42 protein-coding genes, 3 tRNA genes, 1 pseudogene and 1 riboswitch (1 of these 47 only partly in view) are annotated in these 52,208 nt (G+C 44.3%); of the genes and pseudogenes, 8 read left to right on the top strand and 38 right to left on the bottom strand.

Features of this window, described 5'->3' with window-relative positions:
• Nucleotides 1-437: 437 nt before the first annotated feature.
• The 3 genes from rlmM to V2H77_RS18470 all read right to left on the bottom strand — a co-directional run bounded on the left by rlmM (nt 438) and on the right by V2H77_RS18470 (nt 2,911).
• Nucleotides 438-1,538 carry a 23S rRNA (cytidine(2498)-2'-O)-methyltransferase RlmM gene (gene rlmM / locus V2H77_RS18480; RefSeq protein WP_049583701.1) on the bottom strand — a complete coding sequence of 367 codons (1,101 nt, stop codon included), beginning with the start codon at nt 1,536-1,538 and terminating at the stop codon, nt 438-440.
• On the bottom strand, nt 1,531-1,926 hold the full coding sequence (locus V2H77_RS18475) for a DUF423 domain-containing protein (protein WP_341499967.1): 396 nt from the start codon (nt 1,924-1,926) through the stop codon (nt 1,531-1,533). Before V2H77_RS18475 ends, rlmM begins: the two co-directional genes overlap by 8 nt.
• Nucleotides 1,927-1,990: 64 nt before the next feature.
• Nucleotides 1,991-2,911, bottom strand: coding sequence for a transcriptional regulator GcvA (locus tag V2H77_RS18470; RefSeq protein ID WP_040151422.1), 921 nt, complete (start codon nt 2,909-2,911; stop codon nt 1,991-1,993).
• 422 nt (nt 2,912-3,333) lie between these two features.
• On the opposite strand from V2H77_RS18470, the gene csdA reads away from it, so the two are divergent.
• Complete coding sequence (gene csdA / locus V2H77_RS18465; protein WP_341499966.1) at nt 3,334-4,560, top strand: cysteine desulfurase CsdA; 1,227 nt, start codon at nt 3,334-3,336, stop codon at nt 4,558-4,560.
• Nucleotides 4,561-4,581: 21 nt separating this feature from the next.
• Entirely contained in the window at nt 4,582-5,061 is a 480-nt protein-coding gene (csdE, locus tag V2H77_RS18460; protein ID WP_341499965.1) for a cysteine desulfurase sulfur acceptor subunit CsdE, read from the top strand.
• Here csdE and tcdA read toward each other — a convergent pair.
• Nucleotides 5,033-5,845 carry a tRNA cyclic N6-threonylcarbamoyladenosine(37) synthase TcdA gene (tcdA, locus tag V2H77_RS18455; protein WP_341499964.1) on the bottom strand — a complete coding sequence of 271 codons (813 nt, stop codon included), beginning with the start codon at nt 5,843-5,845 and terminating at the stop codon, nt 5,033-5,035. The genes csdE and tcdA overlap by 29 nt on opposite strands.
• A 48-nt stretch (nt 5,846-5,893) precedes the next feature.
• Complete coding sequence (mltA, locus tag V2H77_RS18450) at nt 5,894-6,991, bottom strand: murein transglycosylase A (protein WP_341499963.1); 1,098 nt, start codon at nt 6,989-6,991, stop codon at nt 5,894-5,896.
• A 224-nt stretch (nt 6,992-7,215) separates the two neighbouring features.
• On the opposite strand from mltA, the gene V2H77_RS18445 reads away from it, so the two are divergent.
• The 3 genes from V2H77_RS18445 (at nt 7,216) to V2H77_RS18435 (ending at nt 7,564) form a co-directional block, all read left to right on the top strand.
• A tRNA-Met gene (locus V2H77_RS18445) sits at nt 7,216-7,292 on the top strand.
• A gap of 89 nt (nt 7,293-7,381) precedes the next feature.
• Nucleotides 7,382-7,458, top strand: a tRNA-Met gene (locus V2H77_RS18440).
• 29 nt (nt 7,459-7,487) lie between these two features.
• Nucleotides 7,488-7,564 (top strand) — tRNA-Met (locus tag V2H77_RS18435).
• 128 nt (nt 7,565-7,692) lie between these two features.
• Here V2H77_RS18435 and amiC read toward each other — a convergent pair.
• Nucleotides 7,693-8,937 (bottom strand): N-acetylmuramoyl-L-alanine amidase AmiC, encoded by a 1,245-nt coding sequence (gene amiC, locus V2H77_RS18430; RefSeq protein ID WP_341499962.1) that lies wholly within the window; start codon nt 8,935-8,937, stop codon nt 7,693-7,695.
• A gap of 245 nt (nt 8,938-9,182) precedes the next feature.
• Here amiC and argA point away from each other — a divergent pair, with 245 nt between their 5' ends.
• Together argA and V2H77_RS23690 are read left to right on the top strand one after the other, a co-directional pair.
• On the top strand, nt 9,183-10,517 hold the full coding sequence (argA, locus tag V2H77_RS18425; RefSeq protein ID WP_341499961.1) for an amino-acid N-acetyltransferase: 1,335 nt from the start codon (nt 9,183-9,185) through the stop codon (nt 10,515-10,517).
• A 27-nt stretch (nt 10,518-10,544) separates the two neighbouring features.
• Nucleotides 10,545-10,694: pseudogene (locus V2H77_RS23690) on the top strand (IS200/IS605 family transposase); the annotation flags it as partial.
• A gap of 160 nt (nt 10,695-10,854) precedes the next feature.
• Here the strand turns inward: V2H77_RS23690 and V2H77_RS18420 are convergent.
• From V2H77_RS18420 to rppH, 32 genes are all read right to left on the bottom strand, one after another.
• On the bottom strand, nt 10,855-11,943 hold the full coding sequence (locus V2H77_RS18420; protein ID WP_341499960.1) for a calcium-binding protein: 1,089 nt from the start codon (nt 11,941-11,943) through the stop codon (nt 10,855-10,857).
• A gap of 32 nt (nt 11,944-11,975) precedes the next feature.
• Nucleotides 11,976-12,896 (bottom strand): calcium-binding protein, encoded by a 921-nt coding sequence (locus tag V2H77_RS18415; protein WP_341499959.1) that lies wholly within the window; start codon nt 12,894-12,896, stop codon nt 11,976-11,978.
• Nucleotides 12,897-12,922: 26 nt separating this feature from the next.
• Entirely contained in the window at nt 12,923-14,158 is a 1,236-nt protein-coding gene (locus V2H77_RS18410; protein WP_341499958.1) for a hypothetical protein, read from the bottom strand.
• 50 nt (nt 14,159-14,208) lie between these two features.
• Nucleotides 14,209-14,730 (bottom strand): DUF5625 family protein, encoded by a 522-nt coding sequence (locus tag V2H77_RS18405; RefSeq protein ID WP_341499957.1) that lies wholly within the window; start codon nt 14,728-14,730, stop codon nt 14,209-14,211.
• A gap of 48 nt (nt 14,731-14,778) precedes the next feature.
• Nucleotides 14,779-15,309 (bottom strand): DUF5625 family protein, encoded by a 531-nt coding sequence (locus V2H77_RS18400; RefSeq protein ID WP_341499956.1) that lies wholly within the window; start codon nt 15,307-15,309, stop codon nt 14,779-14,781.
• Nucleotides 15,310-15,337: 28 nt separating this feature from the next.
• On the bottom strand, nt 15,338-15,859 hold the full coding sequence (locus V2H77_RS18395) for a DUF5625 family protein (RefSeq protein ID WP_139657143.1): 522 nt from the start codon (nt 15,857-15,859) through the stop codon (nt 15,338-15,340).
• 58 nt (nt 15,860-15,917) lie between these two features.
• Nucleotides 15,918-16,448 (bottom strand): DUF5625 family protein, encoded by a 531-nt coding sequence (locus V2H77_RS18390; RefSeq protein WP_341499955.1) that lies wholly within the window; start codon nt 16,446-16,448, stop codon nt 15,918-15,920.
• A gap of 58 nt (nt 16,449-16,506) precedes the next feature.
• Entirely contained in the window at nt 16,507-17,028 is a 522-nt protein-coding gene (locus V2H77_RS18385; protein ID WP_341499954.1) for a DUF5625 family protein, read from the bottom strand.
• Between the two features lie 48 nt (nt 17,029-17,076).
• Nucleotides 17,077-17,604 carry a DUF5625 family protein gene (locus V2H77_RS18380; protein ID WP_341499953.1) on the bottom strand — a complete coding sequence of 176 codons (528 nt, stop codon included), beginning with the start codon at nt 17,602-17,604 and terminating at the stop codon, nt 17,077-17,079.
• Between the two features lie 58 nt (nt 17,605-17,662).
• On the bottom strand, nt 17,663-18,184 hold the full coding sequence (locus V2H77_RS18375) for a DUF5625 family protein (RefSeq protein WP_341499952.1): 522 nt from the start codon (nt 18,182-18,184) through the stop codon (nt 17,663-17,665).
• 58 nt (nt 18,185-18,242) lie between these two features.
• The gene (locus V2H77_RS18370; RefSeq protein ID WP_341499951.1) at nt 18,243-18,773 is read right to left on the bottom strand and encodes a DUF5625 family protein; all 531 of its coding nucleotides are present in this window, start codon (nt 18,771-18,773) and stop codon (nt 18,243-18,245) included.
• 48 nt (nt 18,774-18,821) lie between these two features.
• Nucleotides 18,822-19,010, bottom strand: coding sequence for a DUF5625 family protein (locus V2H77_RS18365; RefSeq protein WP_341499950.1), 189 nt, complete (start codon nt 19,008-19,010; stop codon nt 18,822-18,824).
• Nucleotides 19,011-19,047: 37 nt separating this feature from the next.
• Complete coding sequence (locus V2H77_RS18360) at nt 19,048-19,401, bottom strand: DUF5625 family protein (RefSeq protein ID WP_341499949.1); 354 nt, start codon at nt 19,399-19,401, stop codon at nt 19,048-19,050.
• 107 nt (nt 19,402-19,508) lie between these two features.
• A complete protein-coding gene (locus tag V2H77_RS18355; RefSeq protein WP_341499948.1) occupies nt 19,509-25,730 on the bottom strand; it encodes a S8 family serine peptidase in 6,222 nt (2,073 codons plus the stop codon).
• 34 nt (nt 25,731-25,764) lie between these two features.
• The gene (locus tag V2H77_RS18350; protein ID WP_341499946.1) at nt 25,765-26,295 is read right to left on the bottom strand and encodes a DUF5625 family protein; all 531 of its coding nucleotides are present in this window, start codon (nt 26,293-26,295) and stop codon (nt 25,765-25,767) included.
• 48 nt (nt 26,296-26,343) lie between these two features.
• Complete coding sequence (locus V2H77_RS18345) at nt 26,344-26,865, bottom strand: DUF5625 family protein (protein ID WP_341499945.1); 522 nt, start codon at nt 26,863-26,865, stop codon at nt 26,344-26,346.
• A gap of 97 nt (nt 26,866-26,962) precedes the next feature.
• The gene (locus V2H77_RS18340; protein WP_265378679.1) at nt 26,963-27,478 is read right to left on the bottom strand and encodes a DUF5625 family protein; all 516 of its coding nucleotides are present in this window, start codon (nt 27,476-27,478) and stop codon (nt 26,963-26,965) included.
• 129 nt (nt 27,479-27,607) lie between these two features.
• Nucleotides 27,608-29,023: an HlyD family type I secretion periplasmic adaptor subunit gene (locus tag V2H77_RS18335; protein WP_265378680.1), complete on the bottom strand. Its 1,416-nt coding sequence runs from the start codon at nt 29,021-29,023 to the stop codon at nt 27,608-27,610.
• A 122-nt stretch (nt 29,024-29,145) separates the two neighbouring features.
• Nucleotides 29,146-31,281: a type I secretion system permease/ATPase gene (locus tag V2H77_RS18330; RefSeq protein ID WP_341499972.1), complete on the bottom strand. Its 2,136-nt coding sequence runs from the start codon at nt 31,279-31,281 to the stop codon at nt 29,146-29,148.
• Nucleotides 31,282-32,009: 728 nt separating this feature from the next.
• Complete coding sequence (gene recD, locus V2H77_RS18325) at nt 32,010-33,863, bottom strand: exodeoxyribonuclease V subunit alpha (protein ID WP_341499944.1); 1,854 nt, start codon at nt 33,861-33,863, stop codon at nt 32,010-32,012.
• A complete protein-coding gene (gene recB / locus V2H77_RS18320) occupies nt 33,863-37,468 on the bottom strand; it encodes an exodeoxyribonuclease V subunit beta (RefSeq protein WP_341499971.1) in 3,606 nt (1,201 codons plus the stop codon). The genes recD and recB overlap by 1 nt, the downstream gene beginning before the upstream one ends.
• On the bottom strand, nt 37,468-40,356 hold the full coding sequence (ptrA, locus tag V2H77_RS18315) for a pitrilysin (protein WP_341499943.1): 2,889 nt from the start codon (nt 40,354-40,356) through the stop codon (nt 37,468-37,470). The genes recB and ptrA overlap by 1 nt, the downstream gene beginning before the upstream one ends.
• Nucleotides 40,356-43,817 (bottom strand): exodeoxyribonuclease V subunit gamma, encoded by a 3,462-nt coding sequence (gene recC / locus V2H77_RS18310; RefSeq protein WP_341499942.1) that lies wholly within the window; start codon nt 43,815-43,817, stop codon nt 40,356-40,358. The genes ptrA and recC overlap by 1 nt, the downstream gene beginning before the upstream one ends.
• Nucleotides 43,795-44,181 carry a prepilin-type N-terminal cleavage/methylation domain-containing protein gene (locus V2H77_RS18305; protein ID WP_341499941.1) on the bottom strand — a complete coding sequence of 129 codons (387 nt, stop codon included), beginning with the start codon at nt 44,179-44,181 and terminating at the stop codon, nt 43,795-43,797. Before V2H77_RS18305 ends, recC begins: the two co-directional genes overlap by 23 nt.
• A complete protein-coding gene (locus V2H77_RS18300) occupies nt 44,178-44,645 on the bottom strand; it encodes a YgdB family protein (RefSeq protein WP_341499940.1) in 468 nt (155 codons plus the stop codon). The genes V2H77_RS18305 and V2H77_RS18300 overlap by 4 nt, the downstream gene beginning before the upstream one ends.
• A 5-nt stretch (nt 44,646-44,650) precedes the next feature.
• A complete protein-coding gene (locus V2H77_RS18295) occupies nt 44,651-45,238 on the bottom strand; it encodes a prepilin peptidase-dependent protein (protein ID WP_341499939.1) in 588 nt (195 codons plus the stop codon).
• A 42-nt stretch (nt 45,239-45,280) separates the two neighbouring features.
• Nucleotides 45,281-45,796: a prepilin peptidase-dependent protein gene (locus tag V2H77_RS18290; protein WP_341499938.1), complete on the bottom strand. Its 516-nt coding sequence runs from the start codon at nt 45,794-45,796 to the stop codon at nt 45,281-45,283.
• Between the two features lie 508 nt (nt 45,797-46,304).
• Nucleotides 46,305-46,487 (bottom strand): hypothetical protein, encoded by a 183-nt coding sequence (locus tag V2H77_RS18285; RefSeq protein ID WP_341499937.1) that lies wholly within the window; start codon nt 46,485-46,487, stop codon nt 46,305-46,307.
• A gap of 146 nt (nt 46,488-46,633) precedes the next feature.
• Complete coding sequence (thyA, locus tag V2H77_RS18280) at nt 46,634-47,428, bottom strand: thymidylate synthase (RefSeq protein ID WP_341499936.1); 795 nt, start codon at nt 47,426-47,428, stop codon at nt 46,634-46,636.
• Entirely contained in the window at nt 47,425-48,300 is an 876-nt protein-coding gene (lgt, locus tag V2H77_RS18275; protein ID WP_049583720.1) for a prolipoprotein diacylglyceryl transferase, read from the bottom strand. Before lgt ends, thyA begins: the two co-directional genes overlap by 4 nt.
• A 75-nt stretch (nt 48,301-48,375) precedes the next feature.
• Nucleotides 48,376-50,622, bottom strand: coding sequence for a phosphoenolpyruvate--protein phosphotransferase (gene ptsP, locus V2H77_RS18270; RefSeq protein WP_341499935.1), 2,247 nt, complete (start codon nt 50,620-50,622; stop codon nt 48,376-48,378).
• A gap of 9 nt (nt 50,623-50,631) precedes the next feature.
• Nucleotides 50,632-51,162 (bottom strand): RNA pyrophosphohydrolase, encoded by a 531-nt coding sequence (rppH, locus tag V2H77_RS18265; RefSeq protein WP_036776955.1) that lies wholly within the window; start codon nt 51,160-51,162, stop codon nt 50,632-50,634.
• Nucleotides 51,163-51,275: 113 nt separating this feature from the next.
• A riboswitch (TPP riboswitch) is annotated at nt 51,276-51,381 on the top strand.
• A 73-nt stretch (nt 51,382-51,454) separates the two neighbouring features.
• Here rppH and thiB point away from each other — a divergent pair.
• Nucleotides 51,455-52,208 carry the 5' portion of a thiamine ABC transporter substrate binding subunit gene (gene thiB, locus V2H77_RS18260; protein ID WP_341499934.1) on the top strand. 260 nt of this gene lie beyond the right edge of the window, so 754 of the gene's 1,014 nt are visible here — the first part of the coding sequence; its start codon is at nt 51,455-51,457; the stop codon falls past the right edge of the window.

Below are 52,208 nucleotides of genomic sequence, written 5' to 3'. Positions count from 1 at the left end.
ATATAAATATTATTTCAATCTTAATATCACAATTAAATTTCACACTTAAAATCTTAATCAAAAAATTTCTTTCATTATCTTGTAATTTTAATTCATCAAATTATCTCATATTAATTTATCGTTTAATCAATCGATTGAAATAATATATTTATTTTTCTATTTACCTTAAGTTAAGTAAAAAAATCAACAATTTTAAGACACTAATCATACAATATTAATTGTCACATTAAATAATAATCACCTCATAATAGAGTATTATGTGATACTTTCTTAACTAAAAAAATGAATTAAATCCTTCTAATACACTCATTTTACGCCACACAGTAATGAGAGATAAAATGCAATAATGCTAAAAAAACGCCTCAGAATATACCTGAGGCGTTTTGGGAAATCCTATTTTATGAACTTACTCCAAAATGATGACTAACGACAATTAATCAGTAATCATTCCGGCTAGCTGCATAAGCAGACCAAATACGACGGACATGAACCGTTATTTCTTCCCTGTCATGATAAAGGTGTTTTGCCTGAATTTGTGCATTTATCCCCCCCTCTTTTAATTGCAAGTTCATTTTCTGCAAATTATGCGCAACTTCTTCATAACGCTTTTTCATCGGTAATTTGAGATTAAAAATCGCTTCCCGACACCAGCCATTAACCAACCAATCTGCCATTAACTGCGTCACTTTTGCTGGTTTTTCCACCATGTCGCATACCAGCCAATAAATGTTTTTTGCCGAAGGTTGAAACTTAAAACCATCAACTTTGTGATGCCTAACCTGCCCGGTATCCATCAAGCTTTGCGCCATCGGGCCATTATCTACCGCATGAACCATCATGCTACGTTTCACCAATTGGTAAGTCCAACCACCGGGACACGCGCCTAGATCAACCGCATATAAACCGCTAGCCAGCCGCTCTTCCCATTCGTCATATGGGATAAAAACATGGAACGCCTCTTCCAGTTTTAATGTTGAACGACTCGGTGCGTCCGAAGGAAATTTTAGCCGAGGAATGCCCATATAAAATGGCGAGTTATTGTTACTGTAAGAATAACCAACATAGCAGCAACCCGGAGCAATAAAGAAAACGTGTATTACCGGGCGGTTAACGCTTTCCCGCATCAGCAAGATCTTTTCCTGACGCATAGCATTACGCAATGGAACAGTAAATTTTCGGCAAAATTTTAATAACTCTTTGCTTTCATTAGTATCAGGCACCTCAACCCGTAACTCGCCTGCACGCTCAATGACGCCATGCAGCATACCTATAATCGGGCTTATCCGATCTTCAGGAGGCAAATCTCGCAATAATTCACCCACGACCAGCATTTGACGGGCAAAAATCAGCTCGCGAAATGGGATCTCACGAATCAGCCGATCAGCATCTTCATGTTGATAACACTCAAACAGGACATAACCACTGTTATCTTTCACCCGGGCAAAACCGTAAATCTCTTTTTGACCCGCTTTATCAGTGATTTCTGCTGCACACTCTTTTTCAAAACCAGGGCGGCAATATAAAGCTATTTTATTCATGGCGAAGCGCCGATTTCCTTAGACGCAAAGCGCCAATTAATACTAAAAACCAGCCGATAAGAAAGCTAAATCCTCCAACTGGCGTAATATACGTAAAAAATTTAACCTGTAACAAGGCCATACAATAGAGACTGCCGCTAAACAACAAGATACCTACTGCAAAAAAGACGCCGCTCCAGTAAAACCAGAGCACAACTTTACGCATTAGCATGGCAGACATCGCCATCATTGCCAGAGTGTGAATACCCTGATATTGCAGACCAAGATCAATCCAACATATCTGATATTTTTCCATCATCGGAGATAATAAATGTGACCCTACAGCACCAAACGCCACATAGAAAAAACCACTAAGGCCAGCAAAGATAAGCATTAAACGACTATTCACTGTTATCTTCCTTTTTCATATTCTCTCTGAGAGCTTTTACCGCTCGTAATGCCTTATTCCATCCTTACTCATTGGTAATAAAGCCCAATTTCTCCTGCTCACTGGCTGCCTGCGCCAAAACCCATTGTCTGAATGCGGCAATTTTCCCCAATTCAGCCTGACTGTCATGACAAACAAGGTAAAATGCATTCTTACTCACTAACACATCATTAAATGGGCAAACTAAACGCCCCGCATCAATTTCAGTCCGAGCCATGACATTATTTGCCAGTGCAATACCCTGTCCGTGAACAGCAGCCTGGATCACCATTGCACTATGGCTAAATATCGGTCCTTGCTGAACATTTATCTGCTGCTGCATATCAAGCTGACGTACATACGCTTGCCAGTCACGACGAGAAGAATCGTGCAACAACGTATGACGCGCCAAATCTGCGGGGGTTTTCAAAGGATTTTCTCCAGTCAATAACGAAGGAGAACAAACGGGAAGCAAATATTCTGCGTAAAGACGATCAGTACGTAACCCCGGCCAATTTCCACGACCATAAAATATGGCGACATCAACATCATCAGCAAGCTTATCTTCTTCTCTATCTACCGCCTGTATTCTGACATCAATGCCTGGATAAGCTAAATTAAAACTGGACAGCCTTGGAACCAGCCACTGGATAGCAAAACTAGGTGAAAGACTCACCGTCAAAGCCCCTTTAGCGCTTCTGGCTTGAAGTTTACGTGTCGCTTCATTTATCGCCGTGAATATCTCTTTAATGTCCAGATAGTAGCTTTGACCTTCTTCAGTCAACAATAGTGATCGATTGCGACGACGAAATAACTTCAACCCAAGAAAATCCTCCAGACTTTTCATCTGGTGGCTAACTGCGGCCTGCGTCACAAATAACTCTTCAGCCGCCTTAGTAAAACTTAAATGACGCGCCGCAGCATCAAAAACCCGCAACGCATTAAGTGGTGGTAAACGTTTGGACATGTGAGCCCTTATGTAATGTTGGCGATACCGGTAACTCTTTATGTTTAGTTATTAGTTTTTGTAATCCGAATCATTATAAATTGTCCCTTGAGGATACACCAGTAAATCCCTATAGTGGCGCCACTTCCTAAGCCGGAACGAAAAGTGAATCAGCTTAACGCTATGAAACTTTTGGCTTTGTGGTTGTGATGTTGTGTTTGCAAGTTGTCTGGGAAACCAGACCCTGTAGCTTAAGCTACTGTTTTTTTTCACTTCCTGTACATTTACCCTGTCTGTCCATAGTGATTTTTTAATGCACCGCAGTTGCGGTGCTTTTTTTTGGCATAAAGAGTAAAACATGGCAATATTATTCCATGTAATAACCTATCCATTTTCAGCCAAAACAATCGGATACATAACCATAAAACAAAATTAATACACTCATGAAAAAGTTCGAACCAGAACAGTTCCGCCAGCAATTTCCAGCGCTACAACAACTTCCAGCACTACAACAACAGACGGTATTTCTGGATAGCGCAGCCACTGCGCTCAAACCACAAGCCATGATAAAGGCAACCCAAGACTATTATCAAAACAGTAGCGCTACCGTACATCGCAGCCAGCACCAAGCAGCGCTGGAAATCACATCCCGCTATGAACATGCCCGGCAACAAGTTGCTGAACTCATCAACGCTCCGAAAGCTGAAAATATTATCTGGACAAAAGGAACAACAGAATCCCTCAATCTAGTTGTTCAAAGTTATTTCCGCACTCATCTCCGGCCCGGTGATGAAATTATCGTCAGTGAGCAGGAACACCATGCCAATCTGATCCCTTGGTTAATGTTGGCAGAACAAATCGGCGCCAAGGTGATTAAATGGCCTCTAGGCAATGGCAAGTTGCCTGACATCAACATCCTGCCTGAACTGCTAAACAAACACAGTCGATTGATAGCCATCAGCCAAATGTCCAACGTGACTGGAGGAACAGTTGATCTCACTGCAATAACAGCAATAGCACACCAACACGGTTGTCTGGTCGTTGTGGATGGCGCCCAAGGCGTTGTTCACAATCCGATTGATGTTCAACAATCAGATATCGATTTCTACGCATTCTCTGCTCATAAACTCTATAGCTCGAACGGTGTTGGCGTACTTTACGGCAAAAGCGAGTTACTTAATGCTATGTCTCCCTGGCAAGGGGGCGGGAAAATGCTCTCCCACACTTCATTCAACGGTTTTACACCAGAAGCGGTACCTTTCCGGTTTGAAGCAGGCACACCAAATGTTGCCGGTATTATTGGCTTTTCTGCCACGCTGGAATGGTTGCAAGATATCGATATTGCCAAAGCCGAAGCCCATGCAGTCGCACTTGCTGACTATACCGAAGCACAACTCTCCGCTTTACCCGGATTTATCAGCTACCGCATTGCCGGTTCCAGCTTATTGGCTTTTAATTTTACCGACATTCATCACAGTGATCTGGCCGCCATTCTGGCGGAACAAAATATTGCGTTACGTTCCGGTCAACACTGCGCTCAACCCCTGATCGAAGCTTTAAGCATCAGCGGCTGTTTACGCGCCTCTTTTATGCCTTACAACAATCAGCAGGATGCCGATGCTTTAATTCAAGCAGTAAAATTTGGCCTTTCTCTATTACAGGATGAATGAATAACAGGATTGAATGACATTATGACTCAAGCCGCTGAAAACCAGATTGCACCACACCCATTTGGCCGGGAAATCAGCCAACAACAGCTCATTGCAACCTTTGACCAATGCCGCCAATGGGAAGATCGTTATCGCCAATTAATCTTACTGGCAAAGAAACTGCCCGCATTGCCAGAAAGCTTGAAACAACAAGATACTGAAATGTCCGGCTGTGAAAACCGGGTTTGGTTAGGGCATCAATTACTGCCAGACGGTCATTTGCATTTTTATGGCGACAGCGAAGGCCGCATTGTAAAAGGTCTACTGGCCGTGATCTTGACTGCCGTAGAAGGCAAAACACCGGAACAAATTTTAGCAACTAACCTGTTGGCGCTGTTCCACCAACTTGGGCTGGAACAGCAGATAAGCGGCTCACGGCTGAACGGCGTCAAATCGCTGATTAATACCGTGCAAAATACCGCAAAATCTTATATCAAAGATCGCCTTGACGTTGCGCTTTAGCAACCATCTTTTTCAGGGCATGGGAAACCGCTACAAATCCAAATGTCGCCGTGACCATCGTTGCGGCGCCAAAACCAGAAGCGCAATCCATACGCTTAGTTCCCTCGGCGGTACTTTTCGCGGCACAAACAGAGCCATCACCCTGCGGATAAACCAATTGCTCGGTTGAGAACACACAATCAATGCCCAATTTCCCTTTACCATTCTTCACAACACGATAATCAGATTTCAGCCTTTCTCGCAGTTTAGCCGCTAAAGGGTCCTGAACTGTTTTCGCCAAATCAACAACCTGAATCTGAGTCGGGTCAAGTTGCCCACCTGCGCCGCCGGTTGTGACCAGTGGAATTTTATGGCGACGGCAATAAGCCAACAGAGCCGCTTTCGGCCTGACACTATCGATAGCATCAATCACATAACTGAATCCAGCCGCCATCATCTCTTCAACATTATCGGGTGTGAGAAAATCATCAACACAAGTCACTTTGCACTCTGGATTAATCGCCAAAATACGCTCGGCAATCACTTCAGTTTTTGGTTGCCCAATATGCTGTTTTAAAGCATGTAATTGGCGATTGGTATTGGTAATACAAACATCGTCCATATCAATCAAGGTGATCGCACCGATTCCTGTACGAGCCAAAGCCTCAGCCGCCCAGGAGCCCACACCACCGATACCCACAACACAAACATGAGAATGGCAAAACAAAGAAAGCGCTTTTTGTCCATATAAACGGGCAGTCCCCGCAAAGCGCTGCATATATGCATCAGAAAGAGAAATTTGCATTACTGAATATCAATCCTGAAAACCTGTTATAAAATGTATGAAGAGTTATCACTGACTTACCATCAACATGGTAGGCTGCGCTTTTTTTAACACCCAAACCCGGCCGTAATGGTTATAGAAACCTGCCGCTATACCCGCCGCCCCACCAATACCATGATAGATATCGAAATGATGGCCCTTTATTGCCCCACCGACATCCAACGCAACCATCAGGCGCATCTGGTACTGACCGGTAAATTTACCCTCTTTATCCAGCAGAGGTATCTCTGCCAACAGGGTTGTTCCTGGTGGAACAAGCATTTTATCAGCCGCTACAGAAGCTTTTGCAATTAAAGGAACGCCACTGGCGCCCCGTACCGGCGCAAAGTTTTCAGGTTTAAAGAAAACAAATGATGGATTCTGCTCCAACAGCTCACGAACTTCTGCCTCACTGTGAGATTCTGTCCATTTACGAATCGCCAGTATAGAAATATCTTCCTGCGCAATTTCTCCGCGCTCAATCAGTAATTTGCCAATGCTCCGGTAAATATGCCCGTTCTTACCGGCATAACCCAAAAAAGTCAGTGGCCCACCATCACCAAAATCGACATAACCACTGCCCTGTACCTCCATAATATAATTATCAATCAGTGAACGACTATAACCAATAATCAAATTGGGGCTAAGAGCGCCATTGTATATTTCAGTTCGGCTTGGTAAGCGATATTTACTCTTAGGCGGCATCCGGTACAGAGGATACTTAAATTCCCCCTGTTTAACACGGCGAGCTTGCAACACTGGCGTATAGTAGCCGGTAAATTGGACGTTACCGTAATTATCCACCCCTTCCATCTGATAAGCGCGTAAATTAAACAGATTCAACTTACTGGTTTCACCACCCGCTAACATCCAATTTTGAACGGCGTCAAAAGTTAAGCTATTACGATTATACAGACGAGGAGCAACCTGATTAATCAGAGCAATCTGCTCTGAAAAATCCTTTGCGTTAACTGGCTTACCCTGCGCATTAGGTTGATTCACCAGCCGTAAATCCTGAGCGATATGACCATCTCTATATTGTTGGCCCTGCGCCGTTGGGCGAGAATGACATCCAACCAACAGTGAAATCACGGTTCCACACAGCAGATACTTACCCCAGTATTTCATTGTCGTTTTCTCTCTCCTACCAACATAGCCCTGCGGCGAACAAAATACCAAACCAATAAAAATAATGAAACCTACCATAAAAAAATAACTTAACAAAACAACGACACAAACGAATAAAAAAACGCCAACATGCAGAGTAACCCATCAAAAAAGTAACGAAACAAACAATTTTTAACAAAAAAACTTGCAACAGCTCTTATCCTGAGTATAGTGCCCGCATCGGACGCGGGGTGGAGCAGCTTGGTAGCTCGTCGGGCTCATAACCCGAAGGTCGTCGGTTCAAATCCGGCCCCCGCAACCAACACGATAAAATAGTTCAATATATGCGAATGGAACCAATTCCGGCAGGCGTTAGTGATGCAGGAAAGCACGAAGTAGGTTCTAAACGGACGCGGGATGGAGCAGCTTGGTAGCTCGTCGGGCTCATAACCCGAAGGTCGTCGGTTCAAATCCGGCTCCCGCAACCAATATTCGCTATTCAAAATATCAAAACGGACGCGGGGTGGAGCAGCTTGGTAGCTCGTCGGGCTCATAACCCGAAGGTCGTCGGTTCAAATCCGGCCCCCGCAACCAATTCTTTCATGCATTTCAGCGTAAAAATTCCAGAAGTGACTTCTAAATAATTTTTAGATAATTTTGTCGCCGTCGTATCTGTACTCAGTTTAATGATAATAGAGAGAGCAGATACGTGGCCTCAGAACTCAAATCGCCAAATTACCCCCATTCTTGAAATAAGCTTTGATACCAGCAAAAATCGACTCTGCGATCTGCTGCTGGAAGCGCGCAGTTTTCAGTTTTCGCTCCTCCTCCAGATTACTAATAAACGCAGTCTCTACCAGAATCGAAGGAATATCCGGTGCTTTCAGTACCGCAAATCCAGCCTGATCTACCTGATTTTTATGCAGTTTATTCACTTTGCCCATGCGTTTGAGCACTTCATTGCCAAATTTAAGGCTGTCATTGATTGTCGCAGTTTGTAACAAATCAAACATCGCATGATCTAAATACTTATCACCGCTTTTACTTACCCCGCCAATCTGGTCAGCTTCATTCTGCGTCTGGGCTAGAAAACGTGCGGTATTACTGGTTGCACCTTTAGTCGAAAGCGCAAAAACCGAAGAACCACGGGCAACTCGGTTAGTAACGGCATCAGCATGAATAGAAACGAATAGATCAGCCCGCATCTTACGCGCTTTTGCCACCCGGACTTTTAACGGGATAAACACATCTTCATTACGGGTCATATAAACTTTCATCCCCGGTTCACGCTGAATCAGCGTTTTCAATCGACGAGCAATTTGCAGAACAATATCTTTTTCGCGGGTCTTATATTTGCCAATAGCGCCAGGATCTTCCCCGCCATGCCCTGGATCGAGCATGATAATGATTGGCCGGTCTTTACCTGCTTTGCCTGACTTTGGTTTTTCCACTGGCAGATCTTCAGCTAAATGGCCTTTATTGTACTCTTCGAGTAGAGCAAGTAATGGATCATCATCCGTATTCGTTCCCGCTACAGGATAAATATCCAACACCAGACGATGTTTAAATTTCGCCACTGGTTTCAAAGTAAACATATGTGGGCTGACCGATTGCTTAACTTCGAACACCAAGCGAACGGTTTTAGGATTAAACTGCCCCACCCTGACCAGTTTAAGGTAAGGGTCGCGGGATTGAATCTGCTCCCCCATCTCACTTAAAGCATGATTCAGTTGTACACCGTCAAGATCAACCACAATTCTATTTGGATTTTTCAGCGCAAACTGGCGATATTTGAGTGGAATATTGGATTCAAGCGTTACACGGGTATAACTGGATGCCGGCCAAATACGTACTGCGATAATTTTTGCTGACGCTGCGTAACCCACCTGGCTAACACTAAGTAACCACATCGCTGCGGCTCCCTGCAACAAACGACGTCGTGACAGATTATGATCTGAATGACTCATCTACTTAATATTCCATTCATAAAATACAAACATTCAGGGTGACATTCACCAAATGAAACGATCAAATGAAAAACTTTAACTAATCAGCATTATGCTGTCATCAATAAACAGCATTTTATATTTTGCAAATTATTAACGTCTACAGGTATATGAAAATGTTTTTATCTGAATTGCCTCTTGCCATTTTCTCTCAAAAGGAATAAAAAAGCATGAATTACGAATAAAAATTCAATCGAGAGTCTGTTATGAAAGAACGCAGCACCGAATTAGTTGAAGGATTTCGTCATTCTGTTCCGTACATCAATGCACACCGTGGTAAAACTTTTGTTATTATGCTTGGTGGAGAAGCTATTGCTCACGAAAATTTCTCTAATATCATCAACGATATAGGATTACTGCATAGCTTGGGCATTCGCCTTGTCGTCGTTTATGGCGCCAGACCTCAAATTGAACAAAACCTTGCAGATCATCATTACAAACCGATTTACCACAAACATACCCGTGTAACCGATAATAAGACATTAGAATTAGTCAAACAATCTGCTGGTTTGCTGCAATTGGATATCACCGCACGCCTTTCTATGAATTTGAATAATACACCGTTACAAGGCGCCAATATTAATGTCGTTAGCGGTAATTTTATAATTGCTCAACCGCTTGGTGTTGATGATGGCGTGGATTATTGCCACAGCGGAAAAATTCGCCGTATCGATGAGGACGCTATAAATCGTCAATTAGACAATGGAGCAATCGTGCTAATTGGCCCTGTTGCGGTTTCTGTCACTGGAGAGAGTTTTAATTTGCCATTTGAAGATGTTGCTACCCAATTAGCTATCAAACTACAGGCTGAAAAACTAATTGGTTTCTGTTCTACTCAAGGTGTACAAGACAAAGACGGAAAAATTCTATCGGAAGTTTTTCTTAACCAAGCACCAGAACTGATTAAAGAGCTCGAAGTTAAAGGTGACTATTATTCAGGTACAGTCCGTTTTTTACGGAGTGCGGTAAGAGCTTGCCGGAGTGGCGTTCGTCGCAGCCATTTATTGAGTTATCAGGCAGATGGTTCTCTACTGCAAGAATTATTCTCCCGTGATGGTATTGGCACCCAAATAGTCATGGAAAGCGCAGAACAAATACGCCGGGCTAATATCAATGATATTGGTGGTATTCTCGAACTTATTCGCCCGCTGGAACAACAAGGTATTCTGGTTCGCCGTTCAAGAGAACAACTTGAGAGAGAAATTGATAAATTCATCATTATCGAACGCGACAACCTGACTATCGCCTGTGCTGCGCTCTACCCTTACCCTGAGGAGAAAATTGGCGAAATGGCTTGTTTAGCCGTTCATCCTAAATATCGCAGCTCTTTAAGAGGTGAAGTACTATTGAATCGCATTGCAGAACACTCCAAACAGTTCGGACTGGAAAAACTGTTTGTCCTGACTACCCGCAGCATTCATTGGTTCCAGGAACGGGGTTTTGAGCCAGCAGAACTCTCAATGCTACCGATTCAGAAACAAGAGTTATACAACTATCAGCGCCGTTCTAAGATTCTTATGCTGAATTTGGAACCACAGTAATAAACGTACTCATGCCGAAAAAGCCGACTTTTGCGAAAAGAGTATGCTGAATATATCAGCCGTTTTGACTGGAAACTGGGACTTTGGACTCGTGCATATTATATGATTACCGCAGACGGCGCTCCGATTAAGAGACTAAAAATAGACATCAAGAAGCAAGAAAATCCAACGAAATAACAGCTCTTCGAGCTATTTGTTCTCCATCTCCCCCTAATGCTAAAAGCGCGTTTACTCACAATGAGCATTCAGGAGGGAGAATTCCGCAGGTTTTGTTAAACGACGCAATTCACCTATTTATGGAAGACCCGCGATAACCATCGCGGGTCTTGTTACCGAGTTAGTGCCAGTTAGCTGCCAGCACAGGTTGCAGCCGCTGTTGCTCGACATCGCTGAGCATTGCGGTCGCAGGCGCTGGCGGCGCGAATGCAGCCATAGCTTGGACAAGATTTTCGACATCACGGTCCATCAACCGATGACCGTCACCAGCCATGATGCTACCTGGTCGTTCGGAAGGACTGGCATACCAATTATGCAGTGTTACCTCCTGCTTGCTGCCAATGACCGAAATTTGCAGATCCTGCCCTTCATGCTGGAACCATAGACGCTCAGGGCTGATGTCCTTTCCAAACACCAACCGCCCCCTATTACCGCTAAATTCCAAATCGTTGTCCCCATGCCCGACTTCCACCGTCGATATAGTACCACTGTCCACAATATGGTTATTACCATCCCCTACTTTCACTTTCGACATCATACCGCTGGTCACGATATGGTTATCACCATTCCCTACTTCTACTGTCGACAACTCGCCGCTGGTCACAATATCGTTATTACCATGTCCGACTGCTAGTCTGTCGACCTTACCGGCAATGACATTGTTACCATTACCTAGCGTGATATCGGCAAAACGGCCCATCACATTCACCTTATTGTCACCGTTGCCGGCAACCACTTCGCCATTTCCAGCATCCACATTGTGGGTAATGCTATTGTTGCCATGCCCGACTATTAGTTTGTTGACATTGCCGACAATGACATTGTTACCATCACCTAGCGTGATATCGGCAAAACGGCCCATCACATTCACCTTATTGTCACCGTTGCCGGCAACTATTTTGCTGTCCATAGCTTCCACATTGATAGTCTTGCTCTCGTCCCCCAACGTAACCTCGGAAAAGGGAATTTCGACCATAATGGAATTAGGGTCAGTGGTCACCGGTGTAGGTTCCACTGCTGGCTCGATTTTCGGAACGTTAAGCGTTGTGCGCGGCTCAACAGGAAGAATGCTAATTGGCTCTAGGGTAATAGGTGATATCCGGTCAATCAGTGACATCCGGTCAACATTCTGGTCAAAACGCGACCTCAGGTCGACAAAGCCAGTGCTAATTCTAGTCGGCGTCAGCTTAACAGGGGTAACTTTAATCATATCCCGGTCAATATCAATAGGAGAAATTTTAGTCAGATTCCAGTCAATAAGGGGAATACTAACCGGCTCCCTTGGGGGAATACTAATCCCAAACCGCCGAGAATCTTATCATCACCGCCGCCAGCGTGAATGATGCTGCCGCCTTTGGAGGCGTAAATTGTGTCGCCCTGAGGACCGGCATAGATAACCGACTTACCAGTGCCACCAATGATAGTATTGTGCCCGCTGCCGCCGACCAGTACGTCGTTACCCATGCCACCCATCAGAGTTGAATTGCCGGAGCCCCCCTTGATAAAGACACCGTTGGCACCGCCACTTATGATGGTATCATTGCCGCTCCCGCCTTGGGCAATAGTTAAACCTGCCCGATCCATGTCCAGTGCCACACCTTGGTTACCGACAATGATCGCTGTATCGTGCCCACCATTGCCGTGAATATTTTTCGTATCGTCAGAAGCGCTGATAACAAAAACATCATCGCCAGCACCACCTACATAGGTATTGCTCCCTGCGCCCCCGACCAGCCAACTGCCGGTTTTTGCCGCAATCAACGTATCATTGCCGCTGCCACCATACAGATTGCTTACTCCCAGTTGCTCGGCATTTAGGGTTTCATCTGTTTCACTCTGGCTGGCGTAAGCCTTGGTTGTGATATCGTTGTGAGTGGAGGTCACTCGTGTGCCAGCTCCATCAGTATTCAAGGTATTGCTGACAGGGTCACCGAGAAAATCGACGGCCAACACTTCCTGAGTTTTACCATTAATAGTAAACGACCCACTGGCAACGACCTTATTCCCATCACGAACTTCTGTTTTGTTTGAAGCCCGGACGTTTATCTGGGTAATACCCAATTCCGCCAGTGTCTTAAGTTCGCCCGCATCGACTTTTGCATCATGTGTGCCATCAACCCAGACCCGCAACTGACTCCAGATCGGATCACGTTCATCAATCACACCATCCTTATTGGCATCTTCACTGGCTAAAGCACCGAAACCATCCTTGAATTTTTTTCGCCAGCGGCACCGTTTATTCCGGCCTTACCACCGTAGTATTCGGAAAACATCTGGCTGGCATTCTTTATCTGACCGCTACCATCGTCGATCACCAGTATTCCGGTATTGCGATCGGCCCAGCCGCTGCGCTTAAGCGTGCCACTGTTATCCATGTCGAACAACACGCCGTCACGGATATCAGTCATGTGCGCACCATTGCCGCTCAGATCCAATAACAACGGGTCAACATAAGTGTTAAACGTTGTCATCGCCGACAATCCGTTCAACGTCACAGCATTGCGTAAACCGAAGTCCAGCTTGCTAATGTCTCCAGGTTGGTAGAAAGGCTTATAGAACTCTGACAGATAGGTATTAGGTCGGACATTGGGGTCAAGCTGCATTTCACCGGGACGAATACCACCGGTGGTAAGGCTTGCCATTTGGGTTGAAGTGAAGTCTGTTTTATTGAGCATATCCCCGACGGCAGATATTTTATGTGTTGCAGAATTTTGTATAAACCCGTTAGCAACATCCTGCTGAGCTTTGTTTTCGCCCTGAATATGCTTCTGCGGTTGTGGGGAGGAATTGATATCAATATTAATTAAGCTTTTTGGTGGGTTGGGAAGCGGCCCCTCTTTAACCACTGTCTTCCATGGCGGTAAATAAAATGAATCTACTCTTTTTTCATAATGGTCGCCATTGCGAATCAGGTCGTCACGAATGATCGGAACTCCCTGATATGCTAACATTTCCTTTAATTTATGAGGATTACTATTGGGAAACAAATTTCCTTCAAAAATCTTTCCTAGGAAATTCTTGCGATTGTACCCAATAGATTGTAATGAGTAATACACGAAATCTACGCAACTGTTGGAATTCACCCAATAGGTTTCAGGATTAAATCCACCTGACTTTGGATTGTCTGAGAATTTACTTAACTCCTTGTACTGTTTCTCAGTCAACGCGATGGTCACTTCATAAGTGGTCTCTTGATAGGCCGCATTATCATGAGGAGTTACTTTTCCTACTCCAAACGGTACACCGTCCCTTGACTCGAAACCGACACTTCTTTCATTTCCGTTACCGTCACTTATCACATACCACATATGACCGCCGGACGACTTGTGTATGTCTCCCGCTTTGCTCTTTCCCTTATCTTCCTGATAAACATACTTAGCCCCCATCGGGGCAACTTTATAGGTTACAGTGTATTTATTTTCCATACTTATTATTTCCTCTAGTTGTTATTTCTCTTTGTTTTTTTCTACATAAATCAAATCTTCGGATCGTAATAGGTGAATCCAACAAAACTCTCTATTCCATTAAAAGCGGGAACATCCCCCAAGGTGGTAATAACCGCAGAATAACGCCCGGGGGGTAACAAAAATGTTTTAATTTCTCGCACCGCCGTATTTACATATTTCTCTTCGTAATAAAAGGCTTGTCCCCCATCGTATCCCCTAGCATTTATTTTTTTGTCAAAAAAAATCTTGCCATCTCTAACGATCTGGAGTGAAACAGGAATTATTACTCCATCTTTATCAGCTCTCCCAAAAAATTTAAACCGCCTTTCCATTTCATCATAACCCTCCCCAGTTTCAAACAGTAAGGCAAACTGATAATTACCTTCCTTGCTGAGTTCAAAATCAATTTTGACTGATTGACCAGACTTCGATACGTCAATCGGTCTGTATATATCAATGTGCTTAGAGCAGGCCATTAATAATGTACAGCTCATAAAAACAATAATATTTCGCCAATTTTTGAATCTTTCGTTTACCTGTAATACTTTCATTACGCCACTCCAAATTTTAATATTTTCTTTGTTTACACCGATACCATTTTAAATCTTCGGATTAAAATATATGAGCTGTATAAAACTCTCAATGCCATTAAAAGCGGGGACATCCTCCAGGGTGGTAATTACCGCAGAGTAACGTCCGGGGGGTAACGAAAATGTTTTAATTTCTCTCACCGCCGTATTTACCAATCTCATTTCGTAATAGAAAGATTTCCACCCATCAAGCCCCACCGCATTTATTTTCTCGTCAAGAAAAACCTTGCCGTCCTTAACCAGACGAAGCGAAACAGGAATTGCCACTCCATCATGATCAATATTTCCAAACAACTTACGTCGTCGTTCCCTTTCATCATGACTACGGCCAGTGGAAAACAGCAGAGCAAACTGATAATCTCCAGCCTTTCTCTTGCTGAGTTCAAAATTAATCTCGACGGATTGACCAGAATGCGACACATCAATCGGTTTGCGTATAGTCTCAATGTGCTTAGAGCATGCCATTAATAAGGTGCAGCTCATAAAAAAAATAATATTTCGCCAATTTTTAAACCTTTCATGTACCTGTAATACTTTCATTTCATCACTCCAAATAAAGTAATTCGCGTTAAATTTTCGGATTGTAATAGGCGAACTCGACAAAACTCTCAATTCCATTAAAGGCAGGGACATCTTCCAGGGTAGTAATTACCGCAGAGTAACGTCCGGGGGGTAACGAAAATGTCTTAATTTCTCGCACAGCCGTATTTACCCTTCTCTCTTCGTAATAGAAGGACTGCCCCCCATCGTATCCCCCGGTGTTTATTTTTTTATCAAAAAAAACCTGACCGTTTCTAACCAAATGAAGAGAAACAGGAGTTGTCACCCCGTCATCATAAATACTCCCAAATAACTCATCTCTCCTGTTCATTTCATCACGCCCATCTCCTCTAGCAAACAGCAGGACAAACTGATAATTTCCTTCCTTGCTGATTTCAAAATCAAATTTAACTGATTGACCAAACTTCGATACGTCAATCGGTCTGTATATATCAATGTGTTTAGAGCAGGCCATTAATAATGTACAGCTCATAAAAACAATAATATTTCGCCAATTTTTGAACCTTTCATGTATACGTAATACTTTCATTTCGTCATTCCAAATTTTAATATTTTCTTTGTTTATATCGATGTCATTTTAAATCTTCTTAAATTTTCGGATTGTAATAGGTGAACTCGACAAAACTCTGAATGTCATTAAAGGCAGGCACATTCTCCAAGGTAGTAATTACCGCAGAGTAACGTCCGGGAGGTAACGAAAGTGTTTTGATTTCTCGCACAGCCGTATTTATACTTCTCTTTTCATAATCGAAGCTACGCCCCCAACTACGTCCCCCTGCGTTTATTTTCTCGTCTAAAAAAACCTCGCCGTTTCTGACCAGATGAAGTGAAACGGGGGTTATAACCCCGTCCTTATCAATACTCCCAAACAACTCAAGCCGCCTTAGCATTTCTTGATAATCATTCCCTTTATCAAACAACAGGGCAAACTGATAATCTCCAGCCTCGCTCTTACTAAGTTCAAAATTAATCTCGACGGATTGCCCCGAATGCGACACATCAATCGGTTTATATATAGTATCAATGTACTTAGAACATGCCATTAATAAGGTACAGCTCATAAAAATAATAATATTTCGCCAGTTTTTGAATCTTTCATTTATACGTAACACTCTCATTTCGTCACTCCAAACTTTAATATTTCCTTTGTTTATATCGATGTCATTTTAAATCTTCTTAAATTTTTGGATTGTAATAGGTGAACTCGACAAAACTCTCAATTCTATTAAAAGCAGGGACATCCTCCAGAGTGGTAATTACCGCAGAGTAGCGTCCGGGGGGTAACGAAAATGTTTTAATTTCTCTCACTGCCGTGGTTATACTCCTTTCTTCGTAATCGAAGGTACGTCCCCAGCCATATCCTCCAGCGTTTATTTTCTCATCAAAGAAAACCTTTCCATCTTTAACTATCTGAAGTGAAATAGGGGTTATTATCCCGTCCCTATCAATATCTCCGAACAGCTCAAGCCGCCTTTTCATTTCCTCATAGTCATCCCCTTTATCAAACAGCAGGGCAAACTGATAATTTCCTTTCTTGCTGATTTCAAAATCAATTTTGACTGACTGGTCAGACTTCGACACGTCAATCGGTTTGTATATATCAATGGGCTTAGAGCATGCCATTAATAAGGTGCAGCTCATAAAAACAATAATATTTCGCCAATTTTTAAATCTTTCATATACCTGTAACATTTTCATTTCATCACTCCAAATTTTGATATTTCCTTTGTTTATACTGATACCATTTTAAATCTTCGGATTAAAATATATGAGCTGTATAAAACTCTCAATGCCATTAAAAGCGGGGACATCCTCCAAGGTGGTAATGACAGCAGAATAACGCCCAGGGGGTAACGAAAGTGTTTTAATTTCTCGCACAGCCGTAGTTATACTTCTCCCTTCGTAATCGAAGCTACGTCCCCAGCTACGTCCCCCTGCGTTTATTTTCTCGTCAAAAAAAACCTCGCCGTTTCTAACCAAATGAAGCGAAACGGGGGTTATAACTCCGTCCTTATCAATATAACCGAATAATTCAAGCCGCCTTTTCATTTCATCATCATCCCCTTTATCAAACAGCAGAGCAAACTGATAATCTCCAGCCTTTCGCTTACTGAGTTCAAAATTAATCTCGACGGATTCCCCCGAATGCGACACATCAATCGGCTTATATATAGTATCAATGTGCTTAGAGCAGGCCATTAATAATGTACAGCTCATAAAAACAATAATATTTCGCCAATTTTTTAACCTTTCATGTATACGTAATACTTTCATTTCGTCACTCCAAATTTTGATATTTCCTTTGTTTATACTGATACCATTTTAAATCGCCTTAAATCTTCGGATTAAAATACGTGAGCTCTACAAAACTCTCAATGCCATTAAAAGCGGGGACATCCTCCAAGGTAGTAATTACCGCAGAGTAGCATCCGGCGGGTAAAGAAAATGTCTTAATTTCTCGCACAGTCGTATTTACCCTTCTCTCTTCGTAATCAAAGGTACGCCCCCAACCGCTTCCCACAGCGTTTATTTTCTCATCAAAAAAAACCTTACCGTTTTTAACCAGACGAAGTGAAACGGGGATTACAACCCCGTTCTTATCAATACTCCCAAACAATTTATCCCTCCTTTCCATTTCATCAAAACCATCCCCATTAGCAAACAGCAGGGCAAACTGATAATTTCCAACCTTGCTGATTTCAAAATCAATTTTGACTGATTGACCAGACTTCGATACGTCAATCGGTCTGTATATATCAATGTGCTTAGAGCAGGCCATTAATAATGTACAACTCATAAAAACAATAATATTTCTCCAATTTTTAAATCTTTCGTGCACCTGTAATATTTTCATTTCATCACTCCAAATTTTAATATTTTCTTTGTTTATACCGATACCATTTTAAATCGCCTTAAATCTTCGGATTAAAATAGATGAGCTCTACAAAACTCTCAATGCCATTAAAAGCGGGGACATCCTCCAAGGTGGTAATGACAGCAGAATAACGCCCAGGGGGTAACGAAAGTGTTTTAATTTCTCGCACAGCCGTATTTATCCTTCTCTCTTCATAATAGAAGGCTTCCACACCATCAAACCTCACTACGTTTATTTCCTTGTCAAAAAAAATCTTACCATCTTTAACTAGACGGAACGAAATGGGGATTGCAACCCCATCATGATCAATATTCCCGAACAACTTAAATCTCCTGTCCATTTCATCATAATCATCCGTGGTAGCAAACAGCAGAGCAAACTGATAATCTCCAACCTGTCTCTTGCTGAGTTCAAAATTAATCTCGATGGATTGACCAGAATGCGACACATCAATTGGTTTGCGTATAGTCTCAATGTGCTTAGAGCAGGCCATTAATAATGTACAGCTCATAAAAACAATAATGTTTTGCCAGTTTTTAAACCTTTCATGTACCCGTAATATTTTCATTTCGTCACTCAAAATTTTAATATTTTCTTTGTTTATACTGATACCATTTTAAATCTTCGGATTAAAATACGTGAGCTCTACAAAACTCTCAATGCCATTAAAAGCGGGGACATCCTCCAAGGTAGTAATTACCGCAGAGTAACGTCCGGAGGGTAACGAAAGTGTTTTAATTTCTCTCACAGCCGCAGTTATATTTCTCTCTTTATAATAAAAGGATTGTGTTCCTTCGCTCCCCATCGCGTTTATTTCCTCGTCAAAAAAAACCTTGCCGTCTTTAACCAAACGAAACAGGAGTTATAACTCCTCCCTTATCAATACTCCCAAACAACTTAAACCGCCTTTCCATTTCATCATGACCATCCCCAGTTTCAAACAGAAGGACAAACTGATAATCTCCAACCTCGCTCTTGCTGAGTTCAAAATTAATCTCAACAGATTGCCCAGAATGCGACACTTCAATCAGTTTACGTATAATATCAATGTGCTTAGAACATGCCATTAATAAGTGCAACGCTATTAATCTGTTTTTAATTCCACACTGACTGACATACTTGGCGATTAAATAAATGGTTATTTTGTATTTTCCATTCATATTAAATGATGAAAGCGCGCCCCAAAAGTTAGACATTTTGCCTGTCGAAAGACAGAAGTCCTCATATGGGGCGCTTACATTTAAACGACGCAATTCACCTATTTATGAAGACCCGCGATAACCATCGCGGGCCTTGTTACCGATCAATTCCAGTTAGCTGCCAGCACTGGTTGCAGCCGCTGTTGCTCAACATCGCCGAGCATTGCAGTCGCTGGCGCTGGCGGCGCGAATGCAGCCATAGCTTGGACAAGATTTTCGACATCTCTGTCCATCAACCGATGACCGTCACCAGCCATAATGCTACCTGGTCGTTCGGGGTGACTGGCATACCAATTATGCAACGTTACCTCCTGCTTACTGCCAATGACCGAAATTTGCAGATCCTGCCCTTCATGCTGGAACCATAGACGCTCAGGGCTGATGTCCTTTCCGAACACCAAGTTCCCCATCCTACCACTAAATTCCAAATCGTTGTCCCCATGCCCGACTTCTACCGTCGACATAGTACCACTGGTCACAATATTGTTATTACCATCCCCGACTTTTACTTTCGACATAGTACCTCTGGTCACGATATGGTTATCACCATTCCCAGCTTCCACTCGCGACATGGTACCACTAGTTACTATATGGTTATTACCATCACCCACCTTCATTGTCGCCCCCCTTCCTGTATCAGTGATACTATTGTTGCCATGTCCGACTGTGAGTTTGTTGATATCTCCGACAATGACGTTATTACCATCACCCAGCATAATATTTGACATCGATTCTGCCACATTGACTGTATTGTCACCGTTACCCGCAACCACTTTGCCACCTATAGCTTCCACATTGATAGTCTTGCTCTCGTTCCCCAAAGTAACCTTGCCAAAGGGGACTTCGACCGTAATGGAATTAGGATCAGTAGTCACTGGTGTAGGTTCCACTGCCGGCTCAATTTTCGGAACGCGGGGCATTAGGTGTAGTTCAAAAGGAGGGATACTTATCGCTTCCCGCTCAGGGGTAACAGTCCGTTCAAACTTAGACATATCAATCGGTTCAACTTTAGGAAAAGTGAACGGTTCAAACTTAATCGGTTCCCACTTAGGAATAGTGATCGGTGTTAATGCGTCCGGGAAAGTCACCGTCGGTTTATCGGGAGATTGCGTCACCACTGGCCCGACTGTTGGCACCAAATCCGGCGAAGGCTCCGCAAAGAGGAAGTCGGCCGCATCGACCTGCGAAATATCCAAGGTATCGAGATACAGCAACTTCACGTTTGAATCAGTACCGCTAGCTCCATTAAAAACAACTTCAACGCCATGAATTTGTGACAGGCCGTTGATCGTGCCACGATTACTCTTAGCAATTGTTAGTTGGCTGAAATCAGTAATTCCGGTTTGACGCAAATCAATTTTATCAATGCCATGACGGAATCCACGTAATGCATTCTTGTAGTCCTTGACGCCCGGTTGGGCTGCCACCACAAAAACGTCTGACGCCGCACTGTCATGACTATAGATCGTTCCATTCAAGCTAAATTTCATCTGCCCCTGAGCATCGCTAGTAAGCATGACGCCCTTGCCGCCGCCCTTAAGGATCACGGTTCCCAAGCCTTCTTGTGGCTGGAGCGTTGAGGCGTCGCTACTCGTGTAAGCTACTGGGGCAATAAAGGTGTTCTGGAACTTGAAGTTCGCCGCACCGATCCCGGCGAGTGTCTGATTTTTCAGGACAATACTCTGCCCCTTATCCAGATCGACCTTAACATCCGCCCCCTGTTGCGTCAGCAACAGATCGGCAAATGTTTTGCCACCAAATCCGACCAGATCGATGATTTCGCCACGAGCGGCCTCGAAGTTGCTGATGATATCGCTGCCTGCCTCACGGCGGTGAACCACAAAGAAGTCCTTACCCGCACCGCCTGCCAGTGTGTTGTTTCCACGCCCGCCATCAAGCAATGCATCCGCATTACCTGCCACCAGCGTATCGTTGCCATCGCCGGTGACGATGTTCTGAATGCCCGACGGATTCTTTATCGTCAACGCTGCGCCGCCAATGCTGGCAACACCGGCCAGCAAGTTGACTGAGGTATCCCGCGAAACAGCCGCCGCATTGAGGGTATTACGCCCACCCGCCACGCCATTGACCGCGTCATCCAGCACCGCACGGTTGGCCTGCCCGACCACCGACTGGATATATTCGTCGGTGTAAAAATAAGTGTCATCCGGGGTACTCTTGCTGCCGTACAAACGTAGCGACCAGCCATTTAATGTAACCGGCAGGCCGGAATTCGCATCGGTCACTTGGAGGGTCCAATTGCCAGCCGAGCGTTCGCCAAAATCATGAGTCGACATAAAGCTGTACTTGAACGTTCCTGACTGGCTACTACCCAGATCGCTCGCACTCGCGCCCGGCATGCCGTCTGGAACCTTACCTTGACGATTGAGCAATATGCTCTGAGTGCCATCGGGAGAGATCAGTTTGAGCGTTAGATCGCCAAGACGGCCTACCTGAGCGTCAAAATCGATCTCGACATGCTCAACATTCAGACCGGCATTCATGGCGATGGATGACGTCAGCGTCTCGCCCGCAGCCAAAGTTTTCCCCACAGGACCGCTGGATGCGCTATAGACGTACTCATTAGCAGCGGTGCTTTGAGTCATCCAAGACTCAGCCAAACGAACAGCGGCTCGCGCATCGACTTGACCAAAACCGTAATCGTTGCTGGTATGCATGCCGCCGCCATTCCAGCTATGGCTGTTATTATCGTTCCATTTGGTAGATGGGTCATTGATCTTGCGAGCGGATAGAGCAAGGATCTGCTGCACATCCCGATAACCTAAGTTCGGGTTGGCCTCAAGCATCAGCGCAACAACACCGGAGATTATCGGAGCGGCAAAGCTGGTGCCTTGCATGCTGGTGTAGTCATTGCCGAAAGTTGAGCCACGTTCGGTTTTCAGCATATGGCTGGTAGACACGACATTGCTGCCCGGCGCCGAAACCAACAGGCTGGCTCCCGGATTGGAGAATGGTGAGGAGCCAATCTGCAAAGTCGATAAATCGCCCTGTGCGTTAATTGCACCGACTTCCACCGAAAAGCGGTTGTTATTGGTCAGAGATCCTTGGGCATTGCCGCCTTCTGCACGATGGTTGCCGCCCGCCGCCACGATGACAGTACCCAATCCGCCACGACCATTAGCCGCCGCATACTGCGCATTCATACTCAGCGACGCGGCAGTATTTATAGAGCCGTCCTGAAAGCTGCTGAGCGCGAAATCGTTGGTAAATCCCCAGCTATTGTTAGCAACGTCAAAACTGACCATATGCCCCAGACCCGCAAGATCGGCACCGTCATTGGCAAGATAATAACCACCCAACGTAGCATCATGGGCAACCCCGACGCCGCCTGCATTATTTTTCGCCGCGACCATCACACCTGCCACCATTGTCGCGTGGTTGGAGATCACGTCCGGCAAGGCGCCATTGGTTTGTTGAGTCTGCAACCAGGCTTTGTCGACATTCGCCGCAAGGTCGGGGTGATTGATATCAAATATTTCAGGCGCGGTGGCAAACTTACCACCCGGCTCGAACTGACCAATGCGTACCCCCTTGCCGGTGTAGTCCTTCCAGACCGGCAGAATATTGGCATCGCTCAGATACCACTGCTGAGCAGCCAATGGATCGAGAGGAACTTCCGGGGTCAGTAACGTGACAGGGGCACGCATCGGCGCTGTTTCCCCGCTGTTCAGGTCTACTACCGATGCCGAAGGATTACCGGCCGCATCGGTGACACCGTATTTGAAGCTGATCAGGCCAGTGTAAAGCGGGTCCGGCGTAAACAAGACATCGCCTTGGTTTGTGAGGCTGACCGTACCACCTATCGCATCACCAACATTGGCAATGCGCAAGGCTCCCTGACTGTTAAGGTGTTGATCGTTAGCCAACAGACTTTCTGCGGAAATCAGATGGGGCTGAGTACGATCAAAAACCTTGCCGTCCTTGTCGTGGGTGAGGACATCCTCGACAGGCATAGCATCAGGTATTTGTAAATCAACAGCCGAAATATCTGAAAAATTGAGTTTCTGGATATTTTTCAGCGTTACCGTGCCGTCACGCCCGGCGACCTTGTCGGCCACGATATATCCGCTATCGGTACGGGTGATTCGATAGTCGCCGTGATTACCGTGCAGGCTGACGATGTTGATCCCACCATCCCCATCAATCGTAGCATTGCCGTGGCCCACTTCGATCACGTCGTCACCGAAGCCTCCGAAAATCTTATCGGCGCCACCACCTGCGTGAATGATACTACCGCCTTCGGAAGCATAGATTGTGTCGCCCTGAGGACCGGCATAGATAACCGACTTTCCACTGCCTCCAATGATGGTGTTGTGCCCGCTGCCGCCGACCAGGACGTCGTTACCCATACCACCGACCAGCACCGAATCACCGGAGCCTCCCTTGATAAAAACGCCATTGGCTCCACCGCTTCTGATGACATCACTGCCACTCCCACCTTGAGCCATAGTTAAACCGGCTTGAGCCATGTTCAGCTCCACGCCTTTTTTGCCGACAATGATCGCCGTATCGTGCCCGCCATTGCCGTGAATGTTTTTCGTATCGTCAGAAGCGCTGATGACAAAGACGTCATCGCCAGCACCGCCAACATAGGTATTGCTCCCTGCGCCCCCGACCAGCCAGCTACCGGTTTTTGTAGCAATCAACGTATCATTGCCACTGCCACCATACAGATTGCTTACTCCCAGTTGCTCAGCATTTAAGGTTTCATCTGTTTCACTCTGACTGGCATAAGCCGTGGTAGTGATGCCTTTGGTGGTGGAAGTCACTTTCGTGCCAGCTCCCTGAGTGCTCAGGGTGTTGCTAACAGTATCACCAAGAAAATCGACGGCCAGCATTTCCTGAGTTTTACCATTGATAGTAAACGACCCACTGGCAACGACCTTATTCCCATCACGAACTTCTGTTTTGTTCGAAGCCCGGACGTTTATCTGGGTAATACCCAATTCCGCCAGTGTCTTAAGTTCGCCCGCATCGACTTTTGCATCGTGTGTGCTGTCGACCCAAACCCGTAGCTTGATCCAGATCGGGTCATTCTGATCAATTACTCCGTCCTTGTTCACATCTTCACTAGCCAGAGCCCCGAAACCATCTTTGAATTTTTTCTCGCCAGCGGCACCGTTTACCCCTACCTTACCGCCGTAGTACTCGGAGAACATCTGGCTGACATCTTTTATCTGACCGCTACCATCATCGATCACCAGTATTCCGGTATTGCGATCTGCCCAGCCGCTGCGCTTAAGAGTGCCACTGTTATCCATGTCGAACAACACGCCGTCACGGATATCAGTCATGTGCACACCATTGCCATCCAGATCCAATAACAGCGGGTCGACATAAGTGTTGAACGTCGTCATCGCCGATAAACCGTTCAACGTCACGGCATTGCGCAGGCTGGTATCCTGTTTATTGCTGTTCAAGGTCAGGTCGAGGTAGAACTGCGACAAATAGGCGTTGGGCCGGACATTGGGGTCAAGCTGCATTTCACCGGGACGAATACCACCGGTGGCAAGGCTAGCCATCTGTGTTGAAGCAAAATCGGTTTTATTGAGAATACCCGCGAGGGTGAATATTTTATGGGTCGCTGAATTTTGGATATAACCGTTGGTGACATCCTGTTGAGCCTTACTTTCTCCCTGAATCTGCCGCTGGGGTTGCGGCGAGGGCTTGATATCAATGTTAATCAAATTTGTCCCCAGCGGGCGAGGATGTATATCGTCTACGCCAAGCCATAAACATTGCATGCCGCCTTTTTCTTCATAATACTCACCATGACGAGTCAGGTTGTCACGAATGATTTGAGCTCCATGCTTAGTAAACATCTTCTGCAAATCATCAACATTATTATTAGGCCACAGATCTCCTTGAAAATCTTTACGACTGAATCCAAAAAAATCTTTACGACTGTATCCAATGACTTTTAATGATGCAAATACGAAATCCACGCAACTGTTGGTGAGCAACCTATAGCGTTTATCATCAAATTCTTCTGGCTTTGGTTTTTCTGAAAATTTGCTTAACTTGTTGTACTGATCTTCAGTTAAGGACACGGTAACTTCATAAGAGGTCTGTTGGTAGGCGGCATTATCAAAATTGGTTATTTTCCCTTCGCCAGACATTTGGTCATGCTTTGACTCGAAACCAAAACTCTTTTTATTCCCATCCCCGTCATTTAAAACATACCACATATGACCTCCGGATGAAGAATGTACGTCTCCCGCCTTATGCTCTCCCTTATCAGCCTGATAAATATATTTAGCCCCCATCGGAGCAACTTTATAGGTTACGGTATATTTCTTTTCCATACTTGTTATTTCCTTGTTTTTTTACAGATGTGGATCAAATTTTCGGATTGTAATAGGTGAACTCGACAAAACTCTGAATGTCATTAAAAGCAGGCACATTCTCCAAGGTAGTAATTACCGCAGAGTAACGTCCGGAGGGTAACGAAAGTGTTTTAATTTCTCTCACAGCCGCAGTTATACTTCTCTCTTTATAATAAAAGGATTGTGTTCCTTCGCTCCCCACCGCGTTTATTTCCTCGTCAAAAAAAACCTTGCCGTCTTTAACCAAACGAAACGAAACGGGGGTTATAACTCCTCCCTTATCAATACTCCCAAACAACTCAAGCCGCCTTAGAATTTCTTGATAATCATTCCCTTTATCAAACAGCAGGGCAAACTGATAATCTCCAGCCTCGCTCTTGCTGAGTTCAAAATTAATCTCGACGGATTGACCAGAATGCGACACATCAATTGGTTTGCGTATAGTCTCAATGTGCTTAGAGCAGGCCATTAATAATGTACAGCTCATAAAAACAATAATATTTCGCCAATTTTTGAATCTTTCGTTTACCTGTAATACTTTCATTACGCCACTCCAAATTTTAATATTTTCTTTGTTTATACCGATACCATTTTAAATCTTCGGATTAAAATATATGAGCTGTATAAAACTCTCAATGCCATTAAAAGCGGGGACATCCTCCAGGGTGGTAATTACCGCAGAGTAACGTCCGGGGGGTAACGAAAATGTTTTAATTTCTCGCACAACCGTATTTACCCTTATCTCTTCGTAATAGAAGGCGTGCCCCCAAGCATATCCCCCTGCGTTTATTTTCTTGTCAAAGAAAACCTGGCCGTTTCTAACCAGATGAAGCGAAACGGGAGTTGTCACCCCGTCATCATCAATACTCCCAAATAACTCATCTCGCCTGTTCATTTCATCATAACCATGCCCTCTAGCAAACAGCAGGGCAAACTGATAATCTCCTTTCTTGCTGATTTCAAAATCAATTTTGACTGACTGACCAGACTTCGACACGTCAATCAGTCTGTATATATTGATGGGCTCAGAACATGCCATTAATAAGGTGCAGCTCATAAAAACAATGATATTTCGCCAGTTTTTAAATCTTTCATATACCTGTAATATTTTCATTTCGTCACTCAAAATTTTAATATTTTCTTTGTTTATACTGATACCATTTTAAATCTTCGGATTAAAATATATGAGCTGTATAAAACTCTCAATGCCATTAATTGAATACACTATCCGTAATATGTACAAAGCTCTCAATACCATTAAAAGCTGGCACATCTTCCAGAGTGGTAATTACCATCGAGTAATGTCCGGGAGTGAACTGAAATATGTCAATAGTACGTACCGCCGTATCTATCTTTTTCTCTTTATAATGGACGGTATGCATCAGCGTTGCACCCACTGTGTTTATTTCCTCGTCAAAAAGAACTTTGCCGTCTTTAACCAGACGAAAAGCAATAGGTATGGCAACTCCATCAACATGAGCACGGAATAACTCAGATCGCCTTTCTTTTTCCTCCTGACTATCCCCAACCGCAAATAACAGAGAAACCCGATATTCTCTAATCTTACTGATTTCAAAATCAATCTTGACGGATTGCCCCGAATGCGATACATCAATCGGTTTATATACATCCATCGGCTTAGAGCATGCCATTAATAAGGTGCAGCTCATGAAAATAATCATGTTGCGCCAGTTTTTGAACCTTTCGTGTATACGTAATACTTTCATCAAGTCACTCCAAACAAAGTAAGACTGCGAAAAACCCTTTGACCATTAACAGTAACTTATCTCAAACTCGGAAAACGGTGAGTATAGCGAACCGGGCTCACAGAGCTGCCCCCACAAGCCGCCGTTCTCTTACCGTTCTCTCAGGCTTTCATCCAGATGCTGCTGCAATGGGCTTAAGAAGTAATCGATCACTCGACGTTGATCGGTTTTTATTTCTGCCGTGATCGACATGCCCGGAGATAGCGCGACTCGCTGACCATTGACCATCACGTGATCAGACTTCAAGCGAATACGGCTGCTATAGATAAGCCCACGTTTTTCATCCTCGATAGCGTCGTTCGATACGTTGAGCACTTCGCCGTCAACAGTGCCGTACTTGGTGAAAGTGAAGGTTTCCACTTTGACAGTGACCGGTTGGCCAACGTGGACGAAACCCACATCCTTGTTTTCCAGCATGGCTTCCACTTCTACCGGTTGGTCTGCGGGAACGATGACCATCAGCGGCTGAGCCGGTGTCACCACACCACCGACGGTATGGATAGCAAGTTGTTGAACTGTGCCAGCCACCGGAGCTTTGAGGCTGGTCAGGGTTTCATGGTAACGGGCCTTCGCCAGCTCCTGAACCAAGGTTGCTGCTTTTTTGTTTGCTTCCTGTTGCAGGTCAAGCATGGCGCGGCGATTTTGCGCAACAACGGCCTCACGCCGACGTCGCGCTTCGTCCCGAGCGGCGGTATGCTGCAAGACACTGGCCTGCTGTACGCTTAACTGGCGTTGCAGATCCAACCGCGTCTGCTCTTTTTCCAGATATGCATGCCGCGACACATACTGTTTCGCCAATAACCGCTGGTAATCCTCGGCCAATCGCGTAGCAATCGGTAACGTTTTTCGCAGGCTAGCCACCTGAGACTGCGCAGACTGAATTTCGGCGCTGCGTTGGTGGATTTCCGCATCCACCAACTCTAGGTTGCTGCGGTATTCCTGGTATTGTCCTTGAAGCCAGCGTTGGGCACTGAGCACCTGCTCAGGGTTGGCGTTGGCAATCGTCCCTACCAGCGACGCCGGCGGCTGTTGCTGATTGATCGCGTCGAGCATGGCGGCACTCCGCGCACTGTCGATATGAGCAGCCAGCAGCTCACTCTGGACCCGGCTGACGTCAGCGCTCGCCGCCGTCGGGTCGAGTTCGACCAACAACTCGCCAACTTTCACCGTTTGGCCGTCATTGACGTGGATCGCTCTGACCACCGCCGTTTCACTGGATTGAATCAACTTGGTCTTGCCATTGGGAACGACCTTTCCCGGAGCGATAGCCACTACCTCGATTTTGCCGATGTAGGCCCAGAGCAACGCCAATACAGCGAAACCCATAATGCTCCAGGTGAAAATTCTCGGTGCTGGGTGAACCGGTGTTTCCTGCAACTCCAAAGCCGTCGGTAAAAACTGTAATTCATGAGCAAGTCGCGGCGACACATCCATGCTTTTACGTTGGCCCCAAGACTGACGCCACGCGTGACGATAACGCTGCAATAAAGAAAGGGTGGCGCTCATTCGAAATTATTTTCCTTGAATCGGAGTATATTTATCTTGGTCACATCTACCTCTGACTGTGTTATTAACCATTGATTACGTTATTAGCCGTTTTCATCGTACGCTCCGGAAATGGAAGCCTTTCAGCCCTGCTGCATTTGATACAGTCGTGAATAGTGGCCGTCCTGACGCGACAGTAACTCGGCGTGGGCTCCCTGTTCAACGATCTGCCCGCGATCCATCACAAGGATACGATGCGCGTCGCGTACAGAGGACAACCGATGAGCGATAATGATGACCGTGCGTCCCTTGCAAATGCTTTGCATATTCTGCTGCACCACCCGTTCAGACTCGTAGTCCAGCGCACTGGTCGCCTCGTCGAAAATCAAAATGCGAGGATTGCCGATCAAAGCTCGGGCAATGGCTACCCGTTGCCGTTGACCGCCCGAAAGTGACGCTCCGTGCTCACCCACAATGGTGTCGTAACCTTCGGGCAGTTCAAGGATGAATTCATGAGCTCCAGCCATGCGGGCGGCATGCATGACCACTTCGAGCGGCGCCCCCGGATCGCTCAAGGCAATGTTTTCGCGAATGCTGCGGTTGAATAGCATATTGTCCTGCAACACCACACCAATCTGTCGGCGCAGCGAGGACACATCAGCCAATGCCAAGTCCATGCCATCGACCATGACCCGTCCGCGCTCCGGAACATAGAGTCGCTGCAACAAGCGGGTCAGGGTGCTTTTACCGGAACCGGAGCGACCCACCACACCGATGATTTCTCCCGCACCAATGACCAGGTTGATTCCGCGTAGCACCTCAGAACCATCAGCCCGATAACGAAAATGCACCTGTTCAAACTCTACCTGCCCCTTGAGCGGCGGTACTGTGCTACGTGTAGCCTGAGACAATTCAGTACGGGAATTAAGGATGTCTCCCAGACGCTGCACTGAAACCCCGGTCTGCTGGAAGCTGGTCCACAGTTGCGCCAGACGCATGATAGGGCCGCTGACACGACCGGCCAGCATATTGAATGCGATCAACTCCCCCACCGATAGCTGCCCCTCTATCACGAGACGCGCACCGAGCCAGAGTGTGGCGACCGTCACTAACTTGCCAATAAGCGAGACGCTTTCATTGGCGATAGTGGATAAGGTCTGTGTTTTGAAACCTGCGGCAACATAAGCCGCCAGTTGGTTGTCCCACTTGCGGATGGCCTGCGGTTCAACCGCCATTGACTTTAGGGTATCGATGCCATTTACCGTTTCGACAAGGAATGCCTGATTCTCAGCGTTGCGTGTGAAGCTATCCTGTAATCGCTTACGCAAGAGAGGTGTAACCACCCCCGAAACGAGTGCATAGAGAGGCAATGATAACACCACAACGAGGGTCAACCAGCCGCTGTAATAGAACATCACAAGGATGAACACCAGAGAAAAAAGCACGTCGAGCATCAGGGTAATGGCATTGCCAGTGAGGAAGCTGCGGATGTTTTCCAGTTCGCGGACACGAGCCACAGAATCACCGACTCTCCTGGCCTGGAAGTAAGCCAGCGGCAGATTAATCAAGTGCCGAAACAGATTCGATCCCAACTCCACATCAATACGGCTGGTCGTATGAGTAAACACGTAGCTACGCAGACCGCTCAGGGCCGACTCGAACAGCATGATACCCAGCAATCCCGTCGCGATAACATCCAGTGTGGTTAGGCCGTGGTGCACCAGTACTTTGTCCATGACCACCTGAAAGAACAACGGAGTCACCAAGGCAAACAACTGCAAGGCAAAAGACCCCAACAAAACTTCACCCAACAACTTGCGGTATTTGACGATAGCCGGGATAAACCAAGTGAAGTCAAAGCGTGAGGTCTCTCCGGGCAGACCGTTACTGGAACGCACAAGCACCAGTTGCCCTGTCCAACGCTGCTCAAGTTGCTCGAAGCTGATAACTTCGGGGCGCGCCGAACGTGGGTCTTGAATCAAAGCCTGTTCTTTATCCAGTTTGGCCAAAATAAAAAACTTCCCATCTCTATCAACGGCAATGGCTGGCAATGGAGTATGTTCAAGTCTGGCAAGTGTTGTGTGTACAGCCTTGGCTTTCAACCCTGAATGACGAGCAGCCAGCAACAGCTCCTTCAGGGTAAGACCTTGGTTAGAAGTAGAAAATTCGTGTGAAAGTTGTTCAGTCGATATAGCTATGTTGTGAAACCTGGCCAACATGGCCAAACAAATCAGGCCGGTATCCAGCTCCGGGGAAGAGTGGGGTGACTCAGTACTCATTTCATTATCTTGCATCAGACAACTTAATCCTTAAATCAAAAATCTGGATATTCATCTCACCCCTAGCAAGCTATCCAGACATATCCGCAATCCGTTTAGTAAACAAATCACAATTCATGTAATTAGGCGTTTATATCATCAAATAATAATAAATTTCATTTAATATATTCACAAACTGTGACATTAACCACACAATAATATTAAAATTTATTAAATTTATAATTTTTTTGTTTACATTGATAACAAAATACACACATTAACAATTTGATTCAGTAATTGTAACGACTCTTGAATCGGTGAAATTAAGATATCGATCAGTATATAGCCATCACAATGAAACTAATCGGTATTACCGACTGAACATTACGGCTAATAATCACTCAACTAAAAAAAACCAAGAAAATACTTCAATTAGAAACTAGCCAAAATTTGGCATACAGGCAGGTTTAAGATGCATTTATTTTGAATAGAACAAGGCAATCTCTAGCTAACTACACAAGAATTTTTCAATCACCCAATCGAGAACTTTTTACAAAAACAAAAGGCATATTTACCGAAGTCAGTACGGCAAATCAGAAATCTCATTAAAAATATTAATGACCTGCTTGTCGGGCTTAAAAATTCCAATCCAACACTTGCGTAAATAACGTTCAAAAAACGTCAGATAAGATATGACCACATCATTAATAGATAAATTTTTTTACACAAGTCAGTCTACAGAGCAAGCGCTAATCCTCCTGTAAGCTAAGCCGCTCTGCTAATCCACTTCGCCTTTGAGTTGGTGTCTGGATTGCCTGACGCAATACCGCTTCATGTGCATACAGAGTCAGTTTTTCTCTGGCGCGGGTTATCGCTGTATAAACCAATTCACGGCTGACAACCGGCACAAATTGCGTTGGCAATACCAAAGCTGTATGGTCAAATTCTGAGCCCTGTGATTTATGTACGGTCATCACATATGCAGTTTCATGTTGTGGCAAACGACTTGGCTGGATTCCTTTAATCTGTCCATCAGGCAGTTGAAAATAAGCACGTAGTTCATTGTTTTCATCCCTCAGCATAATACCGATATCACCATTAAATAGGCCCAATGTGCTGTCATTACGCGATATCATGATGGGCCTGCCTGCATAACCACGGCTGAAAATCCCGACAGGGCGACGAATAAGCCCCTGACGATGTAATAGCTGTTCTATACGCTCGTTAAGTCCACTGACACCAAACGGCCCTTCTCTAAGTGCACATAACAAACGATAGCGGTTAAATTCATCTAAAATCGCTTTGGCAGGCGCCCGTTCTGTTACCAATTGCAAATAAGCGTGATAACCCGCTACCGCTTCTGCCAGCAACCGCTGATAATCTTCATCGTCGGACAACGGGTAAAAACAGATATCCTTTAACGATTGCTGCAAAATAGAGAGAGCTTGTCGACTCTTTCCCCGATTAACGGCCGCAGCCAATTGACCAATCCCAGAATCCACATTAAAGCGGTAACTTTTGCGTAAAAGACACAAACGATCACGAACCTCTGGGATATTTTGCTGATCGCCCGCCGCTAACCGACATCCCGTTAATCTGCTTAGCTGTTGTGCCCTCGTTACGCTGTATCCCAGTTCTGCAAAACGGCAAATATCACCCAACACCGCTCCTGCCTCCACTGATGCCAATTGATCTCGGTCACCAAGCAGAACAATTTTCGCTTTCGGCGGCAATGCATCAATCAACCTAGCCATCATGGGTAAATCCACCATTGAAGCTTCATCTACCACCAGCACATCCAGACTAAGTGGATTATCTCGGTCATAGCGTAATCGCTGGCTATCAGGCTGCGCTCCTAGCAAGCGATGAATCGTCTGTGCCTGATCGGGCATGCATGCAAACTGTTCCTCCGTCAGCGGCAATTTTTTAACCGCACTATTAAGAGATTCGGTCAATCTGGCGGCCGCTTTTCCAGTCGGGGCTGCCAGTTGGATAACCCGCTTTTTGTCAGGATCAAGTTTAATTAAGGCCGCCAATAGCTTAGCAACAGTGGTAGTTTTCCCGGTTCCTGGTCCGCCAGAGATAACCGAAATTCTGCTAGTCACCGCGACAGCCGCAGCCACCTTTTGCCAGTCCACTATTTCCTCAGGCAGCATGAATAATTCATCTAAAACAGCTCTCAGTTGCTGTTCCTGAATATTATCGATTGGTTGATTGCCGGCAAAGAAAGCGGCCACCTGACATTCACTTTGCCACATTCTCTGCAAATAAAGCCGGTCATGGGAAAGCACAATAGGCGTTGGTTGAAATCCATCACTAACCGCAGCACAATTTTCCAGTGCTATCAGCAAACTCTGCTCATCAGGTTTTCCCGCGACCCGCCACAACTGCTCTGCAAATTCACGATGCCGCCCATCAAAAAAGTATTCTGGCGTTATCCGATTAACTGGCAGGCAAACATGCCCGGTACCTGTTTCAGCGCTCAACAACGCCATCACCAATAACAAAACAGGATCTTTATCCTCAATCAATGCATGAGCAAACTGTAAGTCCAATGAACGCAAAAGCCTGAGGTTTACTGCCTGTTGTAATAACGAAATCATCAATTTTTCTCTTTCTCAGACTGTTCATTGCCACTGAAAAGCAGATCCAAAGCATCAACAAATTCAGCCGATGGCCGACAATGGAAAATACCATTCCCCGGCTGTTGTTTATCTATCCCCCTTAGAAACAGATAAATCACCCCGCCGAAATGTTGTTGGTAATCATAATTAGCCAGCCGGTGACGTAAGTAACGATGCAATGCCAGTGTATAAAGCTGATATTGCAGGTCATAACGATGCTCAATCATGGCTATTTCCATTGCCTGGCGAGTATAAAACTGGCTCTCCTCTCCCAACCAGTTTGATTTGTAATCCAGCACGTAGAATCTGTCTTGCCAACAGAAAACCAAATCAATAAATCCTTTCAGCATCCCTTTCACCTGTTGAAATTCCAGTTGAGGGCAACGAGCAGAAACCGGGTCATAACGACGCATCAGTGTATCCAATGTCTGAGATCGCAAAAGTTGCTCAACCGGTAGATAAAATTGCATTTCATTCTGTTGATGATGCAGCGGAATTTTTGCCAGCTGCACTCCTTCCTCATTCAATGGAATGGTAAAAATATCGGCCATCCATTGCTGTAATGTCCCACTCCAGTGTTCATCAAATCCGGCTGATTGCAGTTGTTCTGCCAACCATTTCTCATCAGGTCGTTGGCTGAAACTAATTTCTTCTAAAATAGCGTGCAAAAAAGTCCCCGCGGAGGCCCCCCTAGGGAATGTATGTGGTGTCATTTCAGGTTGTTCTGCTAACTGCTTTTCACCACTAGCATCAACATCAAGCTTTGGCGCAATAGACTGAACAATCACGTCAATAGATTCTTCTCCAGCAAAATAAGCGGAAGCATTGCCACGATGAACCACAGAGTTTCGTAAACCAGAATAACTGGTAATACGCCAGTCATCCTGCATTCTGCGTTTAAATTGCCTGGCCGACAGGGCTAAATCATTTTTACTGTGCGATTGCCAGGGATGATCGTCAGTCTCATTAATTGATGATATAACAATGCCATCTCCACTTAATTCTTTAAGCGATGTCGCCAAAAAATCAGCATCCCCTTTCACTCCCTTTTGCAACAGATAGCCCAGAGCACATTGATGCAGATCAGTATCCCCGGCCTTTTTCTTATTGCCTTTTATCAACGGAGCCACGCCGACACTGCAATGGTAAACAGAACGCGTTAATGCGACATAGAGTAAACGCAAATCCTCTGCCAATCGTTCTTGTTCCGCCAGCTCAATCGTCTCGTCGTCAGGAAAGATATCGAGGCAAGTATTAAAGCTTGTACGATCATGATATATCGCCCGCTTCTGCTCCCTGAAATTACAGATAAATGGCAACCATACCAGCGGATATTCCAGCCCCTTAGATTTATGGATAGTACAAATTTGTACCAAATGACGATCACTTTCCAGCCGCATCTGCTGATTTTCAGATTGTGGATCAGGATGAGAGATTTGCTGAGCCAACCAGCGAGTGACCGCATGTTCACTGTCAAGTTGCAAAGATATTTCCTGCAACAACTCACCAATATGCATCACATCCGTCAAACGTCGTTCACCGTCATAACTAGCAAGCAAATTCTCAGCAATATGATGGTTGGCGATGACCGCTCGCAACATAGGTAACACACCGCGGCGTTGCCACAGACGAAAATAGCCATCAAATTCATCAACTAACTGATCCCATCTCTTTTCATCATGATTCAACTTGTCTATCTGCCAGGCAGTTAGACCAAATAAACCACTCGCCAACGCACTTCTTAAAACCCGTTCTTTTTCCGGTGATAACACCGCTTGTAGTAACCAGAGAAGATCCTTGGCTTCTGCGGTAGCAAATACACTCTCTCGGTTAGAAAGAAATACGGAAGGGATAGATAACAAATTAAGTGCATTACGGATCAGTATGGCTTCCTTTCTACTACGCACCAAAACCGTAATATCAGCCGCCGTCACAGGCCGAGAACCTTCACTTTTATGTAACAAAGCCCGCCCTTCACTACCTGCTTGCAACCAATCACGAATTTGCGCAGCACAGAGCCGTGACATCGTTTGCTCATAATCTCCGGTAGAAACACCTTCACCTGGTTGTAACCAGAAATTCAATGCGGCCTGTTCTTCACCATCATAACTAAAAGAAAGTTCTCGGTTTTTCTCTGCCGCAGAAACTTTAATAAAAGGGATCTGTTCAAACAAAAATGGATTTTCTGAACGCATAAACAGTTTGTTTACTGCCTGTACCATTGAGTAAGCAGAGCGCCAGTTTGTTTCCAGAGTATAGTGAGCACTTACCTGAGAACGGGCGCGAATATAAGTGAAAATATCTGCGCCGCGAAATGCATAAATAGCCTGTTTAGGATCACCAATAAACAGCAATCCATTTTCAGGCTGACCGCCATAGATGGTATGGAAAATCCGGTATTGTTGTGGATCGGTATCCTGAAATTCGTCGATCAACGCAACCGGATAGCGCCGGCGGATAGTCTCGGCAAGCAAATCACTGCCCGGGCCTTTCAGAGCATCATCAAGGCGGATAAGTAAATCATCAAACCCCATCTGACCGCGCGTCAATTTTTCCTGACCGATTGATTGGCGAATCTCAATAATAGCCCTGGAGATAATCAAATCACGTAAAGTAAGTGGTTGCTTATATAAATCATCGATCGCAACAAAAAGTGAATGTTCAGGTACCTCACCTTTTTTTGTTTTTTCTGCCAATACTGATTGCTGGAATTTCTCCAACGCTTTTGGCAACAGATAATCCTCTGTAGGTGCCTGAGCCCAATCCGTGACACTATTCAGCCAATTTGGTAAGTGCTTACTACTGTAACTTCTTTTATCGACACCAGAACCCGCAATTAAATCGTGCAATTCTCCAGCAACTTCATTCCATTGGTATTTAACATCACTGATCAACTGGGTAATTTTTTCATGACGACTTAACAGCGTTTCATCACTGTTCGGCGCATTAACAATATATGGCATATCCCCTTGTAAATAAGGGTATAATTCAGCCAGCAGAGCTTCCGGCCCACTCCACTCCTGACTGATTACCTGTGCCATTGATAATGGCAATGGATAACAGTGTCGCCGCCAGAAATCAGCACACCCCTGCCGTTCTAATGGATGTTGATCCTGAATTAATGTCTGTTCAAACAAGATCCCAGATTCAAAAGCATTATGCGCCAACATCCTCTGACAAAAACCATGAATGGTATAAATCGCGGCTTCATCCATTTGCCGCTCTGCGGCCAGTAACCAGATAGCCGCCCGACCTTTATCTGGGATTTCATCCAATAGCTGTTGATAGGCTGGTTCTGCACCTTCTATTTCGTTTCGAATACAAGCAAGGCGAAGTTTATGAATATTTTCACGGATACGCCCACGTAACTCATTTGTTGCTGCCTCAGTAAAAGTCACTACCAAAATTTCTTCCACGCTCAAAGGCCGTGAAAAAGCAGCATCTTTCCCCAACCCAAGCAGAAGACGCAAATATAAGATACCGATAGTGTAGGTTTTACCTGTCCCGGCCGATGCTTCGATCAGCCGCTGACCATTCAGCGGCAGAGTTAATACATTAAGCCTGTGAACAGATATCTCTGTGATCACTGATCTCTTACCTCAACAGGTAACCGTTTCTGAAATTCAGTCACATTCTGATAGGTTTTCCAACCTTTCAATCTCGCATATCCATCCAAGTTTCCTGATTTACCAATCACTTGTGAAATCAATGACAGCCCTTGATGTTTGATTACCGCATTCTGATAGAACTTAATCAGTTGCTTCTGTGTAGTTTTCTTTAGGATCTCAAGCATTTTATCTCTGCTATCAAAATTAAAGTTATTGCGGCTGAAATCACCAGAGAAACGGGCAACCTCGGCATAGAAAGTTTGTGGCGGTTGCTGCTTTTCATTAATCAGCGCACTCTTGTACTGTTCAAAATCAGCTTGAGACATTGCTTTCAATTTATTACCAGCGTTCTGATAGAAATCTCGATAACGCTGATTCAAATATTTCGGTTGTTTACTATTACTTTGTAGTAGGAAACCTAATCCCCACTGCTCCCCCACACTGGTATTGAAAGCAAACACCGCATACCCCAGTTGCTCCGCTGTCCTTAACTGTTCATAAAACCACGGCTGGAGCATATTGCTCAACAAACTGGAATAAACATAACCTTCTATACGGTCATAACCCGTCGGAATATAAACCTCGGCTAAAGCGCCATCTGTGCTGCTGCCAACACGCTGGAAATTAACCGGGTAATTTTTATCAATCACCACTTTATCCCCAATCCACCAGTCATTTCCCTGATTGGCCAGTTGGTTATGGGCAGATTCAGCAATCACTTTGCTCTGCTGTTCGGTCAAGTTCCCAATGATCATCATTTGCAAAGCAGCATTTTTTATCATTTCATGACGATACGTAACAATATCCTGAACCGTGATAGTCTCCAGCGCTTTTAAACGAGTGGACTGTTCCGTGTAAGGCACCGCAGAAAGGCGCTTCAACGGCTGCATAGCCATTTCATAAGCTTTAGCGTTATTGGAAACCGCTATCTGCTCACGATACCAAGACTTAGCCTGTGCCAGTTGCTCCTCCGTTGGCGTGAATGCCATGTAATGACTGATTAAAGAGGTTAAAAGCGCTGGCAGATTTTGAGTGTAACCACTTACCTCCAGTTGCAGTCCCTGTGACGAACTAGTAGAAATATTCATTCCAGCAACAGAAGCCTGATAACTAAGCTGGTCAAGGGAAAGCCCTGCCAAATAATCAAGCAAAGAGGAAGTGGCCTGCTCACGGGCACTATCCAAACTTTTTGCATTACGTAAATCTAACGTAATGCTGGCCTTAGGCTCATCAGCAAAATATTGGCTCGGCATATAGAGCAGACGGACACTCTGCTGTTCAAGGATCATCTCTGGATGTTTTTGACTCTTATCTGCTTTTATCAGCTTCAAATCGTCAGGAATATAAGGATTTGGCACAGGCAAAGAAAAGTTCATTTGCGTTTCTAACTGCTGCCATTCCATCCGTTGCTGTGATGTGATTCGATCAACCTGATAAGGCGCCTGAACAAAATAAGCCTGTTTATCGTGCGGCTCTTTTGGGCTGATATACCAGATTCTTGCATTTTCAGGTGTCAGCTCAGCAAGCCGGGCGGAGATTGCTTCTGGATCATAGTTATCAGCCAAATAACCGGCATTAAGTACATTGGAAACAGGAACTCGCAACATAGCATCCGATAACCATTCGATATAATGCATATCACGAACAATCGAGCCATATCGGAAAGACAGATTCAAAACCTTCGCAATCTCATCAAAATAACTTCTCTGGATGCCTTTTTGTTTTAACAAATTAATATAAGCAAAAATAGCCGCAATAACCTGATCCCGTTGTGCAAGCCCTTTATCTGTCAACGTCACATAAATAAAAAAGATCCCCTTGTTACGATCAACCATAGGCTCCGCACCAGCACTGATACTTTCTGCTAGCCCTTGAGCTTGTAGCCAATCTGATAATGTATTCAGGCTACGGTTGCCTATCATATAACCGAGATATTCATCGGTTTTACTGCGGAAATCAGCACTGTTATTGTCAATGCTGAACTCCAGTTGCAACGCTTTTTGCGGTTGGGCTGGAACATAATGGATGATAATCCCTTTCTCTTTTTCCGTGACTGCCGGAACAGTAATCGGCGGCACACTCGCTTCTCTATCTGGTATCCGACCAAAAGTATCAACAGCAATTTGAGTCAGTTTATCGATAGGCTGATTACCGTAAATCACACCTTTCATCAGATTGGCCGAATAATAGCGCTGATAGAAATCCACCAGTTCGGTCTGTAATTTACTCCCAGGTTTATCTTTTAGTGTTTCTAGATTACCGCCAGAAAAACGGGCATTGGGATGCTTAGGATTCAGAGTTTCTGCTCGTATTTGAGCAACCCGCATCCCATCACGAGAACGCGCCATTGTCAGCTCTGCATTAACGGCGTTTCGCTCCCGATCTGCATTCACTGGGTTAAGTAATGGCTCAGCCAGTGCGTCAGCCAGACGATCTGTAGCCTGAGCTAATGCCTCATTTTCTACTTCGAGGTAAAAAGCTGTGCGGTAAGAAGCCGTGCTGGCATTGTAGCTACCACCATGCTTTTGCAAAAATTCTGATAACTCACCTGACTGTGGATAACGTTCGGAGCCCATCAGAACCATATGTTCCAGATAGTGTGCAAGTCCAAGCTGACTGTCAGGGTTTTCCATACTACCAACCGGAATTGCTACCGCTGCCAAAGATTTGGTTGCCTTCTCATCAGATACCAGCAAGACCGTCATATTGTTTGCCAATCTGATTCCCTGATACTGACGATGATCATTTTCGCTTTTATAAATTGTCTCTTGCAGTAGCTTCCACTGTGGTGTTTGCGCATAGCTTACTGTTCCCCAAAAGAGCAGGAACATTACAGTAATCATGCGAACAAAATGTTTATGCATTATCCGATATTCTCCCTATGTTTCTGATTTCGCGCCATCGGTAACAAATAATTGAGCGCTTCCTGTTTAAGTTTTGCTAAAAATGATTCATCGATTTGCCTGAAAGCCCGCTGAATATAAGGATCATCCCCTTCGCCTATGCGTCCCTGATCTCCAAGCCATGCCTTCAATAGCTGGCTTTCAGCTTTTGATTGAATTTCATCGCTATCATCAATCTCACCTGTTTCTTTATTCATACATGTTGAAAGCCACGCCCAACCACTTTTACAAAACAGCGGCAAAGGCGCTGATATTCCTCGTTGATAACCCTCAATCAATTGATTCAGATAATTTTTCGCTTGTTCTAAAGGTATAGACGCAAAACGCCATTCGCTGCCATCACGCCCATAACTACGGCTTTCACCCTTCCCCCCGGCAAGACAGTAAGCCAAATGCTCAATCCACAATTGCATGCCATCATTGGCTGTTAAGCTGGCTGGCCGCCAACGTAGCAAACCATCCGGTTGTACCTTATTAATTTGTCCTGTCAGCATCACCTGGCCTAAATCATGATGTAAATCAACAGATAAAGTTTCCATCTGTTGTTCACGAATTTTATCCGCCAAAGGCTGCATCTCTTTTTGCTGCTTCAACCAATAAACCTCGCCAAAAGCGCCAAAAGGCAACCCGCCAGCAGCACGAAGCCGATTGAAAAGTGGTTCAGGCGATTGCTGTTCAATGAGCGCACTCAACAATAGCTGATTAAACTGATAACGCTGGAGATTATCTAAAACGAAAGGTTCTTCCTCTGGCAGTTCCGTTTCTTCAATAACGAAATTTACTTTCAAGCAACGTTGGAAAAAAAACCGAACGGGATGACGGTAAAAACTGTTCAAATTATCAAGTGTAATTTCTTGAATTTGTGCCGTTTCAATAGATTGGCAAAATTCAGCGTATGCTGCACCTTGCTCAGTTGCCGCTGGTAACCACTCCCCGGCATAGCTTTGCTGATAACTGCCCGGTATAAAATTTTCTGGTGCAAATGGAACGCGGGAATGCAGATACAATAAATGTTCTCTGACATAAGTAGCACTTTGATCAACATTCAGTTTTTCATTTCCCGGCAAACAAAAACTTTGGCAGACATAATCCAATAATTCATTTACTAATACGGAAGGATTACATTCCGTATCATCACGAATGGACTTGCCAATATAGCTGATATAGAGGAACTGTTCGGCAGATATCAAGGCTTCAAGGAATAGATAACGGTCATCATCCCGTCGTTTTCTGTCCCCCCTCTGACCTTTTTCCGCCATGAGATCAAATCCAAGCGGTGGAATTGAACGAGGATAGATACCATCATTCATTCCCAATAAACAGACAACCTTAAAGGGAATAGAACGCATCGGCATTAGGGTGCAAAAATTAACAGATCCAGCGAGAAAACGCTGGCTGATTTTTTCATTATCAAACTGAAGCGCCAATTCATCTCGTAATAGAACCAATGGCACGCTTTCCTGATAACGGGCATTTAAGCCATTGACTATGACTTTCTGCCATTGCTGTTCTATCATCGCCAGTACTAATTCAGTTTCACTATCTGATGCAAAAAATGTCTCCAGCAACTGCTGGCAGACAGGTAACCAACCCGTTAATGTTCGGCTCTCGCTAAGAATCTTGCGCCAATAACTCAATTGCATTAAAAGCTCAGCTAATTGGCCGGCAAGCTCTGCGGCTAAACCACTAGATTCATCATAGGGCAATACCTCTTTCCAAGGGCCTGACCGACTATCCATTGCGTAACCCAATAACATTCGAGTGAGCCCAAAACGCCATGTATGCTGACCTGTTACCGGCAAAGACAGTTCTTCCACATTATCGTCATCCAGCCCCCAACGAACACCTGACTCTTCAACCCAACGCCTTAATAAACGCAAACCATCTTCATGAATGTCAAATTTATTCGCCAACGCTGGCACTTCCAACAATGCTAAAACCTGTTCCGTCGTAAAACGGCTTTGAGGTAAATCCAACAGTGTAATAAATACCTGTAAAACTGAATGCGCTTGACGGGCTTTACGATCAGAAATGGCAAATGGAATATAACGTTCAGCAGAGACATTACCAAATACGGCCTGAACATAGGGAGTATAACTGTCAATATCCGCGACCATCACAATAATATCTCTTGGCGTCAGCGATGGATTATCTTCCAATAATCGCAATAGCTGGTCCTGTAAAACTTCCACTTCACGTTGAGGGCTATGGCAAACATGGAAAGATAAAGAACGATCTAACGGATCAAGCACTCTTTTTTGCAGGCTATTTTCAAATGTTTCTTTTGTTGAACCAATTTGGGCATGATCTTCCAGATAGAGAATATCCCTTTGCAATTGATGTAATAGATTATCCTGTTCTAATTCAACAAAGGCGTGAACATCCGAACTCTGCTCAAGCTGCGACAATAAATAGAGGTTATCACGGCCCAACCGTCCCCACGATGCCAACAAGGGATTACTTACATCTTGTTCACCGTCATCGTTAAACAGTGATTGAGCATTACCAGGGTCTTTAAAATATTCCAGCTCCTGTTCGCTCTTATAATGGCGTGGTTTACGGCTGCTCAGTTTTGCCAGAAAAGCATAATTCTGAATATCTCCCCAATAATATTTACATGGATTGGTAAACATCAGATGAATATCAATGTGCCGTGCCAGTGCCTGTAAAGCTTGTAAATAGACCGGTGGTAAGGCAGAAATACCACAGATAAATACCCGTTTCGGTAAACAAACTGAAAACTCAGTTCTATTTTTTTCTAGCTCAAGGCTATTTTCTAGCTCAGGGCTGTTTTCTAGTTCAAGACTATTTTCTCGTTCAGGGCTGTTTTCCAGTGTTGAAATAAAACGCTGATATAAATTAGCACGATGCCATTGAGGTTGTTGTAACTGGTGAGTATATTTCGTCAGCTCCAGCCATAATCTTTTCTGCCATAACTGATTATCGCTCAAGCCATCAATAAGCTGACCTTGTTGCCAACTTTCCAACCATTGCGGGCGATAAACTAGATATTGGTCAAACAGATCAGCAACCCGTCCAGCCAATTGATGAATCTTCCGTTTATCAAAATCTTGATCAAGGTAGTGCCTGAGCGCGACAAACTCCGCTTCTGGCAGCAATTGAGGCAATAACGCCATCAATTTCCATGTCATAGCATCTTTACTAAAAGCGCTTTCTTTAGGAATATCAGGCAATACTTTGGTAAACATATCCCAAATAAACGTAGCGGGAAGCGGAAATGAAATATTGGCTGATATGCCTATTCTTTCAGCCAGTTGGATTTGCAGCCACTGTGACATACCTGGGCTTTGTACCAAAATGACTTCCTGAGCAAATGGATCAGTCAGTGGATTATCCCCGATCAATATTGCTATCAATTCTTTAAGAAGATCTAATTGATTAGAATGATAAACCTTGAACATGAGAACTCCCATTTGAACAAATCCATCGGCTTGCTTTACTTTGCTGATTATAAGATGTTGTTACCATAACTGTAAGCTGATAGCAGCCAGACAATGGATATGTTATCTGAAATTCAGCGTGCCATCCCGGTGGTAATATTATTTCTGGCAAAGGGTTTTGACCTGCAATTAATTCATATTGTTCCAGATACCCATAAGATAATTTATCCGCCTTTGATTGCTGCCAATGTTGCTGAAACCCAAATAATAGCGCCTGATGATAACGCATTAATCCCAATAGAGAGACCGAAAAAACCATAACAGCAATCATTACTTCGGGCAAACTCATACCTGCTTGATGCTCATAAAAAAGATCCGACTTCATGAACAAAATCCCACATCTACCTCAGGACAAAAGTCCAGCCAACCACTTTCTACCGGGATAAGAGAATCTCTTCCACCAGCAGAAAATAATTTCATCCATTGATATAATCCAACAGATTGACCAGATGCCACATCAGCCATACCTTTCAGTAGAAAAAAATGACTCGAATGCCTTTTTAAGCAACTGGTCAAATGAAATTCTTGCTGTTGCTGGCAATACCACTCTTCTGTTTTATTACTATCAAGCGGCCATGACTGAGCAATTCCCCACGCCAGTGAAGATTCTGCTTGCTGAAAAACCTTTAAATATCTGCGTTCATCGACCATCATGATTAAAGCGTTATCCAGATGATGATGCAAAGCCTTTAACATCATTAGGCTCACTGCCAACAATATCAGTACTGAAATTAGCAATACATTACCTTGCTGATATTGAAAGCAGCCATGAGAAGAATGCTCAGCCACGGTACTTATCCCCTGATATTGCGCAAACGTATTACTGACTGATATTGGTAGTTTATCGATGGATGTTTAAACCAATGTGCAATAAGCGTCAATTTGATAAAAACTAAGCCATCTTTTGCGGGTAATTTCTCAGCTTTAAAAGAATTTACCACTATTTCATTTGGATCAAACAGCCTTTCCCAGCCATTTTCCTGACAATTGCCCGCCCCCCTTTTCCACTCGACTGATTTATTGTTAAGGCGATAGCCGAAGAATTCCGATTCACTGTGTTCTGGCGGCTCCCATTGGCTATTGATGTTAAGATCGTATGCAATAATCAGACATGAATCCTCACTCTCATCACTTTTATTATCGATGAATATTGGCTTTCCATCACAATAATGCTGACAATATCCAGCACGGCGAATATCTTTTTCTATAATATGCAATGTTTGTTTAACGAAATAGCCTAAACGATATCTCTGATATAACTCCATTATTTGTTTAGTTAAAATAGGATAACTTTTAGCAATCGCTAGTAAAATAATACTACCAATAGCCATTGCTACAATAACTTCTAATAATGTCATTCCAGATTGATTTTTATATTTCATTGTTACAATAAAGTATCGCTTATTTTAGTGAAAAAAATATAATTAATCACAAGCTGGAATTTGGTTAAATTTATTATTACTACATGATCTTATCCTACCTCGTGAAGAAAAAATAATAGATATTTCACCTGCGGAATTCGCCAAAATAAAACTCGCAGGTATCATGGTGTTTCTTATTCCATAAAACTCTATCTGATCCTTGGTTGCTGAACTGATAATAACATCTTGATAAGGGGAACTTATTCCCTCAACATTTTCCAAATCACAATCAGCCAATACCGGATTAGAGAGCGCTATGCACCAGTCCTTTCCTATTTTCAACCACAACACGACTCTTTTATTCAGGTAATTTGCTAAAGATTGTTGTCTGGTTATAAATGTTAATATTTTTTGTGCTGATTCTTGTAATCTGGCTCTTTCCTGGTGATAGCCCCATTCCTGTACACCCCATAAGGAAAATATTGCAACCAAAACAATAACGATCATCAATTCCAATAGAGAAAAACCTAATTGATTATCAATATTATAATGACCGATTATGTTCATATTATTTACCATTAATAATTCCTTGTTTCCTTTAGTAAGACATTCTACTTATTTCCAAAACAAAATGAATATAAATTTGAATCTTATGCGAGAGTGCATCAATAAAAAAATAATAATCTATCATTGTTACATTTAAATTGCGTAGAGCTTCGCAAAAATCAAAGAGAATAGTTATTTTTATTTCTTATTATTGCCATACATTGTAAGATTATATGGCTATGAGGAAGAAGCTTCATGGGCATAATAAAGAAAATATTGAGTGCTTTACATGAGGATGTTATTACTATTAATTTATTCTATAAAAACAAATAATATCAGACTAGAAAATAATTAATTGAGAAGCTTGTTTTAAGTATAACGATCAATTTTTAAGTATAGCAATCAATAGTGGTATATACCCAATGGATTTCAAGATGCATCGCGACGGCAAGGGAGCGAATCCCCGGGAGCATAGATAACTATGTGACCGGGGTGAGTGAGTGCAGCCAACAAAGAGGCAACTTGAAAGATAACGGGTATATCACGCCCAACGTTCCTTGCGCCTACGAAGTGCTTCTTCGGGAATCATTTTTCTACCTTCTATAATGTCTTTCTTAGACAGCATGGCGATTTTAAGCAACGCTATGGCCTGCTGCTCTGCGTTTATATCAGCCTGATCTTTCTCACGTTCCAATTCAGATATCCCATTTTTCATGATAAACATCCTATGCTCCAAATACTCTGAGTTGCCAAGTAGATCTCTGCCTTTTTTCTCTACTTCTGCATGTCTGTGTTTATATCATCAAAATTAAAAGGGAGACAATTTACACTCAATAGTCTCCCTCCAAATTATCGCTAATATCCAAACAACTAAATAGCAACCGGTGCCTTTATTCCTGGATGCGGGTCATAATCGACTATTTCAAAGTCATCAAATTTATAATCAAAAAGTGATTTCGGTTTACGCTTTATCACCAATTTTGGCAGTGAACGCGGTTCACGACTGAGTTGTAATTTTGTCTGCTCCATATGGTTGCTATAAAGATGGGTATCACCACCAGTCCAGACAAAATCGCCCACTTCCAGATCACACTGTTGCGCCATCATATGAACTAGCAATGCATAGCTGGCAATATTGAACGGTAAACCAAGGAAGACATCACAGGAACGCTGGTAAAGCTGACAGGAAAGTTTGCCATCCGCAACATAAAACTGGAAGAAAGCGTGACATGGCGCTAATGCCATTTTATCCAGTTCACCAACGTTCCAAGCCGAAACAATGATCCTACGTGAATCTGGATCGCTTTTAAGCTGCTCCAATACGGTTTTCAATTGGTCAATCTGGCGACCATCTGCGGTGCCCCATGAGCGCCATTGTTTACCATATACCGGCCCCAAATCACCGTTTTCATCCGCCCATTCATCCCAAATGGTCACCCCATTTTCATGCAGATATTTAATATTGGTATCACCATTCAGGAACCAAAGAAGCTCATGAATAATTGAACGGATATGGCAACGTTTAGTTGTCACTAGCGGAAAACCATCCTGCAAATTGAAACGCATCTGATGCCCGAAAATGGAGAGAGTCCCCGTTCCGGTGCGGTCTGCCTTTGAAGTGCCCTCTGCAAGCACTCTTGTCATTAAATCCAGATACTGTTTCATTTTACCTCTTGTACCTTATTACCTTGGTGTTTGTATGCCCATATCATCATTAATATTCCCGCCAGGATCATTGGGATAGAAAGAATTTGTCCCATGCTGATCCCGTCGAATAAACCCAATTGCGCATCCGGTTGGCGGAAAAATTCGACTATTACCCGGAAAATACCGTAACCAATTAAGAATAAACCAGAAACACTGCCCATCGGCCGAGGTTTACGGATATATAAATTTAAAATAATGAACAGAACGATCCCTTCCAACGCCATTTCATAAAGCTGTGAAGGGTGACGTGGCAAAACACCATATTGTTCAAGTACCGATAGCAATGAAGGGTCCGTTGCAGCCAGTGCGATATCTTCACCACGGGAGCTTGGGAACAACATCGCCCACGGCGTATCCAATGTGACACGTCCCCATAACTCGCCGTTAATAAAATTACCGATCCTCCCCATACCTAAGCCAAAAGGGACTAGCGGTGCAATGAAGTCAGCAACTTGTAAGAAATGGCGTTTCGTTCTGCGACCAAACCACCACATTGCACAGATAACCCCCATCAAACCACCGTGGAAAGACATTCCACCGTCCCAAACTTTAAACAAATAAAGCGGGTTGTCGAGAAAGGCAGGGAAATTATAAAACAGGACGTAGCCCAGACGACCACCAACAAATACGCCAACAAACCCTGCATAAAGCAAGTTTTCTACTTCGTTTTTTGCCCAGCCGCTATTGGGTTTTGCTGCCCTACGTGTCGCAAGCCACATGGCGAATATAAACCCTACCAGGTACATGAAACCATACCAATGGAGGGCTATTGGACCTATTGAAAAAATGACCGGGTCAATATTAGGAAATGCCAGGTAGCTGTTACTCATCTTTCCCCACTTAATATTTAGCATTAATGCCCTAAGGCAAGTGATTGCGAATCATAGCACAGGCCATTAAACGGATTAAATGCCGCCTCTGACCAAACCGCCAACCCCATGCCGCTCCATAAACGTTGCTGACAACTCCTTTATTCTTAGACTGGTTTCAGCTTGTAGTATTTCGTCCATTAATTTTTCAACCTGAGCCAACTCCAGATGACGCAATAAATACTTAATCCTTGGCACACTACAACCACTCATACTCAGGCTGCGATAGCCAAGACCAATCAATAATAACGCCCCCATCGGAGTTCCTGCCATTTCACCACAAATACTGACCGTAAGATCTGCTCGTTGGCTATTTTCAAATACCAGTTTTAATGCCCGAATTACCGCTGGATGCAAGCAATCATAAAGAGAAGCGACGTGAGTGTTATTCCGATCCACTGCCAATAGATATTGTGTTAAGTCATTGGTACCGATAGACACAAAATCGACTCTGTTTTTAAGTTGTGGCAACAGAAAAATCATCGAAGGAACCTCAATCATGACACCGAGCTGAGGCATCGGTATTTGTCGCACTAGAATTTGCTCGACTTCCTCTTTCGCTCTGTCTAACAATCGTTTAGCTTCATCAATTTCTTCTACATTCGTCACCATTGGCAGCAGGATTTTCAGATTACCCGTATCAGCGTTAGCTCTGAGCATTGCCCTAAGCTGAATAAGAAAAATCTCCGGTTGATCCAACGTCACCCGTATACCACGCCATCCCAAACAAGGATTATCTTCGCTAATCGGCATATAAGGCAGTTGTTTATCCGCACCGATATCAAGTGTACGTAATACCACCGGTTTATCGGGAAATAATTGCAACATCTCATGATAACGCGCTTTTTGTTCATCTTCTGACGGGAAACCACAATGCAGCATAAAAGGTATTTCGGTGCGATAGAGTCCGACACCATCAATACTATTGCTGATCTGTAACTCATATTTCAGGCTCAAACCCGCATTAAGCTGAACCACAATGCGCTCGCCACTTTTGAGCCGCGCTTCTTGATCAACATCTCCCTCAGCCAGTTTGCTAAGCGCTTTTTCTTCTTCAATAATCTGTTTATATTCCTGCGAAATCAGTGGCTCAGGCTCAATAAAAACTTCTCCACGGAAACCATCAAGAATCAACATACGATTGTTCAGGAGCTCTGGCTGGATATCTGCCCCCATAATGGCCGGAATACCCATTGCTCGAACTAATATGGCCGAATGTGAATGAGTAGCGCCATCGCGAACAATAACTCCGGCTAATCTTTCTTGCGGCACTTCTGCCAATAGGTTGGCGCTCAGTTCATCTGCAACCAGAATAAACCATTCAGGCCACTGATGGCTGGCAGTCAGTGAATCATCAAGATGAAATAATAATCGCTGTCCAAGCGCCCGCAGATCCGATGCCCTTTCCCGCATATAAACATCCTGCAAGCTGGCAAATTGTTCTGCGTATTTCTCTATAACTTGTTTAACCGCCCATTGCGCCACAGACCCCTGTTCAACACAGAAGAACAGATCTTGTTTCAACTGAGGATCATTCAAAAGGTAGGAATAAAGATTAAAAATCGCGGCACTCTCTTTTTGAGAACCCGCGGTAAAACGTTTACTGAGCCGACGACATTCTGCTGTCGCATCTTCAAGCGCCTGAATCAAACGAGAACGTTCGGCTGCATGATCAAGGGTTGAAGCTTCAAAAATTTGATCAAGCGAGGGTTGGGAACAATCCTGCCATCCCTGAGCCATCACGATGCCATTAGAAATTGCCAGCGCTTTAATTCTGGTTTGCCGATACTGACCAAACAACCCCTTAGTCTGAGCTTGTGCAAGGATCACCGCCAGTTGTGTCGCAAGCGTCACCATAAAGGACTCTTCGGTTTCACTAAACAAGCGTTGTTCCTGCTGCTGAACGACTAAAACACCTTGCAACTGGCGGCGATAGACCACCGGAACGCCCAAAAAAGCGCGAAAGCTATCCTCTTTAACTTGAGGCAAATATTTGAAACTTGGATGGCTGCGGATATCAGCCAGATTAATCAATTCAGACAATTGACCAACTTGTCCGACGACTCCCTCGCCAAAAGCCAAACTGACCGCCCTTCCCCGGGGTTTCCTCAACCCTCGGGTCGCCATCAGGTAATAACACCGCCGTTGATGATCAGCAAGATAGATAGAACAGACATCCGTGTTCATCGCCAGACAGGTCTCGTTCACCAATAGCTCAAGCGCTTCGGCCAGATTAGTTGCCATAGCAACTTTTTCAACAATTTCCCGTAAGCGCATGAGCATAGAACTCACCTAACTTCTTTTACGACGATAAGAATACGAAGAACGTGGCAGAGATGAGCTTTCCTGCATTGGCATGACAACCGAAGCAAACTCTTTCATCACGCGCCGATAAACATCACGCTTAAAAGAGACAACCTGCCGGACAGGATACCAATAGCTGACCCAACGCCAACCATCGAACTCCGGGGTATTACTGTGTTGCACGTTAATATCTTCTTCATTACAGAGCAGTTGTAATAAAAACCACCGCTGTTTTTGACCGATACAGACAGGTCGTGTATCCCAACGCACCAAACGCTTGGGTAATTTGTAACGTAACCAATTACGAGTAGAGGCCAAAACGCGCACATCTTTCCGACCTAAACCCACTTCTTCATACAGTTCCCGGTACATAGCCTGTTCTGGTGATTCCCCCGGATTAATGCCCCCTTGAGGAAATTGCCAGGAATGTTGCCCATAACGCCGGGCCCACAAAACCTGGCCTTGCCGATTACAAATTACAATTCCTACATTCGGGCGGTAGCCATCATCATCGATCACCAGACTACCTCGATAAACTAAATTTGAAAGATGACTAATTGTTTCACACTACCCTCAAGTGGTAAACCTCTATCATTGGACTTTGCAGTCGCTAGCTAAATCTCTACAATAGCGCCATCTCAACGGGGTGCTGGCTGTTTAAAACAGCCTTGCTGAGAGTAAACCCGCCGAACCTGATCCGGCTAAATACCGGCGTAGGGATTTGAGCTGCTAACTATTTCACAGACATTATCTTGCCGTTTAGCGCTTCCTCAAATCCTTTGCCAATCCTCATTAATGTAAGGAGAGCAAAGTGTTTAAGACGTTATTTTCCAAATTAATCGTACTGACGGCCCTATCAGCCTCTATGTTGCTATTGAGTCAGGTTGTACAGGCCAAGCCGGTATTAACAATCTATACCTATGATTCTTTTGCCGCAGAATGGGGACCCGGGCCCGCAATTAAAAAAGCATTTGAGGCTGAATGTGATTGTGAACTGAAATTGATTGCTCTGGAAGATGGCGTTTCTTTACTCAATCGCCTAAGAATGGAAGGTAAACGTACTGCTGCGGATATTATTCTTGGGTTGGATAACAACTTAATTCAAGCGGCTCAACAAACGGGGCTGTTCACTGAAAGTCAAGTAGATATCAGCAAGCTGGCGCTGCCGATATCATGGCATAACCAGATATTCATTCCTTATGACTATGGCTATTTTGCCTTCATTTATAACAAAAAGAGTTTGCCAAACCCGCCAAAAAGCATGGATGAGCTGATCAATAGCCACAATAACTGGAAAGTGATCTATCAAGATCCTCGCACCAGCACACCGGGGCAAGGTTTGTTGTTATGGATGCAAAAGATTTATGGTGATGATGCCCCACAAGCCTGGCAAAAACTGGCAAAGAAAACACTAACTGTGACTAAAGGTTGGAGCGAAGCTTATGGCCTGTTCCTGAAAGGAGAAGGCGATATGGTGTTGAGCTACACCTCGTCACCGGGCTACCATCTCTTATCTGAGAAGAAAGACGATTATGCTGCGGCTACCTTCAACGAAGGTCATTACC

The organism is Photorhabdus sp. P32, from assembly GCF_038085095.1.
Taxonomy (GTDB): Bacteria; Pseudomonadota; Gammaproteobacteria; order Enterobacterales; family Enterobacteriaceae; genus Photorhabdus; species Photorhabdus luminescens.
This window is presented reverse-complemented; position numbering and strand designations above follow the sequence as displayed.

Bases quoted from the DNA above. Each gene is read 5' to 3' on its own strand.
- rlmM (WP_049583701.1), bottom strand. From the start codon at position 1,538: ATGAATAAAATAGCTTTATATTGCCGCCCTGGTTTTGAAAAAGAGTGT.
- V2H77_RS18470 (WP_040151422.1), bottom strand. From the start codon at position 2,911: ATGTCCAAACGTTTACCACCACTTAATGCGTTGCGGGTTTTTGATGCT.
- csdA (WP_341499966.1), top strand. From the start codon at position 3,334: ATGAAAAAGTTCGAACCAGAACAGTTCCGCCAGCAATTTCCAGCGCTA.
- csdE (WP_341499965.1), top strand. From the start codon at position 4,582: ATGACTCAAGCCGCTGAAAACCAGATTGCACCACACCCATTTGGCCGG.
- tcdA (WP_341499964.1), bottom strand. From the start codon at position 5,845: ATGCAAATTTCTCTTTCTGATGCATATATGCAGCGCTTTGCGGGGACT.
- mltA (WP_341499963.1), bottom strand. From the start codon at position 6,991: ATGAAATACTGGGGTAAGTATCTGCTGTGTGGAACCGTGATTTCACTG.
- amiC (WP_341499962.1), bottom strand. From the start codon at position 8,937: ATGAGTCATTCAGATCATAATCTGTCACGACGTCGTTTGTTGCAGGGA.
- argA (WP_341499961.1), top strand. From the start codon at position 9,183: ATGAAAGAACGCAGCACCGAATTAGTTGAAGGATTTCGTCATTCTGTT.
- V2H77_RS18420 (WP_341499960.1), bottom strand. From the start codon at position 11,943: ATGATTAAAGTTACCCCTGTTAAGCTGACGCCGACTAGAATTAGCACT.
- V2H77_RS18410 (WP_341499958.1), bottom strand. From the start codon at position 14,158: ATGGAAAATAAATACACTGTAACCTATAAAGTTGCCCCGATGGGGGCT.
- V2H77_RS18405 (WP_341499957.1), bottom strand. From the start codon at position 14,730: ATGAAAGTATTACAGGTAAACGAAAGATTCAAAAATTGGCGAAATATT.
- V2H77_RS18400 (WP_341499956.1), bottom strand. From the start codon at position 15,309: ATGAAAGTATTACAGGTACATGAAAGGTTTAAAAATTGGCGAAATATT.
- V2H77_RS18395 (WP_139657143.1), bottom strand. From the start codon at position 15,859: ATGAAAGTATTACGTATACATGAAAGGTTCAAAAATTGGCGAAATATT.
- V2H77_RS18390 (WP_341499955.1), bottom strand. From the start codon at position 16,448: ATGAGAGTGTTACGTATAAATGAAAGATTCAAAAACTGGCGAAATATT.
- V2H77_RS18385 (WP_341499954.1), bottom strand. From the start codon at position 17,028: ATGAAAATGTTACAGGTATATGAAAGATTTAAAAATTGGCGAAATATT.
- V2H77_RS18380 (WP_341499953.1), bottom strand. From the start codon at position 17,604: ATGAAAGTATTACGTATACATGAAAGGTTAAAAAATTGGCGAAATATT.
- V2H77_RS18375 (WP_341499952.1), bottom strand. From the start codon at position 18,184: ATGAAAATATTACAGGTGCACGAAAGATTTAAAAATTGGAGAAATATT.
- V2H77_RS18370 (WP_341499951.1), bottom strand. From the start codon at position 18,773: ATGAAAATATTACGGGTACATGAAAGGTTTAAAAACTGGCAAAACATT.
- V2H77_RS18365 (WP_341499950.1), bottom strand. From the start codon at position 19,010: ATGGGGAGCGAAGGAACACAATCCTTTTATTATAAAGAGAGAAATATA.
- V2H77_RS18360 (WP_341499949.1), bottom strand. From the start codon at position 19,401: ATGTCTAACTTTTGGGGCGCGCTTTCATCATTTAATATGAATGGAAAA.
- V2H77_RS18355 (WP_341499948.1), bottom strand. From the start codon at position 25,730: ATGGAAAAGAAATATACCGTAACCTATAAAGTTGCTCCGATGGGGGCT.
- V2H77_RS18350 (WP_341499946.1), bottom strand. From the start codon at position 26,295: ATGAAAGTATTACAGGTAAACGAAAGATTCAAAAATTGGCGAAATATT.
- V2H77_RS18345 (WP_341499945.1), bottom strand. From the start codon at position 26,865: ATGAAAATATTACAGGTATATGAAAGATTTAAAAACTGGCGAAATATC.
- V2H77_RS18340 (WP_265378679.1), bottom strand. From the start codon at position 27,478: ATGAAAGTATTACGTATACACGAAAGGTTCAAAAACTGGCGCAACATG.
- V2H77_RS18335 (WP_265378680.1), bottom strand. From the start codon at position 29,023: ATGAGCGCCACCCTTTCTTTATTGCAGCGTTATCGTCACGCGTGGCGT.
- V2H77_RS18330 (WP_341499972.1), bottom strand. From the start codon at position 31,281: ATGAGTACTGAGTCACCCCACTCTTCCCCGGAGCTGGATACCGGCCTG.
- recD (WP_341499944.1), bottom strand. From the start codon at position 33,863: ATGATTTCGTTATTACAACAGGCAGTAAACCTCAGGCTTTTGCGTTCA.
- ptrA (WP_341499943.1), bottom strand. From the start codon at position 40,356: ATGCATAAACATTTTGTTCGCATGATTACTGTAATGTTCCTGCTCTTT.
- recC (WP_341499942.1), bottom strand. From the start codon at position 43,817: ATGTTCAAGGTTTATCATTCTAATCAATTAGATCTTCTTAAAGAATTG.
- V2H77_RS18305 (WP_341499941.1), bottom strand. From the start codon at position 44,181: ATGAAGTCGGATCTTTTTTATGAGCATCAAGCAGGTATGAGTTTGCCC.
- V2H77_RS18295 (WP_341499939.1), bottom strand. From the start codon at position 45,238: ATGAAATATAAAAATCAATCTGGAATGACATTATTAGAAGTTATTGTA.
- V2H77_RS18290 (WP_341499938.1), bottom strand. From the start codon at position 45,796: ATGGTAAATAATATGAACATAATCGGTCATTATAATATTGATAATCAA.
- V2H77_RS18285 (WP_341499937.1), bottom strand. From the start codon at position 46,487: ATGTTTATCATGAAAAATGGGATATCTGAATTGGAACGTGAGAAAGAT.
- thyA (WP_341499936.1), bottom strand. From the start codon at position 47,428: ATGAAACAGTATCTGGATTTAATGACAAGAGTGCTTGCAGAGGGCACT.
- lgt (WP_049583720.1), bottom strand. From the start codon at position 48,300: ATGAGTAACAGCTACCTGGCATTTCCTAATATTGACCCGGTCATTTTT.
- ptsP (WP_341499935.1), bottom strand. From the start codon at position 50,622: ATGCTCATGCGCTTACGGGAAATTGTTGAAAAAGTTGCTATGGCAACT.